At 49.2% G+C, this 57,671-nt stretch carries 59 protein-coding genes and 1 riboswitch (2 of these 60 cut by a window edge); of the genes, 48 read left to right on the top strand and 11 right to left on the bottom strand.

What is annotated here, in order from left to right; translation table 11 throughout:
- The 12 genes from NQ502_RS06710 to NQ502_RS06655 all read left to right on the top strand — a co-directional run.
- Positions 1-1,393, top strand: the 3' portion of a protein-coding gene (locus NQ502_RS06710) for a site-specific DNA-methyltransferase (protein WP_049898534.1). It extends 269 nt beyond the left edge of the window; 1,393 of the gene's 1,662 nt are visible here — the last part of the coding sequence; its start codon lies beyond the left edge, outside the window; its stop codon occupies positions 1,391-1,393.
- Between the two features lie 2 nt (positions 1,394-1,395).
- On the top strand, positions 1,396-3,597 hold the full coding sequence (locus NQ502_RS06705; protein ID WP_207637673.1) for a DEAD/DEAH box helicase: 2,202 nt from the start codon (positions 1,396-1,398) through the stop codon (positions 3,595-3,597).
- A 2-nt stretch (positions 3,598-3,599) separates the two neighbouring features.
- On the top strand, positions 3,600-4,103 hold the full coding sequence (locus NQ502_RS06700; protein ID WP_028530368.1) for a DNA-deoxyinosine glycosylase: 504 nt from the start codon (positions 3,600-3,602) through the stop codon (positions 4,101-4,103).
- A 172-nt stretch (positions 4,104-4,275) separates the two neighbouring features.
- Positions 4,276-4,926, top strand: a complete 651-nt coding sequence (locus NQ502_RS06695; RefSeq protein ID WP_044983703.1) for an anthranilate synthase component II — start codon at positions 4,276-4,278, stop codon at positions 4,924-4,926.
- Positions 4,871-6,247: an aminodeoxychorismate synthase component I gene (pabB, locus tag NQ502_RS06690; RefSeq protein ID WP_028530369.1), complete on the top strand. Its 1,377-nt coding sequence runs from the start codon at positions 4,871-4,873 to the stop codon at positions 6,245-6,247. Before NQ502_RS06695 ends, pabB begins: the two co-directional genes overlap by 56 nt.
- A complete protein-coding gene (locus NQ502_RS06685; protein ID WP_028530370.1) occupies positions 6,219-6,959 on the top strand; it encodes an aminotransferase class IV in 741 nt (246 codons plus the stop codon). Before pabB ends, NQ502_RS06685 begins: the two co-directional genes overlap by 29 nt.
- Positions 6,960-7,032: 73 nt before the next feature.
- Positions 7,033-7,129: riboswitch (THF riboswitch) on the top strand.
- Between the two features lie 135 nt (positions 7,130-7,264).
- Entirely contained in the window at positions 7,265-7,822 is a 558-nt protein-coding gene (gene folE, locus NQ502_RS06680; protein WP_028530371.1) for a GTP cyclohydrolase I FolE, read from the top strand.
- A gap of 19 nt (positions 7,823-7,841) precedes the next feature.
- Positions 7,842-8,318: an HD domain-containing protein gene (locus NQ502_RS06675; RefSeq protein WP_028530372.1), complete on the top strand. Its 477-nt coding sequence runs from the start codon at positions 7,842-7,844 to the stop codon at positions 8,316-8,318.
- Between the two features lie 19 nt (positions 8,319-8,337).
- Positions 8,338-9,144 carry a dihydropteroate synthase gene (gene folP / locus NQ502_RS06670; protein ID WP_028530373.1) on the top strand — a complete coding sequence of 269 codons (807 nt, stop codon included), beginning with the start codon at positions 8,338-8,340 and terminating at the stop codon, positions 9,142-9,144.
- Positions 9,145-9,162: 18 nt separating this feature from the next.
- Positions 9,163-9,981 carry a 2-amino-4-hydroxy-6-hydroxymethyldihydropteridine diphosphokinase gene (gene folK, locus NQ502_RS06665; protein WP_028530374.1) on the top strand — a complete coding sequence of 273 codons (819 nt, stop codon included), beginning with the start codon at positions 9,163-9,165 and terminating at the stop codon, positions 9,979-9,981.
- Between the two features lie 87 nt (positions 9,982-10,068).
- Positions 10,069-11,220, top strand: coding sequence for an exonuclease SbcCD subunit D (locus NQ502_RS06660; protein ID WP_028530375.1), 1,152 nt, complete (start codon positions 10,069-10,071; stop codon positions 11,218-11,220).
- A complete protein-coding gene (locus NQ502_RS06655) occupies positions 11,217-13,694 on the top strand; it encodes an AAA family ATPase (RefSeq protein ID WP_028530376.1) in 2,478 nt (825 codons plus the stop codon). The genes NQ502_RS06660 and NQ502_RS06655 overlap by 4 nt, the downstream gene beginning before the upstream one ends.
- A 25-nt stretch (positions 13,695-13,719) precedes the next feature.
- On the opposite strand, the gene NQ502_RS06650 is transcribed toward NQ502_RS06655, so the two are convergent.
- From NQ502_RS06650 to NQ502_RS06635, 4 genes are all read right to left on the bottom strand, one after another.
- Positions 13,720-14,943, bottom strand: coding sequence for an AraC family transcriptional regulator (locus NQ502_RS06650; RefSeq protein WP_028530377.1), 1,224 nt, complete (start codon positions 14,941-14,943; stop codon positions 13,720-13,722).
- Positions 14,944-15,082: 139 nt separating this feature from the next.
- On the bottom strand, positions 15,083-16,111 hold the full coding sequence (locus tag NQ502_RS06645) for a uroporphyrinogen decarboxylase family protein (protein WP_028530378.1): 1,029 nt from the start codon (positions 16,109-16,111) through the stop codon (positions 15,083-15,085).
- 193 nt (positions 16,112-16,304) lie between these two features.
- A complete protein-coding gene (locus tag NQ502_RS06640; protein WP_028530379.1) occupies positions 16,305-17,063 on the bottom strand; it encodes an N-acetyltransferase in 759 nt (252 codons plus the stop codon).
- Positions 17,064-17,128: 65 nt separating this feature from the next.
- Entirely contained in the window at positions 17,129-18,040 is a 912-nt protein-coding gene (locus tag NQ502_RS06635) for a helix-turn-helix transcriptional regulator (protein WP_028530380.1), read from the bottom strand.
- A gap of 222 nt (positions 18,041-18,262) precedes the next feature.
- On the opposite strand from NQ502_RS06635, the gene NQ502_RS06630 reads away from it, so the two are divergent.
- From NQ502_RS06630 to NQ502_RS06620, 3 genes are read left to right on the top strand one after another with little or no spacing between them, the layout of a single operon-like run.
- Positions 18,263-19,132 (top strand): B12-binding domain-containing radical SAM protein, encoded by an 870-nt coding sequence (locus tag NQ502_RS06630; protein WP_028530381.1) that lies wholly within the window; start codon positions 18,263-18,265, stop codon positions 19,130-19,132.
- Between the two features lie 16 nt (positions 19,133-19,148).
- Complete coding sequence (locus tag NQ502_RS06625; protein ID WP_028530382.1) at positions 19,149-19,586, top strand: GatB/YqeY domain-containing protein; 438 nt, start codon at positions 19,149-19,151, stop codon at positions 19,584-19,586.
- A gap of 60 nt (positions 19,587-19,646) precedes the next feature.
- A complete protein-coding gene (locus tag NQ502_RS06620) occupies positions 19,647-20,423 on the top strand; it encodes a PHP-associated domain-containing protein (protein WP_044983687.1) in 777 nt (258 codons plus the stop codon).
- 392 nt (positions 20,424-20,815) lie between these two features.
- On the opposite strand, the gene ybaK is transcribed toward NQ502_RS06620, so the two are convergent.
- The gene (ybaK, locus tag NQ502_RS06615) at positions 20,816-21,292 is read right to left on the bottom strand and encodes a Cys-tRNA(Pro) deacylase (RefSeq protein WP_028530383.1); all 477 of its coding nucleotides are present in this window, start codon (positions 21,290-21,292) and stop codon (positions 20,816-20,818) included.
- A 223-nt stretch (positions 21,293-21,515) separates the two neighbouring features.
- Between ybaK and NQ502_RS06610 the strand changes: the two genes are divergently transcribed.
- The 12 genes from NQ502_RS06610 (at position 21,516) to NQ502_RS06555 (ending at position 31,828) form a co-directional block, all read left to right on the top strand.
- Positions 21,516-22,025: a prepilin peptidase gene (locus tag NQ502_RS06610; RefSeq protein WP_049898538.1), complete on the top strand. Its 510-nt coding sequence runs from the start codon at positions 21,516-21,518 to the stop codon at positions 22,023-22,025.
- Complete coding sequence (locus tag NQ502_RS06605) at positions 22,022-23,047, top strand: P-loop NTPase family protein (RefSeq protein ID WP_049898540.1); 1,026 nt, start codon at positions 22,022-22,024, stop codon at positions 23,045-23,047. The genes NQ502_RS06610 and NQ502_RS06605 overlap by 4 nt, the downstream gene beginning before the upstream one ends.
- Positions 23,047-24,243, top strand: coding sequence for a CpaF family protein (locus NQ502_RS06600; RefSeq protein ID WP_028530386.1), 1,197 nt, complete (start codon positions 23,047-23,049; stop codon positions 24,241-24,243). Before NQ502_RS06605 ends, NQ502_RS06600 begins: the two co-directional genes overlap by 1 nt.
- Positions 24,227-24,970 carry a type II secretion system F family protein gene (locus tag NQ502_RS06595; protein ID WP_028530387.1) on the top strand — a complete coding sequence of 248 codons (744 nt, stop codon included), beginning with the start codon at positions 24,227-24,229 and terminating at the stop codon, positions 24,968-24,970. The genes NQ502_RS06600 and NQ502_RS06595 overlap by 17 nt, the downstream gene beginning before the upstream one ends.
- A 2-nt stretch (positions 24,971-24,972) precedes the next feature.
- Complete coding sequence (locus NQ502_RS06590; protein ID WP_028530388.1) at positions 24,973-26,349, top strand: type II secretion system F family protein; 1,377 nt, start codon at positions 24,973-24,975, stop codon at positions 26,347-26,349.
- Positions 26,350-26,402: 53 nt separating this feature from the next.
- Complete coding sequence (locus NQ502_RS06585) at positions 26,403-26,573, top strand: Flp1 family type IVb pilin (protein ID WP_028530389.1); 171 nt, start codon at positions 26,403-26,405, stop codon at positions 26,571-26,573.
- Positions 26,574-26,588: 15 nt separating this feature from the next.
- Positions 26,589-28,064 carry a DUF5702 domain-containing protein gene (locus NQ502_RS06580; protein WP_028530390.1) on the top strand — a complete coding sequence of 492 codons (1,476 nt, stop codon included), beginning with the start codon at positions 26,589-26,591 and terminating at the stop codon, positions 28,062-28,064.
- Positions 28,065-28,260: 196 nt separating this feature from the next.
- Positions 28,261-28,971 carry a hypothetical protein gene (locus NQ502_RS06575; protein WP_148511882.1) on the top strand — a complete coding sequence of 237 codons (711 nt, stop codon included), beginning with the start codon at positions 28,261-28,263 and terminating at the stop codon, positions 28,969-28,971.
- A gap of 16 nt (positions 28,972-28,987) precedes the next feature.
- Positions 28,988-29,404: a hypothetical protein gene (locus NQ502_RS06570; protein WP_028530391.1), complete on the top strand. Its 417-nt coding sequence runs from the start codon at positions 28,988-28,990 to the stop codon at positions 29,402-29,404.
- Positions 29,404-29,841 carry a TadE family protein gene (locus tag NQ502_RS06565; protein WP_028530392.1) on the top strand — a complete coding sequence of 146 codons (438 nt, stop codon included), beginning with the start codon at positions 29,404-29,406 and terminating at the stop codon, positions 29,839-29,841. The genes NQ502_RS06570 and NQ502_RS06565 overlap by 1 nt, the downstream gene beginning before the upstream one ends.
- Before the next feature lie 2 nt (positions 29,842-29,843).
- On the top strand, positions 29,844-31,151 hold the full coding sequence (locus NQ502_RS06560; protein WP_028530393.1) for a DUF6382 domain-containing protein: 1,308 nt from the start codon (positions 29,844-29,846) through the stop codon (positions 31,149-31,151).
- A complete protein-coding gene (locus NQ502_RS06555; protein WP_187374510.1) occupies positions 31,148-31,828 on the top strand; it encodes a rhomboid family intramembrane serine protease in 681 nt (226 codons plus the stop codon). Before NQ502_RS06560 ends, NQ502_RS06555 begins: the two co-directional genes overlap by 4 nt.
- Here the strand turns inward: NQ502_RS06555 and NQ502_RS06550 are convergent.
- Entirely contained in the window at positions 31,815-32,552 is a 738-nt protein-coding gene (locus NQ502_RS06550) for a sensor histidine kinase (protein ID WP_049898545.1), read from the bottom strand. The genes NQ502_RS06555 and NQ502_RS06550 overlap by 14 nt on opposite strands.
- A 139-nt stretch (positions 32,553-32,691) precedes the next feature.
- Here NQ502_RS06550 and NQ502_RS06545 point away from each other — a divergent pair, with 139 nt between their 5' ends.
- On the top strand, positions 32,692-33,105 hold the full coding sequence (locus NQ502_RS06545; protein ID WP_028530395.1) for an HIT family protein: 414 nt from the start codon (positions 32,692-32,694) through the stop codon (positions 33,103-33,105).
- Positions 33,106-33,122: 17 nt separating this feature from the next.
- Positions 33,123-33,626: an RNA polymerase sigma factor gene (locus NQ502_RS06540; protein WP_028530396.1), complete on the top strand. Its 504-nt coding sequence runs from the start codon at positions 33,123-33,125 to the stop codon at positions 33,624-33,626.
- Positions 33,627-33,642: 16 nt separating this feature from the next.
- Here the strand turns inward: NQ502_RS06540 and NQ502_RS06535 are convergent, their stop codons facing one another.
- Complete coding sequence (locus tag NQ502_RS06535) at positions 33,643-34,710, bottom strand: undecaprenyldiphospho-muramoylpentapeptide beta-N-acetylglucosaminyltransferase (RefSeq protein ID WP_028530397.1); 1,068 nt, start codon at positions 34,708-34,710, stop codon at positions 33,643-33,645.
- Positions 34,711-34,829: 119 nt separating this feature from the next.
- Between NQ502_RS06535 and NQ502_RS06530 the strand changes: the two genes are divergently transcribed.
- The 3 genes from NQ502_RS06530 (at position 34,830) to NQ502_RS06520 (ending at position 38,204) form a co-directional block, all read left to right on the top strand.
- A complete protein-coding gene (locus NQ502_RS06530) occupies positions 34,830-35,609 on the top strand; it encodes a DUF4367 domain-containing protein (protein ID WP_028530398.1) in 780 nt (259 codons plus the stop codon).
- A 75-nt stretch (positions 35,610-35,684) separates the two neighbouring features.
- Positions 35,685-36,185 carry a DUF6147 family protein gene (locus tag NQ502_RS06525; protein WP_044983688.1) on the top strand — a complete coding sequence of 167 codons (501 nt, stop codon included), beginning with the start codon at positions 35,685-35,687 and terminating at the stop codon, positions 36,183-36,185.
- Positions 36,186-36,605: 420 nt separating this feature from the next.
- Complete coding sequence (locus NQ502_RS06520; protein WP_028530400.1) at positions 36,606-38,204, top strand: MBL fold metallo-hydrolase; 1,599 nt, start codon at positions 36,606-36,608, stop codon at positions 38,202-38,204.
- Between the two features lie 81 nt (positions 38,205-38,285).
- Here NQ502_RS06520 and NQ502_RS06515 read toward each other — a convergent pair whose 3' ends face one another.
- On the bottom strand, positions 38,286-38,522 hold the full coding sequence (locus tag NQ502_RS06515) for a TIGR03905 family TSCPD domain-containing protein (protein ID WP_028530401.1): 237 nt from the start codon (positions 38,520-38,522) through the stop codon (positions 38,286-38,288).
- Between the two features lie 180 nt (positions 38,523-38,702).
- Between NQ502_RS06515 and NQ502_RS06510 the strand changes: the two genes are divergently transcribed.
- The 5 genes from NQ502_RS06510 to NQ502_RS06490 all read left to right on the top strand — a co-directional run bounded on the left by NQ502_RS06510 (position 38,703) and on the right by NQ502_RS06490 (position 43,329).
- Positions 38,703-39,401, top strand: coding sequence for a 5'-methylthioadenosine/adenosylhomocysteine nucleosidase (locus NQ502_RS06510; RefSeq protein ID WP_028530402.1), 699 nt, complete (start codon positions 38,703-38,705; stop codon positions 39,399-39,401).
- A 125-nt stretch (positions 39,402-39,526) separates the two neighbouring features.
- Positions 39,527-40,204, top strand: a complete 678-nt coding sequence (locus tag NQ502_RS06505) for a hypothetical protein (protein WP_049898547.1) — start codon at positions 39,527-39,529, stop codon at positions 40,202-40,204.
- Positions 40,205-40,278: 74 nt separating this feature from the next.
- The gene (locus NQ502_RS06500; protein WP_028530403.1) at positions 40,279-41,628 is read left to right on the top strand and encodes a glucose-6-phosphate isomerase; all 1,350 of its coding nucleotides are present in this window, start codon (positions 40,279-40,281) and stop codon (positions 41,626-41,628) included.
- Between the two features lie 5 nt (positions 41,629-41,633).
- Positions 41,634-42,194, top strand: coding sequence for a nitroreductase family protein (locus tag NQ502_RS06495; RefSeq protein WP_242830315.1), 561 nt, complete (start codon positions 41,634-41,636; stop codon positions 42,192-42,194).
- Positions 42,195-42,543: 349 nt separating this feature from the next.
- Entirely contained in the window at positions 42,544-43,329 is a 786-nt protein-coding gene (locus tag NQ502_RS06490; protein ID WP_028530405.1) for a YARHG domain-containing protein, read from the top strand.
- A gap of 48 nt (positions 43,330-43,377) precedes the next feature.
- Here NQ502_RS06490 and NQ502_RS06485 read toward each other — a convergent pair whose 3' ends face one another.
- Together NQ502_RS06485 and NQ502_RS06480 are read right to left on the bottom strand one after the other, a co-directional pair.
- Positions 43,378-43,641: a hypothetical protein gene (locus NQ502_RS06485; protein ID WP_028530406.1), complete on the bottom strand. Its 264-nt coding sequence runs from the start codon at positions 43,639-43,641 to the stop codon at positions 43,378-43,380.
- 81 nt (positions 43,642-43,722) lie between these two features.
- Complete coding sequence (locus NQ502_RS06480; RefSeq protein ID WP_028530407.1) at positions 43,723-44,229, bottom strand: DUF6512 family protein; 507 nt, start codon at positions 44,227-44,229, stop codon at positions 43,723-43,725.
- 217 nt (positions 44,230-44,446) lie between these two features.
- Here NQ502_RS06480 and NQ502_RS06475 point away from each other — a divergent pair, with 217 nt between their 5' ends.
- The 11 genes from NQ502_RS06475 (at position 44,447) to NQ502_RS06425 (ending at position 57,308) form a co-directional block, all read left to right on the top strand.
- Positions 44,447-45,136: a response regulator transcription factor gene (locus tag NQ502_RS06475; protein ID WP_028530408.1), complete on the top strand. Its 690-nt coding sequence runs from the start codon at positions 44,447-44,449 to the stop codon at positions 45,134-45,136.
- Positions 45,137-45,160: 24 nt separating this feature from the next.
- Complete coding sequence (locus NQ502_RS06470; protein WP_049898550.1) at positions 45,161-47,605, top strand: histidine kinase dimerization/phospho-acceptor domain-containing protein; 2,445 nt, start codon at positions 45,161-45,163, stop codon at positions 47,603-47,605.
- Positions 47,606-47,727: 122 nt separating this feature from the next.
- A complete protein-coding gene (locus NQ502_RS06465; RefSeq protein WP_028530409.1) occupies positions 47,728-50,013 on the top strand; it encodes a hydratase in 2,286 nt (761 codons plus the stop codon).
- Positions 50,014-50,127: 114 nt separating this feature from the next.
- Positions 50,128-52,125, top strand: coding sequence for an HlyD family efflux transporter periplasmic adaptor subunit (locus NQ502_RS06460; protein WP_028530410.1), 1,998 nt, complete (start codon positions 50,128-50,130; stop codon positions 52,123-52,125).
- Between the two features lie 11 nt (positions 52,126-52,136).
- On the top strand, positions 52,137-53,324 hold the full coding sequence (locus tag NQ502_RS06455; protein ID WP_028530411.1) for an ABC transporter permease: 1,188 nt from the start codon (positions 52,137-52,139) through the stop codon (positions 53,322-53,324).
- A 96-nt stretch (positions 53,325-53,420) separates the two neighbouring features.
- Positions 53,421-54,041: a flavodoxin family protein gene (locus NQ502_RS06450; protein WP_028530412.1), complete on the top strand. Its 621-nt coding sequence runs from the start codon at positions 53,421-53,423 to the stop codon at positions 54,039-54,041.
- A gap of 15 nt (positions 54,042-54,056) precedes the next feature.
- The gene (locus NQ502_RS06445; protein WP_028530413.1) at positions 54,057-54,587 is read left to right on the top strand and encodes a hypothetical protein; all 531 of its coding nucleotides are present in this window, start codon (positions 54,057-54,059) and stop codon (positions 54,585-54,587) included.
- A 68-nt stretch (positions 54,588-54,655) separates the two neighbouring features.
- A complete protein-coding gene (locus tag NQ502_RS06440) occupies positions 54,656-55,789 on the top strand; it encodes a GGDEF domain-containing protein (RefSeq protein WP_028530414.1) in 1,134 nt (377 codons plus the stop codon).
- 158 nt (positions 55,790-55,947) lie between these two features.
- Positions 55,948-56,463, top strand: a complete 516-nt coding sequence (locus NQ502_RS06435) for a hypothetical protein (RefSeq protein ID WP_028530415.1) — start codon at positions 55,948-55,950, stop codon at positions 56,461-56,463.
- Between the two features lie 2 nt (positions 56,464-56,465).
- Positions 56,466-56,792, top strand: coding sequence for a hypothetical protein (locus NQ502_RS06430; protein WP_028530416.1), 327 nt, complete (start codon positions 56,466-56,468; stop codon positions 56,790-56,792).
- Positions 56,793-56,798: 6 nt separating this feature from the next.
- Positions 56,799-57,308 carry a hypothetical protein gene (locus NQ502_RS06425; RefSeq protein WP_028530417.1) on the top strand — a complete coding sequence of 170 codons (510 nt, stop codon included), beginning with the start codon at positions 56,799-56,801 and terminating at the stop codon, positions 57,306-57,308.
- A gap of 62 nt (positions 57,309-57,370) precedes the next feature.
- On the opposite strand, the gene NQ502_RS06420 is transcribed toward NQ502_RS06425, so the two are convergent.
- A protein-coding gene (locus NQ502_RS06420; protein WP_044983689.1) for a polysaccharide deacetylase family protein crosses the window boundary here: on the bottom strand, positions 57,371-57,671 show its 3' portion. It continues 467 nt past the right edge of the window; 301 of the gene's 768 nt are visible here — the last part of the coding sequence; its start codon lies beyond the right edge, outside the window — the gene reads right to left on this strand; the stop codon is at positions 57,371-57,373.

Here is a 57,671-nt window from a genome sequence, read left to right as displayed (position 1 = left end):
TCTGATCGAGGGGGATAACCTGGCCGCGCTTACACTTCTGCAGAAAACGCACAGAGAGCAGATCGATCTGTGTATCATCGATCCCCCGTATAACCGGGGAAAAAATGATTTCATTTACGATGATGACTATGTCGATACGAACGATGCGTTCAGGCACAGCAAATGGGCGTCCTTTATGCATTCACGGCTTGTCCTCGCCCGGAAGCTGCTGAAGCCGGAGGGGTATATATTCCTGAATATCGATGAAAATGAACTGACGACGCTGAAGATGCTGTGCGACCAGGTGTTTCAGGAGCAGAACTTCGTGGGTATTTACCTGTGGGAGAAGACCTCCACGCCGCCAGCACTGTCGAAAAAGGTCAGAAAAAAGCTGGAGTATATCCTCTGCTATGCAAAGTCACTGGATTCCCGGCATCAGTTTTCACAGGGAACGATAGACGGCGACGATGCTCCGCTGCTGAATACGGGAAATGTTGTGAGGACACTGACATTTCCAGCGGGGAGCGTACGTTTTAAGATTAAGGATGGTATCTATAAGCCGAAGGCTGGCATGAAGATTCAGCTGGAGCAGCCAGTGGAGGTAAAGGATGGGGTTAACATAACACCGCTTGTCGCTTCGGGAGAGTATAAATGGGTTCAGGAGACTCTGGAGAAGGAGATGCAGGAGGGAACTTATTTTCTGGTTAAGACAGGCAAATTTTCCATCCGGTATCAGCGTACGGGACAGCTGTCCCACAAAACGCCCCAGAATCTGCTGAACGCAAGCCTCGGCGTGGGGACGAATGAAGATGCGCAGAAGGAGCTGAAGGCACTTGCACTGCCGCAGTTCGATTATCCGAAGCCAAGTTCCCTGTACGCTTTTTTGATTGATATGATCAACCGAAACAATGATATCACGGTACTGGATTTTTTTGCAGGATCAGGTACGACGGGACATGCCGTTATGAAAAAGAACAAGGAGGATGGAGGAACCCGCAGGTTCATCCTCTGTACGAACAATCAGGAGAACCTGTGCAGGGATATTACATACGAGCGTTTGAAACGTGCGATGGAACTGGAAGGGTATGAGGAAGGGCTCTCCTATTTTAAAGTTGGGTATCTGTCCACAAAAGGGCGCATGTTCTATGAATATGCCGGGGAGCTGATCCGCTGCCTTCCGGAGCTGATCGCGCTGGAACATGGTGCGTTTGCGGGAGAGACGGAGAATACCTTTCTTGCGGCTACACAGGAGGAAGCCGACGCATTCTTTGCTGCGGAAGAGGATAAGGAGGGCTTCGAACTATACGTCGGGCCGGATGTGCTTCTCACAGGAGAACAGGAATACGAATGCCTGGAGCGCAAAATACAGGTACATGAGGTACCGGACTATTATTATCATGAACTGGAGGGATGAACGTGCAGATCAGACTGGCAAATTTTCAGAGGGAGGCAGTCCGCCGGCTGCTTGATGCCATGGCAGGAGGAACACAGAACATCGTGCTTAAGAGCTGTACGGGGAGCGGAAAGACCATCATTCTGACCCATTTCATGGATGCGTATTGCCGGGAGCACGGAAAGACGGTATTCATCTGGCTGACGCCGGGGAAAGGCAACCTGGAGGAACAGAGTAAGGGAAAGATGGACCGTTATATCCACGGGAGCCATACGAAGCTTCTGTCGGATGTGATGTCAGAAGGGTTTTCGGAGAATGACGCCTGCTTTATCAACTGGGAAAAGCTGACCAAAAAGGATAACAACGCGCTGAAGGAGACTGAGCGCACAAATTTCCTGGAACATATCGCGCATGCACTGGATGAAGGGCTTTCTTTTGTGATTATCGTTGATGAGAGTCATCAGCACGATACCATCAAGGCGGGGGATATCATGGATTTCTTCCGCGCGGGAAAGATCATCCGCTGTTCGGCGACGCCGAAGAAATATAAGAGTGCAGAGCTGATCGAGATACCGGAAGAGGATGTGATCGCTGAGGGACTGATCAAAAAGGTCCTGATCATCAATGAAGACTTTGCCCAGAATATCAGTGTGGAAAGCCAGACAGGTTATCTGCTCGACAAGGCTCTGGAAAAGCAGCGGCAGATCCATGCGGAGTTTCTGCGCAGAGGAAGCGGTATTCATCCGCTGATTATCGTACAGATTCCCAACCGCGCCGATATACTGGAGGACGAGGTGGAGCGGTATTTCGAGGCAAAAGGCCTGACATACGAGAACGGCAGGCTGGCGATCTGGCTGTCGGGCCGCAAACAGAATCTTGATGGAATCGAAGAACCGGATGCGAAACCGGCGGCGGTTATCATCAAGCAGGCAGTGGCTACTGGATGGGACTGCCCGAGGGCGCATATTCTTGTGAAACTCAGGGATAATATGAGCGAGACATTTGAGATTCAGACGATCGGCAGAATCCGCAGGATGCCTGAGGCCAGGCATTATGAGAGTGACTTGCTGGACAGCTGTTACCTGTATACGATGGATGAGAAATTCACAGAAGGCGTCCGTACGCATCTGGGAAAAAATGCGCTGGATGCCATGAAACTCTATGTGAAGCCGCTGAATTATGAATTTGTACTGAAAAGCGAGCAGAAGACTTCGGTGCCCATTACGCGGGACGCTGCACAGGCGCTGCGCGCTGTCAGAGAATGGTTTCAAAAGGAATATGGAACGGATGACGGCATCACTGAGAACAGAACGCGTCTGGAAGCGAACGGATATATCTTCGATTCAAATATCAGAAACTATACGATATCCGGGCGGGTGATCACGCTGGAGGAGGCGATCGACGCACAGCGGGAGGGGATGAACGTCATTACCATTGACGTGCCGCTGGACACCCATAAACACGGACGCGATTACCACCACCATGTGGCGGAGATCGGGAGAAAGGTAGGCCTTTCCTACAGTCAGATGAATACGATCGTTCGCAGGCTGTTCGATGTGAACAGCAGGGATACTCATAAAATCCTGCTGCTTACGACGCGGGAAGTTTACGCCTTTGTGCTGAACAACATTGAACGCCTGAAATATGCCGTCCGCCATGCCATGGCGGAAATCATGCGCCAGCCGATGCTGCAGGCGAACGCCAAAACGATTGTGGATTTTACGATCCCGAAGACATGCATGTTCACGTATGACGGTACGGCGAAAGTCCAGGAGGAGCTGACGAAAAATGTATACAAGGGCTATCTCTCATCGGCGGAGCCCCGGTCTGCGTCTGAAAAAGATTTTGAACTATTCTGTCAGGACTGCAGGACGGTAGACTGGTTTTATAAGAACGGCGACAAGGGTGCGGAATATTTTGCGATCGTCTATGAAGATAATTTTGGAAAGCAGCGTTCGTTTTATCCGGATTATATTGTGAGTGTCCGGGGCGAGCTGTGGATCATTGAGACCAAGGGCGGCTTTGACCGTACCGGAAAGAGCGAAGACATTGACATATTTTCACCCCGCAAATTTGAGGTTCTCAGCAGATATCTCGCCGCTCACGGACTGAAAGGCGGCTTTGTCAGGATGGATAAAAAGAGCCGGAATCTGTGTATCTGCATGGAGCGGTATCAGGATAGTATTGAGAGCGATGACTGGAAGATATTGAAAGAGGTATTTTAACGATGGCAAAATCAGTTCGGGTACAGCATGAATTTGAGCCGGTGTTTGATGAACGGTCCAGAATCCTGATGCTGGGTACGATGCCTTCGCCCAGATCGCGTGAAGTCGGATTCTATTACGGACATCCCAGAAACCGATTCTGGAGAGTGATGGCGGATGTCTGCCGGGCTGTTTTCCCGCAGACGAAGGAGGAGAAGATAGCGTTTGCACTCTCGCACCGTATTGCCGTCTGGGATGTACTGTCAGGCTGTGAGATCTGCGGGGCGGACGACAGCAGCATCAGAAATCCGGTGCCGAATGATATGAGCCTGATCCTGGAACGGGCGGACATTCAGGCTGTATTTGCAACCGGGACGAAGGCGGGAGCGCTTTACAGGAAGTATTGCCAGGAGGAGACCGGGATTCCTGTGACCGTGCTGCCGTCCACAAGCCCGGCAAACTGCCGGACCTCATATGAACAGCTGTACGAAGCGTACCGGGTGATTCTCCCATATCTGGAAACATAAAGTGAGATTTTATATCTGGACGAATCCCGATGCATATGATATGATGCAGAGGAAATCACGAAGGTGTGCCCAAAGCAATTTGGAAGACTGCCGGAAACAGACATGGAACGCATGTCTGTTTCCGGTTTTTTGTTTGTCACATGATAAACTGGTATGGCAGGAGGGAACGAATATGTACGTAATGATTGATAATTATGACTCCTTTGTGTATAACCTGGCGGTATACCTGCGGGAACTGGGCCGGGACGTCATGATCATCAGAAATGACAGGGTAAGTACAGAACTGCTGGAACGTATCTGCGGGGAAGAACGGCTGGAGGGGATCATCATATCGCCGGGGCCGAAAAGCCCCGCGGACTGCGGAGCATCGGGAGAGATCGCGCGCTGCATGGCAGGCAGGGTACCGATTCTGGGAGTATGTCTGGGACATCAGATCATCGGACACGTATTTGGGGCAAGAGTGGAGAAGGGACCCCGTCCGATGCATGGCAAGGTGACAAAAGTTAAGCATAACAGGAGGGGGCTGTTTCGGGAACTTCCATCGGAATATGAGGTGACGCGGTATCATTCGCTGATCGTGTGTGAGGACGGATTCCCGGATTGTCTGGAAGTCGACGCGCGTGCTCTGGACGGAACGATACAGGCGATCAGCCACCGGCAGTTTCCGGTGTACGGAGTGCAGTTCCACCCGGAGGCGGTACTGACGCAGTACGGTCATGAACTGCTGCATAATTTTGTGAAAATCTGTGAGGAATGGTGGGAAGAATATGAAAACACTGGTAAAAGCAATAGAGACTTATGTACCGCTGGCCGTGCTGTTTGACAGCTGCCACGAACAGGGACAGGCCGTCTTCCTGGATTCCTCGCTGCAGAATGATCTTGGGAGGTATTCCATCATCGGGCTGCAGCCGTATCTGACATTCTGTGAAAAAAATAAAGTCTGTTATCGAAATGGCGAGCCGGTAGACGTATCGATGGAAGAGGCGCTGTCGGATTATCTGCGGGAGAACAGGGAGGAACACGATACGGGGCTTCCGCTGGTCTCGGGTGCCATAGGATATCTGACGTATGATTATGGACGGAAATTCGAGGGGATTGAGAGCAGGCATGCGCCCGCCATCGATATGCCGGATGCGTGCTTTACCTTTTACGATGTGCTTTTGATCGAAGACTGCAGGGAAAAACAGCTTTATGTGACTGTCAGAGGAGAACAGTCGGATGCCAGGCAGACCGCTTCTGTGATCGAAGCCTGGGTGAGGCGTGTGAGCCCCGGGGAGAACATACCCCGAAGGAAGGAACATCAGGCAGAATTTACAGCTGATTTTGAAAAGGAAGGGTATAAACGTGCAATTTGTGATATGATAAAGTATATAACTGAGGGTGATATTTATATCGCAAATATGACGCAGCAGCTGTCAGCGAAGAGCAGCAGACATCCGTACGAAACATTTCGTTATCTGCGTGCCCACAACCCGTCTCCCTTCGGCTGTTATCTGAATTACGGGGATTTTCAGATTGTCGGTGCATCTCCCGAGCGGTTTATGCGGATGAGGGACGGATGGATTGAGACACGGCCGATCAAGGGGACTCGCAGGCGGGGCGTGACGCCAGAGGAGGATCAAATGCTTAAGCAGGAGCTTGCTGATTCCGGGAAGGACAGAAGTGAACTTCTGATGATCGTTGACCTGGAGCGCAACGACCTGAATCATGTCTGTGAACCGGGGAGTGTTAAGGTGACTGAACATTTTGCGGTGGAGACATATGCGACAGTCTTTCATCTGGTAACAGAGATTATCGGGAAACTGAGAGAGGGCCTGGATGTGATGGACCTTATTCGGGCTGCATTCCCCGGGGGGTCGATTACCGGCGCGCCGAAAATTCGCGCAATGGAGATCATCGATGAGCTGGAACACAGCAGACGCGGACTCTATACAGGTTCTGTCGGATACCTCTCTTTAAACGGAGACTGTGATATGAATATTGTGATAAGGACAGCCGTCTATCAGGACGGGATCTACCATCTGGGGGTGGGAGGCGGTATTACCTGCGAATCAGAACCTGAATTTGAATATGAAGAGACATTGCAGAAAGCAAAAGCGGTATTGGAGGCTATTTATGATAACGACGGCAGTGACGATGGATGACGGATTTCATTTTGGCATCGGTGTCTTTGAAACGATTGCAGTAGAAAATGGGAAACCCGTCTTCTTAAGAGAGCACTTGAGAAGAATGGAACGAGGTATCCGGGAACTCGGGATTGATAACCCGACATGGAAGGACGAGGTGAATGCCAGGAGCATTTCGAGGTATCTGAAACAGAATCTGATAAAACGGGGAGTCTTGAAGATCAGTGTAACTGAGAAAAATGTAGTATTTGCGTCGCGCGGAAATACTTATCAGGCTGCGGATTACGAGCGCGGATATGCTTTGGAGATCAGTAAGGTGAAGAGAAATGAGTCGTCACCTTTCACTTATGTCAAGTCGCTGAATTATGGAGACAATTACCATGAGAAGCGCAGGGCGCTCCGCGAAGGATACGATGAACCGGTATTTTTGAATATGAAGGGAGAACTGACGGAGGGAGCCACAACCAACATTTTCTTTGTAAAAGGGGGGAGGCTGGTGACTCCGCATGTCTCCTGCGGACTGCTGCAGGGTGTGTTCCGCGATTATCTGATCCGGACATACGATGTTGAGGAGCGTATCATCTATCCGGACGAGGTGCCGGAGTTCGACGAGACTTTTGTTACAAACAGTGTGGTTGGCATTATGCCGGTTGCACGGTTTGGAACAACGGCATTTTCGAGCCGCGTATTTTCAAGAAAATTGCAGGAAAAGTATCGAAATGTAATATAATTTGGAAAATACAGATACTCCTTGCGCTTTTAGATTTATGTGCTATAATTGGGATTAAATGAAAAGGATAATATGCAAAATAGGATTTCATGCGTCAAGTGTTCAGCGGATGGGGAGTTGCCGCCGAAACGAAAAGCTCGTCTTACGATATGAAATCTGCACCCGTTGCAACAATAGAGGATAACATCTCATATTGTGTAGGGATATTTTTAGTCATATGTCTGTCACATTATGGAGATGTTTTTTCACTTTACGGAAAACAGTCTCCAGAACATATGAAAAAGAGCAAAAAGGAGCCTGTTTTTATGATTGATAAAGAAAAGATTGAAGCGGCAGTGAGAATGCTGCTCGAAGGAATCGGTGAGGATGTAGAACGGGAAGGGCTGCTTGAAACACCTTCCAGAATCGCCAGAATGTGCGAAGAAATTTACGGCGGACTGTATGAGAGTGCGGCAGAACATCTGTCGAAGCAGTTTTCCGTGGATAATAATGAGATGGTCATTGAAAAGGATATTACCTTTTACTCCACGTGTGAACATCACCTGCTGCCGTTTTATGGAAAAGCGCACATTGCCTACATTCCAAACGGGAAGGTCGTGGGTCTTAGCAAACTGGCACGGACTGTCGATGTCTACGCAAGAAGACCGCAGATTCAGGAGAAAATGACTTCCCAGGTGGCAGATGCCCTGGAAGAGAGCCTGAATCCCGGGGGAGTGATGGTCATGATCGAGGCAGAGCACACCTGTATGACGATGCGCGGCATCAAAAAGCCGGGCAGCAAGACCGTGACGACTGTGGCAAGAGGTGCTTTCAAGGATGATTTTGAACTGCAGAAGATGTTTATGCAGATGGTAAAAGGTTAAATAAAAGATGGTGGTTGATATGAAACGCGTGAATGAAATCTGGAATCATCCCGTTTATCAGACACATTTAACAAAAGTACTGCGCTGGGAAGAAGAGCGGAAATTCTGCCGTCATACGGTAGAACATTTTTTGGATACGGCAAGGCTTGCTTACATATATTCGCTGGAGGAGGGGCTTTGCATCCCGAAGGATCTCATCTATGCCGCTGCTCTTCTGCATGACATCGGCAGACATCTGCAGTATGAGGAAGGGACTCCGCATGAGAAGGCCAGTGCAGGCATTGCAGCTCAGATTCTGCCGGAGTGCGGATTTACAGAGGCGGAGTGCGAGCGCATTCTGGATGCGGTGTTAAGCCACCGGAGGAGTGCGGGACGGTCCGATTTCGGCAGGATTTTTTACCGGGCTGACAAAATGTCGCGCTGCTGTTTCTCCTGCCCGGTGCAGGAAGAGTGCGACTGGCCGGAAGAAAAGAAAAACCTTCAGATTCAGTATTGACAGGATAAAGGAGCCGGAGATGAAGATTGGAAATCAGGAATTTGACGTAAAGAACAGGACATATATCATGGCGATCTTAAATGTGACGCCGGATTCTTTCTCGGACGGGGGAAAGTGGAATCACATGGATACTGCGCTTGGCCATGTTGAGGAAATGATACGGGACGGAGCTTCCATCATTGACGTCGGAGGAGAATCGACAAGACCGGGATACACCAAAATCTCTGATGAGGAGGAGATCGGACGTGTGGTTCCGGTTATCGAAGCTGTAAAGCAAAGATTTGACATTCCAGTGTCGGTGGATAGCTATAAACCGGGCGTTGCCGAAGCGGCGATCCAGGCGGGAGCGGATCTGATCAATGATATCTGGGGCTTGAAATATGATGAAAAAATGGCAGATGTGATTGCCGGAAATCAGGCGGCGTGCTGCCTGATGCATAATAAGGACGAAGCCGTCTACGAAGATTTTTTCAGGGATATGCTGTCGGAGATGCAGGACAGCGTGGGTATCGCAAAGCGTGCCGGAATTGCGGACGACAGGATCATTCTGGATCCGGGAGTCGGTTTCGGCAAGACGTACGAGATGAATCTGGAGGCGATCAGACGGTTGAAAGAGTTTGCAGAACTCGGTTTTCCGGTGCTTCTCGGCACTTCCAGAAAATCCGTGATTGGACTGACCCTTGACCTTCCGGCGCAGGAGCGTCTGGAGGGCACACTTGCGACGACGGTGCTGGCGGTACAAGCCGGCTGTGCCTTTGTCAGAGTGCACGACGTGAAAGAGAATCACCGGGCGATACGGATGACGGAAGCCATCCTTGGAAGGTAGACAGCATGGGAGGAAACCATGGATAAGATACACATTAATAATTTGGAAATTTTTGCGAAACACGGGGTGTTTCCTGAGGAAAACGTGCTGGGTCAGAAGTTCGTCATCTCAGCAGTTTTATATACCGATACCAGAAAAGCCGGAATGTCGGACCATCTGGAAGATTCGATTAATTACGGGGAGGTCAGCCACTTTATCAAGCAGTTTGTGGAGGGACATACGTTTCAGCTGCTGGAGACTGTGGCGGAACGTCTGGCGTGGGAGATGCTGCTGAACATCAAACATCTGCAGGCGGTACGGCTGGAGATTCAAAAACCGTGGGCGCCTGTGGGACTGCCGCTTGATACGGTATCGGTGGAAATTTTCCGTAAGTGGCACAGTGCCTATCTTGCACTTGGCTCCAACATGGGGGATAAGGAGAAGTATCTTCGTGCAGGGGTAAAGGGACTTCAGAATACAGAAGGGTGTGTTGTCGAGCGGGTCTCAGACTTCATAACGACGGCACCGTACGGCGGGATAGAACAGGATGACTTTTTAAACGGAGCCATGAAGATCCGCACGCTCCTGACGCCGGAGGAACTGCTGAGACGTCTGCATGAGATCGAGCAGGAAGCGGACAGGGAACGCATTGTGCGCTGGGGGCCGAGGACACTTGATCTCGACATTCTGCTGTATGATGATCTGATACTGGATACGGAGGAACTGCATATACCGCATATAGAAATGGATAAGCGCGATTTCGTGCTGAGGCCTCTGTGTCAGATTGCACCGTATGCGTGCCATCCGGTGCGCGGACTTACGGCGGTACAGCTGCTTGATACAATTGAACAGAACTAGAAAGATCATGAAGCTGCTGCAGCTCCCACAGGGACTGCACAGCTTTTTCTTACTGGCTTAAAACGGGAGTAACCGGGAGGAATAGTTATGAGATTTTTTCATTTATCAGACCTGCATATCGGAAAACAGCTGCACCATTACAATCTGCAGGAGGATCAGATACACATTCTGCGCCAGATTGCAGAATATGCGAGGACAGAACGACCGGATGCCGTCGTGATTGCGGGGGATATTTATGACAAGGCGGCTCCCTCCGGGGAGGCGGTGGCCATCTTTGATTCGTTTTTAACGGAACTCTCCAGGATTCGTCCGCAGATTCCCATCCTGATCATCAGCGGAAATCATGATTCACCGAAACGTCTGCAGTTTGCTAGCTCCATTCTTAGGGAGAACCAGATTTATATAGCGGCTGCAGCACCGGCAGCTCCACAGGACAGGCTGACAAAGGTGACGCTGGAAGATGCATACGGGGAAGTCTGTTTCTATCTTTTGCCATTCGTAAAACCGGGGTATGTGCGCAGGGCGCTTGGGGAGGAATCTGCGGACAGTTATGATGCCGTGGTCCGGAAACTGATCGGCAGAGAAAATATAGATTTAGAAAAAAGAAATGTTCTCGTCTCTCATCAGTTTTATACTGCCGGCAGCCATGTTCCCGAACTGAGCGATTCGGAGACCGTTCATGTGGGCGGCATGGATAATGTGGACATCCAGGCGCTTGCGGGTTTTGACTACGCTGCGCTGGGACATATTCACGGGGCACAGAAGGTGAAAGAACCATGGGTCCGTTACTGCGGTACTTTGCTGAAATACTCTGTCAGTGAATGGAAACAGGAAAAGGCGCTGCTTGAAGTGACGCTGAAAGGCAAAGGGGAAGAGCCCGAATTCCGGAAGCTTCCGCTGTCGCCGCTTTACGATGTCACACGCAGGAAGGGCACTCTCGCTGAACTGCTTGAGAAAGAACGGTGTGAGGATTACGTCAGCGTCACGCTGACAGATGAAGGAGAACTGTATCAGCCCCGGGAACTGCTGGAACGCGTATACCCCCGCATTCTGGAAGTGAAAGCAGAAAACAGCAGAACCCGCAGCCTGCTGGAGGAAACGGAGGGGGTAAGTTGGGAACAGGATCCCGGGGCGGCATTTGCAGTATTCTTCAGGCAGATGCAGGGACGTGAGATGACAGAAGAAGAAAAAAGGATCATGAGCAGCATGCTGGATCGGGCAAAGGAGGAGGCAATATGAAACCAGTGAGACTGGTAATGTCAGCGTTCGGGTCTTATGCCGGCGAGACAGTCATAGATTTTACGAAGGTACAGCAGGGGATCTTTCTGGTCACGGGTGATACAGGCGCAGGGAAGACTACGATATTTGATGCCATTGCGTATGCGCTTTATGACCGTACCAGCGGGCAGAAGAGGGACGGCGGGATGATGCGCAGCCAGTATGCCGATCTTTCCGCCCGGACATATGTGGAATTTACGTTCTGTTACCGTGGAGAGGAGTACACCGTCCGCCGGAATCCGGAGTATCTGAGGGAAAAAAAGAGAAGAGATGCAGACGGTAAACGGGGACAGACGACAGAACGGGCGAAAGTTGAACTGATCATGCCCGACGGAAGCGAATATGAGGGAAATAAAACGGCGGTAAACCAGAAAATCGTGGAGATCATAGGACTGGATGTTCAGCAGTTTGCGCAGATGGTCATGATTGCACAGGGGGATTTTCTGCGCCTGCTGCACGCGCAGTCGCAGGAGCGGGGTCTGATTTTCTCCAGGATTTTTGACACCCGCATATACCGGAGGGTGCAGGACGAGCTGAAACAGGAGGCCAGGGAGAGCCAGGAGGCGCTTTTGGAGAACAGAAAGGACATCAGACGGGAGATGGAACACGCGGTATGCCCGCCGGAATTTGCCCGCCGGGAGGAGTGGGAGCGGGAACTAAAGGCAGAGCTGGAGCCGGATTTCAGTCTGATCCTCCCCATGCTCCGGGAGATGACGAACGGTGGAGTCAGGCGGCTGGAACGGTTGTCTGTTCGCATAGAGGAAAACCAGAGGAAATACGGGCAGACTGCCGCTGCACTGGAGGCTGCGCAAGCCGTCAATCAGCTGTTCGAAGGCCTGAAGCAGGCGGAAGACAGAAAACGTGAGCTTTCTGACAGCCAGAGGCCGATGGAGGAGCTGCAGGGAAGGATTGAAGCTGCGAAAAAGGCAGAAAGAGTAGAGTTTTTTGAACAGGAATGCGCACAAAAGGAAACCGTCGTCAGGAGACTGCACGCACAGGCAGCAAAGCTGGAGTCGCGGGCCGCACGTACGAAAAGAGTGGCCGATTGTTACAGTTCAGATCCGGACAATCTGGTCCGGCTTCCGGAGGAGGAAAACGGGAGTGACGCAAAGCGCCTGTGGGAGGCAGCGAGTAAACGGGCGGCAGCTTCCAGCCGCCTGCAGAAAGCCGTACAGGATGCGGAAAACTGCAGGCTGGCGTTTGAAACAATACAGGAAGAGTTTTTGCGGGCACAGGCAGGAATCATGGCACGGAATCTGGAGGAGGGGATGAAGTGCCCGGTGTGCGGTTCCGCGCATCATCCTTTCAAAGCAGAACTGCCGGGGGATGCGCCTGGACAGCAGCAGGCCCAACAGTCTAAAAAGGCGCTCGAAGATGCTGAAAAAAAAGTGCGGCAGCTGGACCAGCAGCTGGAGGAGGCCAGGGCAAATGAGCAGGGAGTATACCAGGAAATACTCCGGGAAATCAGCGGGATGGAAGGTCAGCTAAGACAGCTCTCAGGTATGAAAAGGGATGAGGAACAGCGCTTTCGCAAAGCACAGGAACGGTACCTTCATGCAGTTTCGGAGGCGGGATTTAAAGACGAGACGTCATACAGGGATGCGTTGATCGGGAAGAGTCAGCTGGAGGAGCTGGAAGAGACGCTTGAGAATTACCGGGAATCCGTGATCCGGGCTGATGAGGCGCTGCGCTTTTACCGGGAGCAGACACAGGGAAAGCGGCCGGCAGATGAGACAGCTGTCAGTGAAGCGCTGAAAGAACTGAAAGAAGAAAAGAGGAAGCTGGAAGAGGAAAGCCGGGAATGGTACGGAAGAAATAAGAGAAACGAGGAATCACTGGAGGCTCTGAACCGACTGGCAGAGGAGCGGAGGGCATTGCAGAAACGGTGTGATGTGCTGACGACTCTTTCCAGAACGGCGAATGGAGCGCTGGGGGGCAGCGTGAAACTGGATTTTGAGACATATATTCAGAGACAGTTTTTTGAACAGGTGATTCGGTGTGCGAACCGGAGATTCATACGCATGACGTCCAGTCAGCTGATGCTGCGCTGCAGGGAGTTTCAGAATCTGGGGACAAGGGGACAGGCGGGGCTCGACCTAGACGTCTACAGCCCGGTCACAGACAGCACCAGAGATGTCAAGACGCTCTCGGGAGGGGAATCTTTTCTGGCTGCGCTTTCCATGGCGCTTGGTCTGGCTGATGTGATCTCAGACACTGCCGGGGCCATCCGGATGGATACCATGTTTATCGACGAAGGGTTTGGATCGCTCGATGATGAAGCAAGAGAACAGGCGATTGCCATACTGAACGAACTGGCGGGTGCGGATCGGCTGGTGGGTATTATTTCTCATGTATCTGAGCTGAAGGAGCAGATTGACAGGAAGCTCGTGGTATCACGGACTGCGAAGGGGAGCACGGTGAGATGGGAACTGTGATGAATATGAAAAGAAGCCGTAAGCATCAGCGCTTACGGCTTTCTCTGTATTTTTTTGGCGTCATGCCCACATAGCTTTTAAAGATCTTGGTGAAATAACTCTGGTCCTCGAAACCGCACATGTTTGCGATTTCTACGATAGTAAGTTTTTCATCCGAGAAAAGAAGCTTGCTTTTCTCGATCCTGACTTTATTAATGTAGTTGGTGATAGTCTCGCCGGTTTCTTTCTTGAAGATGCTGCACAGATACGTTTTGCTCAGATACGTCTTTGAGGCTATTTCGTCCAGCGTCAGCTTGTGCTGATAATGTGTCTGGATATACTTGTCCACCTTGTGAATCGTATCTGCATGCTTCAGGCGGTCGTAATCGAAGGTGCTCGAGATAAAGCTGTGCATGATATTTGATACCCAGGCACTTAAGTCTTCGATCGTCTTGAAAGTGTCCACATGCTTCAGCGAATTCTGTGTGATCAGATCGATCTTCTCCATATCAGCGCCTGCATCGACGGCTGTACGGGATATAACGATCATCAGCTCCGTGATTCGCGGCTTGATGGCTTCAAGATTCGAGTTGTTGGAAACATAAATGTATGCCAGTATCTGATTCAGGACATTTTCAGCCTCTTCTTTGTCGCGGTTTCTGATCGCCGAGCGGAGGCGCCGTTCCTGTGCGATCGGGTATGTATAGTAATCGTTTTCAGAGAAACTTTTGATCTTCTCTGCATAGATGTTGTTCAGCAGAGATTCCTGGCTGTAGAAATAACGGCCCGCTCTTCCGTGGGAGATACCGGAGATATAAGAGGTAATGGCTGACATAACCTCAGCGAGACTCTGAATCTGTTCCGGCGGATAGCAGGGCATTTCGGCCACGATCTTGCGGAGATCGGAATTCGGTATTTCAGAGAGGGAGTCATCCATGTTGCCCATACAAAGCGGACCGGCAACGATTCCTCCGGACAGGTTTCCCTTTTCGTCGGAGATAAACGTGGAGACAAGGACGAGTCCGAGATTGCAGAAGTAGATGTACATACCGTCCCAGCGGTAAGCTTCCTGGCAGCCGTGGATAAAAGCGTTAATTCCATAACATTTGGAGCCAAGATGCTTTTCACATGACTTGCACAGGTCGGTGGTAACATCTGTTTCCAGATACAGTGTATTATTTGTACAGTCCACCGGTATACAGTGGATATCAAAAAGTGTTTCAAAATGTCGGCAGTATTTTTGCGCCTGTTTAATTAATATGGAATCCATAGATAGTACTTTCTTTCCCTTTTTGTAAAAATTTTAGTGTATACCATAAAGATATCACAAGAAGTGAAAAAGGGCAAAGACTTTATGAAAATCTTTGCCCTTTTTCTAATGAAGGAATTCCCAAAGGGATAGAAAAAGGCTACATTATGATATCTAAGAGGCGTTGTTTGTAATAGAATGAATCTACCGTTTCAAAAAATGCATCAATATTTTCAAATTCTGTCAGCGGCGGGATATCACAGCCGGATGAGATGACAAAGTTGCGGTACTCTTTACAGTTCTCCAGAAGACGAACCGTTTCAATCCTGACGGACTGAGGGGTGCCGTTTCGAAACTGCTGGGACGGGCTGATGTTTCCCATAGCCACACAGTCCGGGGGCATAAGTTCCATCATCGTTCGCATATCGATCGCATCGCCAAAGTGGAATACACGGCAGCCGGTATCCAGAATCTGATCGATCAGCTGAATCGTGTAATTTCCGCAGTTGTGATAAATAATGATGAATCCCTGTTCCTGTGTCGCCTCCACAATCTCTTTGACATATTCTGTGGAGAACTCCTGGATCAGCTGCGGAGATAACACGCCGGCCAGCGGCTCCGCCATAATGATGCCGTGTGCGCCGACCGCTTTGTAGGCGTTGATGTATTCAATCAGAAAATCAGTTGCTTTTCTTAAAATCTTGTGAACGAGTTCCGGTTCCTCATAGCACTGCAGCATGACTTCATTGACATCCATCAGACGGCCGGCAAGGGAAAACGGTCCGGTGCAGCCTGCAAAAACAGGGCGGTCGGTGATCAGTTTGAGGGCTTTTCTTACGCCTTCAACGTAGATACCGGTGCGGCCTTCGCCGACTTCAGGAACACGGAGGGCGTCTGCCTCTTCTTCAGTCTCCACGATCTTACCGATGATTGTCGGAACTTCGTCGGCAGAGTACACTGTACTGGCGCCGAACGCCTCGGCCTCGACGGAAAGGTCCATGAAACTTGCCACTGCAGGCATCGGATACTTGTCCGCAAGCATTTTCATGCCGAGAGCCTGATAATTACTGTCGGTTACGAGTTCTTTTACTGTCACATACAGCAGCTGTACGGACGGAAAGGACAGAAGCGGAAATGCCTTCTTGTCTTCTTCGTAGATTAATTTGTCCACCCATTTGTACATATTCATATTACTAACCCTCCAAAAGTCATAGTTAAGTTGTATTCTTACTCTTTGTAGAAGAATATAATTATAATATTGCGATTTTGGTAAAATGGATAGTAATATATAATACTTTTTACGATAAAATTCTTTTAATTTTACAAAGTTGGTAAAATCTTTACATGTGTAAAGCTGGAATTCCACACTTTACAGTGAACGCTTACAGGCCATGCTGCTGCAGAAATTTTTCGAATTTTTTTTCACTGAGGATTTCGTTGGTTACAAATTCACCGTTAAAAAAGAAGCTGTAGGTAGTGAAAGGGGTGGGCGCATTCTGTGCCTGCTCTTTGGTCTCAATCTTATGCATACTGAGAGCGTATCCGTGCCGCCCTGCGGCAGACTGGATGAGAGAGGCGTACTTTGCGGTGTGAGGACATTGGCTGGTATAGTAGAGGACCATACCCGGCTCATCGGTTTTCCCGTGTTTTGCGCACTCCCGGAACGCCGGCACGGGTGCACTCTCTGAGAACGGCAGATAGTACAGTACGAAAAAAGGGTCGGCCTCATCCACAGCCCGAAAACCTTTGTACGCCATATAATCCGGGTCTGAGAGAAAACCGCGTTTCTTGTCGGAGGCAATGATGGTTACGCCGGATTTTCCTTTCGTGCGTGCGTCCTGTATGCAGTAATCAAGCAGTTCATTCGAATGGCCGTGACCTTTGTACTGACCGGATACCCAGAAGCAGTTGATGTGCATATAACCGTCGGCGGTGATCGGATACCATGCGTTTTCTGCCGGAATGTATTCGATAAAGACTTTTCCTCTCGTGTTGGAGCGCCGGAAGACAAGCCCTTCTTCAAATCGGTCTTTCATCCAGGCCTTTTTCAGAGCGACGCCGTTTTCTCCTTTTTTGTCGGCGATGCAGCAGCAGATATGTTCCCTGTCAATATTTTCCCTGTCAACAGTAATATATTCCATAGTGGTGGTCTCCTTCTAAATAATTTGTTGTATTCAGTATAGCACTGTTAACCTGACATGCCATGTCAGGTATTATCAGGGTTTGCATATTTCCGCCACATTTCCGCTGCAGTTTCCGCAAGTTTCATCTGTACACGTTTGGGTTCAAGTATATCAACGTGACCGCCAAATGACAGCAGGTAGCCATAGAGCCAGGCATCCTCCGGCATATACTGAGAAACGATCAGGTCCCCGTTATCCTGAATTTCAATATCCTTCATGTCAAACTCATCGAATACCCGGTAGGCTGCCGCGGCTCTGAACCTCAGGCGGATCAGAGGATATGAGGGGGCTTTTTCCAGAGGCTCGGCGTCAGGAGGATGCAGGGATTCATGAAAGTATTCATCCAGCAGCTGAATATGGTCCATACGGTTTATCTTGAAGGTCCGGTAATCATTTTTCAGGAGGCACAGCGCCTGAAGATACCATGCGTTTGCCTTATAGAGGAGTCTCGCCGGCCTGACCTTTCGGTCGGTACCTTGTCCTGCGGAATTAAAGTAGTGGAACGACAGACATTGGCGGTTCAGTATCGCATTCTTTATGAGCGAGAACTTTTTTCGGTCAGATTCGGTACTCCCCCAGCGCGAAAAATCAACCTGAACCCAGTCCCGGGTGTTCTGCTGAAACATGGCGCCAAGTTTGCTGAGAAGACTGCTGATCTCCTGAGATGCTGCGGGCAGACTCTGCAGCGCCATCATGAGCTGCTGCTGTTCCTCGGCGGAAATAAAGGTTTTATCCATGACATAGCCTTCTAAAAGAAAGATTCCGCCGCCTTTTCCCTGCACGGAATAGATGGGGATTCCGGCACTGCTCAACGCATCGATGTCACGGTAAATGGTCCTGACAGACACCTCAAACTGTGCGGCAAGCTCGGCTGCCGTGGTTTTTCCTCTGTCAAGCAGATAATATAAGATTTTAAACAAGCGGCTTTCATGCAAAACAGTCGCCTCCTTTCGTCGCTCCTTATCCAATGGCGTATTATCAGCGTTATGGTTTTAGTATAACGGGAAACGGCAGACCCTGCATTAAAAATGTGTAAAAATTCATCCAGACCTTGCTCACGAAAAAGATTGTGCTATAATAAATGTACGTAACTGTTCGGGACGAAGAGTTCTTTGGAATAGTTATATATATTTAAGAACAGAAAGAGGGATGAAGACTTGAGATACGAAGGAATGGTATACAGACCCCCAAGCGAAGCGAGAAGTCTGATTGTCCAGGTGACCATCGGATGTGCCCATAATGCGTGTACGTTCTGCACCATGTATAAAGATAAAAAATTCAGGATCCGAAAAAAAGAAGAGGTGCTGGAAGACTTTCAGACGGCTTATGACAATTACGGCGACAACATCCGCAGGATATTCCTTGCCGATGGTGATGCACTGATTGTGAAAACGCCCGATCTTCTGGATATCCTGAACTTTATCAAAGAAAAGTTTCCGTCCGCGGAACGTGTGACCTCATACGGAACACCGGGAGATATACTGAGAAAGTCGGAGGATGAACTGAAATCGCTGGCAGAAGCAGGTCTGGGAATGGTTTATATGGGAGCGGAATCAGGCGATGCCGTGACGCTGAAGGATATCAACAAGGGAGTCAGCAGGGAAGAGATCATTGAAGCAGGAAGAAAACTGCGCCGCGCGGGTATACAGTCGTCCATTACGCTGATCTCAGGGCTTGGCGGACGGGCACGCAGGAAAGAACATGCGGTTGAGTCAGCGAAGCTGATCAGCGATATCCGTCCGGATTACGTTGGATTTCTGACCCTGATGCTGGATGAATCGACCGAGATCTACAGGAAGATTGCGGCTGGTGAGATGGAGCTGCTGACACCGGATGAAGTGGTGGAAGAGATGCGGCTGTTTCTGACAAATGTAGATTCTCCGGGAACCGTATTCCGTGCCAATCATGCGTCAAACTATGTTGTACTGAAAGGTAATCTGAATGAGGATATCGAAGGGATGCTCAGAAAACTGGACGAGGTTGAAGAAGCTGGAAAGTATCGGCCGGAACGCGTCCGAAGTCTGTAGTAAGGAGGAGATTAACATGCAGCTGGAACAATTGAGAAAAGATATGGTTACGGCCATGAAGGCCAGGGACAAGGTGCGAAAGGAAGCCATCTCTTCGGTGGTCGCCGCGGTGAAAAAGGCTGCGATCGACGAGGGATGCCGGGAAGATATTTCTGAGGAACTGGTAGACCGTGTAATCTTAAAAGAAATGAAAACAGTGAAGGAGCAGGTGGACACCTGCCCGGATGAACGTGCCGATCTGAAGGCGGAATATCAGGCAAGATATGAGATTATCAGTGAGTATGCACCGAAACTGCTGTCTGCTGAAGAAGTGAAAGCAGTTTTGACAGAAAAATTTGCGGATGTTATTGCAACGAAGAACAAGGGGCAGATCATGAAGGCGGTGATGGCAGAGCTGAAAGGAAAAGCTGACGGTAAGGTGATCAATCAGGTGGTATCCGAACTTTGCGGCTGATACGTATGAAAACCCTTAAACTGTCCATGCTAAGGAAAAGAGAATCGTGGTGAAAATAATATGAAATTTGATATGCACTGTCATACAAAAGAAGGTTCTATGGATGGAAGGGTACCGATGGAAGAGTATATTCTCCGGCTGAAAGAGCTGGGGTATAAGGGAATGCTGGTGACTGACCACAATTCGTATGATGGGTACCGGGAATGGAAAAACAATATTAAGGGCAAGCGGCATAAGGATTTTGTCGTGCTGAAAGGAATCGAATACGACACCATCGATGCGGGGCATATACTGATCATCATGCCGGAGGGTATCAAGATCCGTGTGCTCGAACTTCGCGGACTGCCCGTAAGACTGCTGATCGACGTTGTGCACAAAAACGGCGGTATTCTCGGGCCGGCTCATCCCTGCGGCGAGCGTTATCTGAGTATTCTGAACACGAAAAAGAAGAAAAGCAAGGATGAGATTCTGAGGAAATTTGATTTTATCGAGGCATTTAATGCGTGCGAGACAGAAGAGAGTAATGAGGCGGCACAGAGTCTGGCGACCAGGTATCACAAGCCTGGTTTCGGAGGAAGCGATGCACATCGCTATGACTGTATCGGTACAGCCTTTACGGATTTTCCGAAGGAGGTGCGCCGGGAGTCTGATCTGATACGTTATATTCAGCGGGGCGGTGAAGTGACCTACGGCGGTACGATCTACAGCAAAACCACAAAGGATAAAATCGGAAAATGGAATGCCGTGCTGGTGCAGTCGTTTGGCGTATATAACAAAACGGCGGAAATCTACCGGCGGCACAGAAGAAAAAAAGAACTGAAAAACATACAGGTTTAAAAATAGAAAAATGATATGGAAAAGGAACTATCAGAGATTGACATTTCTGATAGTTCCTTTTAAAATTCGTTGTCCATTGGAGTGTACCTCATTTTAGTTACTTAGATGCTTTTAGGTTCAAGTTACGTTTTTGGTGGTCCGTACCTCTCTTTCATCAGACTTTGGGGTGAATCGTTAAGTTCTCGGTGGTTTATCCTCCTTGTAGTACTTTTTTAATTTTTTATTTCTTTTGATGTTATAATTATATCGAATTAATAAGGAAAAGTCAATACTAAAAATAGAAAAAAATAAAAAAAGTAAATAGTAAACAGATATATAATTTGAAATTATCAAATAATCTGAAAACTAATGAAAGCAAGAAAATTCAATACAATTTGCAGGGTCTCTGAAAATCAGCAGCAGACATCTGCAAATTGCCCGCGCGTAAGCCTGGACAGTTCTGTCGGAGAGAGACGGATACTGCAGCCGATGCGGCCTCCGCTGATATATATGGCATCAAACTGAAGTGCGCTGTCATGGATAAAAGTCGGGAACTGTTTTTTCATTCCGATCGGACTGCATCCTCCGCGGACATAACCAGTCACTGAGTTGATATCCCGGACATGAATCAGTTCGACGGACTTTTCCCCCGCTGTTTTTGCCGCGTTTTTCAGATGAAGTTCCATTGCAATGGGAATAACGAATACATAATACTGCCTGCTCTTTCCCTGCGCTACCAGTGTTTTGAATGACTGTTCGACGGGGGCATTCGTGAGACTGGCCGTGTGGAGGCCGTCTATAAATTCATCACATTCATAATTCAATGCCTCATATGGAATTTTGTTTTTATCCAATATCCGCATGGCGTTCGTCTTGGTTTCCTTAGCCATACAACCACCTCCTGAAAAATATGTTTTATTGTACCGCAACTTTTATAAAACTGCAATGGCTGACATTTTGAATCTTAAAAAAACACTGGACAAACACAGGATTATGTGGTTTAATAATCATACATTCTAAAACACACCGTCAGTTCTGACGGAGAATTCCCTGACATTATAAAAATTAAAAACGGTAACATGATGACTGCCTAACATGTGAGGAGGTGTATGTTTGTCCGCATGTCACATGCTCATCCTTCAGATTTCCTTTCTTTCCATGTGCATGGATATACAGACGGAAAAGATCGCAAACCGCGGGGCCGGTATCTTCTGGTTCGCCGGTTTGGGATATCAGATCTGGCTTCGGAAACTTTCGGGAATCTGGGAGTTTGCGGCTGGAGCAGCAGTTCCGATCATTCTGCTGGCCGGACTGTTTGCACTGCGTATGCTGGGGCCGGGTGATATCAAATTATTCTCTGCACTCGGAGGCGTTATGGGGGTTGCGCCCATTATCCGGTGCATCATCTGTTCATTTTTAATCGGAGCCGTTTTGTCGGCTGCCGTCATCCTCCTTTGCAAAAATGCAGAGGAACGTCTGCGGTATTTCACCGCGTATCTTTCACAATGTTTCAAAGAGAAAACAATTTATCCTTATTACCGAACGGGAAGACGGATAGAGAACATTCATTTCAGCGTGCCGGTGTTTCTGGCGGTTGTCTTATACACGGGAGGGTTTTATTGAGTAACAGAGGCAGGAGCATATTCGCAGTCTGTGACCTGGAAGCTGCGTATGCTTGTAATTTTGTAGAATATATTCAGCACAAGAAAAATATTCCGTTCGAAGTGCGTGCATTCACGGGGACTGCACCGCTTCTGGAGCTGGCTGCGGCCAGGCATATTGATATACTTCTGATTTCGGACAAGGCCATGTGCGAAGCGGTGAAGAGCCTCGACATTGGTCAGATCGTGATCCTGTCAGAGGGAGTCCATGACCCCGCGCTGGACCGGTATCCAAGTGTCTACAAATACCAGTCATCCGATGCGGTGATCCGAGAGGTGATGAACTGCTATGGGGCGCGGGAGACACAGGCGCTCAATATGAGTATGGTGAAACCAAAGACAAGGATTCTGGGAGTGTACTCGCCGGTCGGGCGGACTGCAAAGACTTCTTTTGCGCTGACACTCGGGCAGATTTTATCAAGAACGAATGCGGTACTGTATATTAATCTCGAGGAGTATGCCGGATTTGAAGAGCTTCTGGGATGTGCATATGAGAGCCGACTGGGAGATTTGATCTATTATATCCGGCAGGGAAATGCGGGCATTGCATTAAAGTTAGCAGGAACCGTACAGACGGTCAATCATCTGGATTACCTGCCGCCGGCGCTGTCACCAATGGATATACAGAATGCGACGATCGACGAATGGCTCCGCATGCTGCGGGAGATAGAAGAGAATACGGCTTATGACACCGTGATACTGGATGTCGGCGACGGCGTTAATGAACTGTACACGCTTCTGAACCAATGTGAAACGGTCTACGTACCGGTCAGAAACGACGTAGTGTCTGCCGCGAAACTCCAGCAGTTTGAACAGCTCCTGAAAATGTGGGATTTTACGGGACTGCTGGAGCGGATGCAGAAGGTTCGCCTTCCGTATCACCGTACACTGAAACGGGGAAAAGAATATCTGGATGAACTGGTCTGGAGCGAGCTCGGGGATTATGTAAAGGAGCTGCTGAGGACACAAAAGGAGCGCGGCTGATGAAACATTTTGAGACACTGCACAGAGAGCTGATGGCGCTGCTGGAGACCTCGCCCGAATTGTCGGACGGGCAGATTCTGGAACTGATCGACGGTCTGCTGGTGGACTCAGAGACCGGGCGCTGTCTGTCACTGCGTGAAAAAGATGGACTGCGGGACGAGCTGTTCTGTTCCGTGCGAAGGCTTGATGTTCTGCAGGAACTGATCGACGATCCGCAGGTGACAGAAATCATGGTTAATGGCTGTCACAACATCTTTGTGGAGCGGGACGGACGTATCACCAGATTTGAAAAAAACTTTACCGCACCGGAAAAGCTGGAAGATGTAATACAACAGATTGTGGGGAAATGTAACCGAATTATTAACGAAAGCAGACCGATTGTGGATGCAAGACTTGATAATGGGGCAAGAGTTAATGCGGTTGTGGAACCTGTATCTCTGGACGGGCCTGCGCTTACCATACGGAGGTTTCCGGATGTACCGATTACGATGGAGACACTGATAGCATGGGGAAGCATCACCAGGGAGGCTGCCGGGTTTCTGAGAGATCTGGTAAAAAGCGGGTATTCCATCCTGGTGGGGGGAGGTACCTCGGCGGGCAAAACGACATTTCTGAATGCGCTTTCTAATTATATCCCGGGGGATGAGCGGGTCATAACAATTGAGGACACGGCGGAACTACAGATACAGGGTGTGGAGAATCTGGTTCGGCTGGAAGCGAGAACCGCAAATCTGGAGGGAGGAAAGTCGATTACGATCAGGGACCTGATTCGGACAGCGCTCCGTATGAGACCCGACAGGATCATCGTTGGAGAAGTCCGTTCCGAGGAAGCGATCGACCTGCTGCAGGCATGGAATACGGGTCACGAGGGGAGTATTGGGACTGCGCATGCAAACAGCAGCAGGGATATGGTCAGCAGGCTGGAGACGATGGTACTGATGGGGATGCAGCTCCCTCTGGAGGCGATACGCAGACAGATCGCATCAGGCATCGATGTGATGATACATATCGGGAAAACAAAAAAGAAACAGAGAAAAGTAATGGAAATCTGCGAGGTGACGGGGCTTTGCGGCGGAGAGGTGCAGCTCCGTCCACTGTACCGGTGGGATGATGAGATGCAGCAGCTGGAAGCAAAAGAACGGCTTAAAAACACAGAAAAACTGGAAAGGATGATGCGGTATGAAGCTGGATTATAGAGTTTATCATTTTACGAAACGTGAGGCTGTGAGGTATGCAGGGGAAGCGTCCGCATTGTGTCTGTTGGTAAATCTTCTGTGCTACCGTTCGTGGTGGGCGCTGGCGATGTTTTTCGTTGTGCCGCCGCTCTATTTTCGGCATAAGAAGAAATATCTGATAGAACGGAGAAAGAAGAGGCTGAATTATGCGTTCAAGGATGCGCTGGCGTCACTTTCGGTCGCGTTAAAGGCGGGATATTCCATGGAAAATGCCATTGCAGAGTGTATCCGTGATCTCAGAAATATTTATGAAGAACATGATCCGATCCTGCAGGAATTTCTTTATCTGCAGAGTCAGCTGAGTGTCAGTGTTCCGATTGAGCAGCTGCTGTCTGATTTCGGGAACCGGTGTGATGTGGAGGACATTCGGAACTTTGCTGGTGTTTACGGAATCGCCAAGAGAAGCGGGGGCAACCTGAGCCGGATCCTGCAGGATGCCGCACGGACTCTGAATGACCGGATCGAAGTACAGAAAGAGGTGGAGGCGTGTGTGGCGGCTAAAAAGATGGAACAGACGATCATGAGCGTGGTTCCCTGCGGGATCATTCTATATATGCAGGCGATGTCACCGGGATTTCTGGATGTACTCTATGGAAGCGCGGCCGGCGTCTGCGTCATGACGGCATGTCTCGCGGGATATGCGGCAGCGTTCTGGATGGGAAGAAAAATTGTAAGGATCGAGGTGTAAGGATGCTGGTGTTTTCTGCGATTCTGACGGTGGGATTTATAATGCTGATACTGTGTTCGCTGAGGGTGAAGGTTCCAGAGGAGATAAAAGGTTTCAGAAGGTTGTTTTTACAGTGTGCGGTCTGCATTCAAAAGCGGGTTTCAGATACGGGGCTGTGCCTGAAACCGCAGGTACTGGCAGGGGCGCTGGCAATACTTGCAGCAGGCAGTGTGCTGGCGCTGAGCGTGTCTGTGCTTCAGGAGATCGGAGGACAAACTGCGGTAACTTCGCTGGAACGGGAGGAGGATCATAACAATGTGTACTGGGAGACTTTACAGGTGCAGAGGGAAAACGGGAAGGTCGTCGATATTACCGTTGAGGTTCCGGGACGGCAATATACAAAAGAAGAAACGGAAAAGTGGCTGGACCGCGCCGAAGAAGAACTGGAGCAGATAATACCCGGAGAAAATGAATCGCTGGACAGGGTGGAACGGCCGCTGAATCTCGTAAAGGAGTTTGATGATATCCCGGTGAGTATCAGCTGGGGCAGCAGTGACCCTGCCGTGCTGGACTGGGAAGGGGTGCCTCAGGAGGGGATCCCTGAGGGGGGAACGAAGGTAAAGCTGTATGCCACGCTCACCTGTCAGGAGCAGATCCGGGAATGTGAGAAAACAGTCACTGTATATCCGGAAAGCAAACACGGGGACGCAGCCTGGGAGCAGGAGATTTATAGGACGCTGAAAAGCATGAATGCAGATCCCGGGGACGGACAGTTCTATCTGCCGGAGAAAGTCGGTGGAGAAGCAGTCGTATGGAAAAGGGATACGGCGCGGGCTGGAGGTGTGGTTCTGGTCGTTGCCATGGTTCTGGCAGCTGTCTGGATCATCGGAAGACAGCAGGAAGAAAAACAACAGGAACAGAAGATCAGGGACCAGATGATGACGGATTACCCGGATATATTGAACAAGTTTACACTGCTGCTGAATGCCGGCATGAATACCAGAAAGGCATTTACAAAAGTTGCCCTCGATTACAGAAAGTCGATAAGCAGGCAGGGAGAAAAGTCCCCGAGGAGGGCGGCTTACGAGGCAATCGCGGCCGTCTGCCAGGAGATGGAGCAGGGAGTGCCGGAGGCAGAAGCGTATACACATCTGGGCGTCAGATGTCAGCTGCCGGCATACAGAACATTTGCCGCGCTTCTGGTTCAGAATCTCCGCAGGGGCAGCGGAGAAATTCTGGAGATCATGGAGCGTGAGGCTATGGATGCATTTGAAAACCGGAAACGCAGGGCTAAGGTAATCGGAGAACAGGCGGGAACCAGACTGCTCGTGCCGATGGTGCTGATGCTGGTGATTGTCTTTGTGGTCCTGCTGGTACCCGCGGGTATGAGTTTTCTGTAAACAGGGTATGAAGGACAGGCTGCGAACCGTATGCGGGAAAGGAGGTGAGGCTTATGGGCTGCATGATCCGTGATTTTATGATGGAAGAAGACGCGATTGGTGTCGTAGAAATTATCTTAATTCTCGTCGTTTTGATCGGGCTGGTAATTATCTTTAAAAACCAGCTGGTCAGTCTCGTGAAAAACATTCTTTCAAAAATCACAAGCCAGAGCAACAGTATTTAGGAAGGGAGGCACACCTTGCACGACAAAGGGAGTATAACAGCGTATGTAAGCCTGATAATGGTGCTGATGATTTCTCTGCTTTTGACTGGTCTGTATTCGGTACAATTGGCGGGGGCCAGGGTACAGATGGTCAGCGCAGTGGATCAGGGACTATATTCACTTTTTGCACGCTACGACCGCACGCTGCTGGAGCGGTATCACCTGTTTTATATTGACGGGAGCCGCGGTCAGGGAAACATGCAGATGGGAAATCTGTTTGGGACCATGGAGGAGGACATCGCCCGGATTTTGTTTAACCGTGTGGATGGGAATCATAACGGAAATATTGGAGATTTGGTAATGCAGGGCGGCGGAATCACCGGGTACACACTGGCAACTGACAGCGGCGGGAACAGCGTGAAAGAGCAGGCAGCGGCGTATATGAAAGCATCTCTTGGCACGCAGGGTGTGCGTCTTCTTCTGGAAAAAAGCAACAGAGACAGGGAGACGGCACAAAACATGGAAAGTGCCGGAGAAAGCATCGAGACAGGAGAGTCACTGGAAGCGTACGACCATCTGAAAGAGCAGGCAGGACAGGAACAGGAGTCCGGGGAAGGTGCAGGAAAAGAGATGGTGCCGCCGGAGATACCGGAGGACTTCGTGAATCCCATAGAGACAGTGCGGGAGTTAAAACAACAGGGGATTCTGTCACTGGTACTTCCTGCCGGTAAAGAGCTTTCAGGCAGGACACAGGAATTATCCGCACTGGTCTCAGGGAGAAAACTGGAAACAGGAATGGGAATACAAGGGATTGGGCGGAATGAAGGAGGAGTCACGGAGGAGATTCTGTTTGGGGAGTATATTCTGCAGCACTGTGGCAGCTTCCGCAGCCCGCAGCCCTGTGAGGGGCTTGCCTATCAGGTGGAGTATATCCTGCAGGGAAATCACAGTGACATTGCGAATTTAAAGGGAGTAGTTCACAAACTTCTTCTGATGAGGGAGGCGGCGAATCTGCTGCACCTTTATCAGGACCAGGCCAAACGTGCACAGGCGCAGGCGGCAGCCGGTGTCATCGCATCATTTCTGCTGCTTCCCCAGGCAGTTCCCGTGGTGGAACAGATTTTGCTGGTGTGCTGGGCGTATGCGGAGAGTATTCTGGATGTCAGGGGGCTTCTGGCAGGGGAGAAGGTGCCGGCATTCAAGGACGCATCATCCTGGCAGCTTGCTCTTTCAAACATCCCGCGGCTGTTTGACGGCGCGGATGATCTCAGGAAAAATAATGACAAAGGGATGACCTACAATGATTATCTGAGAATCCTGCTCGGTATCAGAAACAGCAGGCAGAAAACAGAAGGTTGTCTGGATATGATGGAGATGGGAATGAGGGCAGAAGAGGGCAGCCGCAATTTCAGGATGGATTGCTGCCTGTACACTGCAGAAGTACAATTTTCATTTACCGCGGGAAGGGGTAATACGTATGAGGTCATCCGCGGATATGGATATGATATGTAAAAACATAAGGAGGTGTATGGAGATGCTCTGCCGAAGGGTGCAACTGTCAACTTTATCAAAAAAGAAAATAGAAAACTCTCTTCAGGCAAATCATAGCATGTTTCCCCCGGCGCAAAATGATACGCCCTCCGGCAGAGTGTCTCCATGCATCTCCGAAACACAAAGGGGAAGCCTTACTGTAGAGGCCGCGTTCGTAGTGCCGATATTTTTTCTGGCGCTGGTGCTTGTGATCAGCCTGATGGATATGGTGAGGGTACAGACCAGGGTGGCGCTGTCGCTGAACCAGAGCGCAAAAAAACTTGGCATGTACGGCTATGCGGCGGAAAAGGCACTGAGCGAATCACCGGTGGGAAAGCTGGAGGGACCTGTCTGTGCCGCTTACGCAGCGTCACAGCTTCCCGGGGAAGCAAGGACAGAAGTCTCCCTGACAGGTTCATCCTACAGAGATCATATCGTGGAGTTAAGAGCAGCAGGCGTCTACCGTTTTCCAGTCTCATTTTTTGGACTGAGCAGGGTAAAGTTTCAGGCAGCGGCACGGGTTCATGCATGGACCGGATATCGGGCGGAGGAAGATGAGCGTTCAGGTAAAACGGAAGAGATGGTTTATGTTGCAGACCGCAGGACGGTATATCATATATACGGAGACTGTTCACACCTTCAGCTGACGATTTATTGCACGGATACCCGGGGGGTGAGGGACCAGCGCAACGAGAGCGGAAGCAGATATCACGCCTGTCCGCACTGCGCTGAGGATGCGGGGAATACCGTGCTGTACATTACGCCGCAGGGTGACCGCTATCATGCAGACCCTTTATGTTCAGCCTTAAAGAGAACAGGAAGACTTGTGAAGAAATCTGAGGTGGGAGGGCTTTCTGTCTGCAGCCGGTGTGCGGCGCGGGGTACGTGAACAGGAGGTAATAAATATGAATACGTTACAGGGCATGCTGCTCATGTTTTTGGGCATCAATACGATATATGATCTGCGGTTCCGAAAGATATTGCTCTGGTCAGTCGCTGCATTTTCAATCACAGGGGTCTGCGGGGCGTGCCTGCTGGAGCAGAAGGGACTGCTATGGCAGCTTCAGGGTACGATCCCGGGAATACTGCTGCTTCTGATCGGAAAGATGACAGACGGCGGGGTCGGTTACGGTGATGGACTTGTGGTTTGTGTGACAGGCATCTATCTTGGCCTTTGGGTGACCTGTGAAGTTGTTTTAACTGCCCTGTTTCTTTCCGCGCTGTGGGGTATCGTTCAGGTGGTGATACACAGAAAAGGAAAGCATCAGGAGTTTCCGTGGATTCCCTTTTTAATGATCGCATGCGCAGGAAGGATGTTGTAATGGAGGATATGAGAAAACAGATCAATCGGGGAAGTATGACGGTAGAAGCATCATTTATCGTACCGCTTGTCCTGATGGTCATTTTTTTATCGATGCTGCTGGCATTTTGCGTTCATAACCGGGCATGGTATACGGCAGCAGCGGCGGAAACTGTATTGACTGCGGCTTCGGAAGGCGTCAGGAAAGAGAAGAATGCGGAAAGGCTCCTTTCAGAAAAAATGAAAGAGCGGTCACAGAAACAGGGTTTTCCGATTTGGAATCTGTCTGTGGACACATGGGTGCAGAATGATAAGGTCACGGCAGCAGCAGAAGCGGCTTCCGGAAGGACCCTGGGAGGAGGAGGATGGAGGTTTAAAGTTCAGGAGACGGTGCAGATTGTCAGACCTGTGGCCTTTATCCGAAAAATACAGGGGCTCTCCGCGCTGATGGGGGAGTGAGGATGAAGGTTACCTACAAAAGAGATTATCATCACAGTTTTCTGATTCTGACGGAGGATCAGATGCCGGATTGCGAGTCATATCCGGTACGTATGCTGCTGAGCGGTCTGATTCCCGGGATATTGAAGTGCAAAGTCCATCACATTGATAATGAACTTATGTTTTATTATGACATCACATCAAGACAGTCATTAAGTTCCTTATACGAATCAAAAAAATTGAGAAAAAAGGACTTGACGTTAATCATTAATGCCCTGCTGGAAGTAATGGAGGAAATGGAATCCTATCTGATCAGCCCGTCAGGTCTTTTGCTGCTCCCGGATTATGTGTTTATGAATGCTGCGGAGGAAGTGGGATTTTGTTACTGGCCCGGCAGCTTGAACGGGGAAAATGAAAACATGAAGGGGTTTACCGAATACCTGCTCCCTAAGATTGATCACTGTGACCAGGAAGCAGTGGTCCTGGGTTATCAATTCTATAGAAAGGCTCTGGAAGGTCAGATCTGTGCTGAAGATATACGTAAAGAGATGCATCACAGCCACGCGGATATGCAGGAAGAAGAAAGTCAGCACGAATACACACAGACTTCGGCAGCGGATGAAGAGCTGTTGGAACAGGAGCGAATCCAGAGACAAAAGCTGCTGGAAGAGATGACGAAACCGGAGGAGGAGATTCGGGTATCCCGGCGTGTGCAGACGGCAATGAAGGCTGTCGGCGGGGGATTTCTTGTTTTTGTATATATCTATCTGATCAAAAACAGGTATTTTTCCTGGCAGATGGCAGCGATAACAGGAGGGGGATTCGTGATTGCCCTGACGGCGGGGATGATCGCAGATAAACTTCGAAAGAAAAAGGATAAAAGCGAAGGACCCTTCAGTGACGAGCCGGAGAGTTCTTTTCATACAGGGGAACCGGAGCCGGACCATGAGTTCGCCGGGGAAGAACCCAGGGAGCACCTTATCAGTGAAGAGAATCAGACATGTCTGTTATATCCGGAGAAATTACAAGGAGATGCCAGGCTTCTTCCGGAATCGCCGGCTGACGGTCAGGAGATCATACTGGAGGAGGGAATCACGGTTATCGGAAAGTTGGAAGGTGCCGTGGATGCCGTTCTCAATTACCCGGCAGTCAGCCGCCTGCATGCAAAAATTGTCCGCAATGGGAACTGTAAGGTATACGATATGAATTCCAAAAACGGTACATATGTAAACCATGAGGCTGTTGTGGGGGAACAGGGGTGTGAGGTTCAGGACGGAGATCTGATCACCTTTGCAAACCTGACTTACCGCTTGCAGTTTTGGGAAGAATGAACTATAATGATGGACAATATAGAGTAAAGGCGGAGAAAGAATTGTCAGAAGTGCAGTATCAGATGAATGAGGATGCCATCGACCGGATGAGGAAACGGCCGAAAAACTGGGCAAACATAATGATGGCGGCTGCCAATATCCTGGTATTTCTGCTGGTGGAGCTGACCGGGAGCAGTGAAGATACGTCCCACATGATCACATGGGGAGCCGCATACACGCCGCTGATCAGTGACGGACAGTTTTACCGGCTGTTTACCTGCATGTTCCTTCACTTCGGATTTGAGCATTTGTTTAATAATATGCTGCTGCTTATATTCATAGGCGATTACCTGGAGCGCTATGTCGGTAAACTCCGCTACCTGGCGGTTTACCTGATCGGAGGACTCGGCGGCAGCGTCGCCTCGTATATCTTTAACGTGGAAACGGGGCAGGCAGTGGTTTCAGCAGGAGCCTCCGGGGCAGTGTTTGCGGTCATCGGCGGAATGCTGTATATTGTAATACGCAATAAAGGAAGACTGGAAGACATTTCACTGCAGAGGTTGATGCTGATGGTGGCACTGTCCATCTACTTTGGCTTTGCCTCCGGAGGTGTGGACAATGCTGCCCACATCGGAGGTTTGGTGTGCGGAATGATCATATGTATTCTGGTTTATCGAAAGCGTGCTACACATAAGTAATCGGAAGACAAATCGTGAATACGGCTCCGCCTTCTTCGGCTGCAGACGCTTCTATGGTACCGCCGTGGGCTTCAACGATATTTTTGGAGATCGCAAGTCCGAGTCCGGTGCCATTTTTCTTGTGCGTGACGAAGAAATCAAACAGTGAATCTAAAAATTCTTCAGGGATGCCGGGTCCGCTGTCCTGAATTCGTACAGTGACCTGATCCAGGTCGGCAGTCAGATGGATGGTTATCCTGCCGCCAGATTCTCCGATCGCCTCCGAAGAGTTTCGGATGAGGTTCAGGAACACCTGTCTGAGACGATGACGGTCCATGAGAAAGGGCGGGACAGCGCCGTCTTTTTTTAACTGGATGGTAATGTTTTTCTCGGAGAGCGTCGGTTCCGTATCCGCGATCACTGTTTTCAGAATGGAGAGGATGCTGACTTCCTCACGGCTGAGCTTTTGCGCATTGTTGTATGCGGACAGATTTTCCAGCAGTTCCCGCAGAAAACGCATATTTTCCGTAATCTCAGTCCAGTAATGGTAGGAGGTTATTTCCGGATGGGAAGAGCCCAGAAGCTGCAGAAAACTGTTGATCAAAGTGACCGGGTTTCGTATTTCGTGGCTGACCATGGAAAGCTGCAGCTGATTTTGTTTGTTCATGAGACTGCAGACCTCCATGGCCTGGGAGCTTTCCTGGCATAATTGCCCGATTTTTGCTTGTTCTTCTTTAGATAACATGATTTTCACCTCTTTTATGGTAGTTTATCACTAGATTTTTTAAATAGCAAACAATATTATGTTGCAAATTTCCCCAAAATGCGACACAATAGAGAAAAGAACATGTTTCTTTTATTAGAATTTTAGGAGGGTGCTATTGATGGCAGATTGTATTTTTTGTAAAATTGCGAATGGAGATATTCCATCGGCAACGTTGTATGAGGATGACCAGTTCCGGGTAATTCTGGATCTTGGACCAGCCAGCAGAGGACATGCGCTGATACTACCGAAAGAGCATTATGCAAATATTTATGAGATTCCGGAAGAACTGGCTGGCTCAGCAATGGTCCTTGCGAAAAAGATGGCATCAGTTATGACGGACGCCCTCGAGTGCACCGGGTTTAATCTGGTTCAGAACAACGGTCAGGCAGCTGGCCAGACAGTATTTCACTTTCATATACATTTAATCCCGCGTTATGATAATGATGAAGTGAGGCTTGGCTGGAAGATGGGAGAGCTAACAGAGGCGGACAGGGAAGAAATTTTAAGCAAAATAAAAAAAGGGATAAGATGATCTAGAGGGGGATGGCAATGAATTTGTCACGATTCAACGAAATTTATGATCAGTACTATCTCATGGTGATGAAGGTCGCTTATAATGTTCTGCGCGATTATCACTATGCACAGGATATTTGTCAGGAAGTGTTTGTGTTACTGTATCTTAAGCGTGATATACTGGATGAAGAATATATCAAACCGTGGCTGCTGGTTACTGCAAAGAGAAAAGCAATTGATTTGCAGAGGAAGAAGTATTACGGCCGGGAGTTCTGTGAGGACGGCATCACGCTTGAACGGGGCACAGGAGAAAATATTGAAAATGATTATGTAAGGAAAGAATTCCAGAGTTCAATTCTTGAAGCGTTAAAGAAAAGGGACAGGCAGTGGTACGAAATCTTCTTTCGGGTTACCGTTGAAGGTGAAAGCCAGAAATCAGTTGCAGAAGATTTAGGTATCAGCCTGTCCAATCTGAGAATTAAGCTTCACCGCGCTAAAGTTTGGATGCGGGAAACATTTCTGGAAGAGTATAAAAGTTGATATCGCCGTGATCGCCTTATTTGATTCGGCATTCTTCTATCAGCTGCAGGATTTTTTCAATAGAATCCATTTCCTGATTTTTTGACATTGCCTCGATATAGGACTGACGATTATGGTAAAGTTCGGTGATTGCGTTGTAAAGCGTATTATCCGTAATCTGTTCTTCCTCCAGAACCATACTGTAGCCAAGCCGTTCGAAGGAGCGGGCGTTTAAAATCTGGTCTCCGCGGCTGGCTTTGGCAGAGAGAGGAATCAAAAGATTTGGTTTTTTAAGAGAATTAATTTCACAGATTGCATTGGCTCCGGCGCGCGATATCACGATATCTGCAAGAGCGAATAAATCGGCTAATTCTTTTTTAATGTACTCGTATTGTACATAACCTGAGATATTCTGAAGGGACTCATCCAGTTTATCTTTACCGCAGAGGTGAATCACCTGAAAGCTTTCTAAAAGCTGCGGTAAGATCCGGCGGACGGCATCGTTGACAGCTGCTGCTCCGAGACTGCCGCCGATGATCATGACGACCGGCTTGCCCGGTGAGAGTCCCGTAAATTCAAGTGCAGCGATTCGGTTTCCGCTCAGCAGTTCCTGACGAATAGGGGTTCCTGTCAGCACTGCCTTATCTGGCGGGAGCTGAGAGACGGTCTCCGGAAAGTTGCAGCAGACTTTTACTGCTGAAGGAATACACAGCTTATTGGCGAGACCTGGTGTCATATCAGATTCATGTATGATGGCAGGTATTTTTCGATGCTTTGCTGCAATGACAACCGGTACTGTCACGAAACCACCTTTGGAAAACACAATGTCTGGTTTCAGATCTTTTAAAAGCTTTTTGGCTTCGCCGTAGCCTTTGAGTACTTTAAATGGGTCAGAAAAGTTTTTTGGGTCGAAATATCTTCTCAATTTACCGGAAGAAATTCCGTAATACGGAATACCCAGTTCTTCTATTAGTTTTTTCTCGATACCGTCATAAGAGCCGATGTAGGAAATCTGGTAACCACGTTCCTGCAGGCGCGGCAGCATGGCAATATTGGGTGTGACATGGCCGGCTGTGCCGCCGCCGGTGAGTACAATGTGCTTCATGGAATAACCTCCTGATGTTCATTACGGCAAAGTCTACCGCTTTAACCGCTTAATTTATTATTATCCGAAGGGATGGAAAAGTCAAGGAATTCCATAATCGTGAAGGAGTTTAGGGTTTGATGAAGTTAAAAAGACAAAAATCATTAGTTGATGAGATGGAGAGATCGTTTCTGGAGGAAGCGAAACAGATAGAGGATGAGATTGAAGAAGTTCAGCTGGAAGAAGATCCCGTTGATAAAGAGAAACTGCGCACCGCTATTTTGACGGAAGGGATCGAGACTGAGCAGAAAGAGAATCCGAAACCAAAGAAAAAGTCAATGCCGAGAAAAATTGGTCAATTGGCTGCAATGCTGGTTTTATGCATGGTGGGCATCTTTGGGTTTTCTATGACCAGCCAGGGTAACCGAATCTTCCTGGTGAATAAGGTTGAGGAGTTTTTTGGGAAGAAAGTGAGCATTCAATTCAACAATAAAAGCAATGCTGCTTTTAATGAAGACAAAGATTATAGGGTAAAAGAAGACATTGAAAAGGAGCTGGAGATTGATGTTCCGCTGTTCTTTTATATACCGGAAGGCTTCGAGTACCTGAGCCATGAGGTCCATCCGGAGGCGGAGACTGCTACGATCTCTTATCAGTATGGAGAAGATAATATAATCTCACTGCAAATGTTCGGCAACAATGGTGATTTTACGAGGGGAACCAGTATCGACGGCATTTTGAAAAAATCGATCAGACTGGAAAGCGAGGATCTGACAGTGGATTTATGGATGCTTGAAAATGAAATCAACGACGACAAGGCGTACTGTGCGCAGTGGATGTATAAGAATACGCATTATATTCTTCAGGGAATAATAGAGGAGGAGGTGCTGGAAAAATTGTTGGAAAACATGCGCTACTGATGTAATGTTTCAAACTTTCTTACGTATTCTTGCCGTAATGTAAGAGCGCAAATATACAATGAAAGAAGGGACAAGATGAGAAAGCAGAGATGGAAAAAATTTGCAGCCGCCTTACTGAGCTGTATTATGACGGTTTCCTGTCTGATGGTCAATGTATACGCCGATAGCGATCTGGAGGAGATCATAGTACCCAGCTATCATACGACATCGGAGACGGAGACGGAGGTGTCGGCGACCAGCCAGGTGCTGGTGCGCGGAGCACATCTGGCAAGAGGCTCAGTTAGTTTAGGAAATAAAGGCGGCGGTTCCATAAGTATCTATGGAGATGTTAAAGCGTTCCATACATGTGACATGCTGTATTTAGATCTCTACCTGGAAAGGTCGACCAATGGAAGTTCATGGACGAGTTACAAGTCATGGAGCTATACCAAAGAAAACGCTTCTTCGTTCGAAAAATCGTTTACAACGACGGTTCCCACAGGATATTACTACCGCCTGAAAGGTATCCATGCGGCGAAAGAGGGAGGCGTGAAAGAAACTACCTCAACAGTAACTGGCTCAAAGTACATCGGTTAAGCCTGTATTTCGCTGAATCTTAGCAATCCGGCATCCCACCCATCTTCAATATAACTTAAAATCATTCTTACATTACAAAAGATAAAGGGATGGGCGGGGATGCCATGTAACTCGTTAACTTATTATTTTTAGAAACTAAAAAAATAATCGAAACACAGGGTTCCCTGACAGTACTGTTTTTCTGCCATAAAAGACAACTGAATAGAGAATCGGAATCCTGGAGATGCTACCGGTATGGCGCGTTATGTATCGGAGGGATCTCAAAAAAAACATATTTAAATGTAAGGTTCACCCCCTGTACACCGCCCCGTGTGCAGGGGGCTTTTCCGTTTGTGTTTTCACCGCACAGGCGGTATAATGAAAGCATACATTATAATACTGACCGGACTTGAAGAAGGGGTCGGCTAAGGGGGTTTGTCTATGCAAGTTACTTTTTTAGGAGCTACCCATGAGGTTACCGGAAGCTGTACGCTGGTCGAGTCGAACGGACACCGGTTCCTGGTGGACTGCGGGATGCAGCAGGGACCGGATGTTTATGAGAATCAGGAGCTGCCGGTGACGCCTTCGGATATAGAATTTGTTCTATTGACGCATGCGCATATTGACCATTCAGGTAACCTTCCGCTGCTTTACTCAAAGGGGTTCCGAGGCACGATTTATGCCACGAATGCGACGAGGGATTTGTGTGAGATCATGCTGAAGGACAGTGCACACATTCAGATGTTTGAGGCGGAATGGAGAAACAGAAAAGGCCGCAGAAGTGGAAAAGAGGAGTTTGTGCCCGCGTATACATTCGAGGATGCGCTGGGGGCGATAGAATTGATCGCTGGCTGCAACTACCAGGAGATTGTGAACATCACGGATGGTGTTCAGGCACGCTTCGTGGATGCGGGACATCTGCTGGGGTCTTCCAGCATTGAAATCTGGCTGACGGAGGAAGATGAGAAAAGAAAAATTGTCTTCTCAGGGGATATCGGCAACGAAGAACAGCCGATCATTAAAAATCCGCAGTATATCGAGCAGGCAGATTACGTTGTGATCGAATCCACGTACGGAGACCGGGTTCATGAGAAGGTTGAGGATTATACCACAATGCTGGCGGATGTGATACAGCAGACCTTTGATAGAGGCGGCAACGTCGTGATTCCGTCGTTTGCGGTGGGAAGAACCCAGGAGATGCTGTATTTTCTCAGACAGATCAAACAGCAGAAGCTGGTTCAGGGCTATGGAGACTTTAAGGTGTACGTCGACAGTCCGCTTGCCGTGGAGGCGACGAATATTTTCCAGGAGCATCATGAGGAGTGTTATGATGAGATCGCCCGGGCTATCCTGAACGAGGGGGTGAACCCGATCAGCTTTCCGGGGCTCAGGCTGTCTGTCGGTACGAATGAGTCGAGAGCGATCAATGCGGATGAAGACCGAAAAGTCATTATCTCGGCGAGCGGGATGTGCGATGCGGGGCGCATTAAGCATCACCTGAAGCATAATCTCTGGAGGAAAGAGTGCACGATTCTGTTTGTCGGCTATCAGGCGGTTGGAACGCTGGGAAGGATTCTGCTCGAAGGTGTGGATACGGTAAAACTGTTTGGTGAAGAGATCATCGTTCAGGCTGATATCCGCATGCTGCCGGGAATCAGCGGCCATGCCGACGTGAACGGGCTGCTCAGATGGGCAGGGGCATACAAAAAGGTGCCGAAGATGATGTTTGTGAATCACGGTGATGATATAGTATGTGATGTCTTTGCGAAGAGGCTGCATGATGAGCTTGGGATTCCAAGCATGGCGCCGTTCAGCGGGACTGTATACGACTTGAAGACGAACACCTGCGTGCTGGAGACTCAGGGAGTTGAGAAGAAGAAGAGGGTGAAGGCAGTGAAACCTTCGTCCGTATATGAACGGCTTGTGGCTGCCGGTCAGCGGCTGATGACGGTGATTCGCCATAATGAGGGCGGGGCAAATAAAGATCTTGCCAAGTTCACCGGGCAGATTAATTCCCTCTGTGATAAGTGGGACCGGTGACCCCCGTTAAGCGTTAACCTATAGTATAAGAAGAAATACCCACAGCCGCACCGGTGATTGTGCTGCTGTGGGTATCAGATTTTACAGGGTAGCCTTCAGCGCTTTTGCGAGCTGGTCAGGACATGAGGTCTGCTTGAAGCCGCACCGGATGCCTTCCAGCCGGCTGATGACTTCAGATACTTCCATCCCTTCTACCAGAGAAGCGAGTCCCTTTGTGTTCCCGTTGCAGCCGCCCTGAAACTGTACATTGAATACTTTTCCGTTTTCAACCTCGAATTGGATCGATGAAGAACAGACACCTTTTGTTTTATATACCATACTTAATTCCTCCCTTACAGCTTGAAATTATGTTAACTTGAGCTTTTTGATCTGTGCTTATATGGTATTATAGCAAAGAATAAAAAAAGATGCTACAGGAATATTCCATTGGAGGAATGTCTTTGCTATAATGAGGCAGGAAGAACCGGCATCACATATATGAAAGGGAGAGAAACAACAATGAATAAGATAGGCATTATCGGAGCAATGGACGAAGAAATCATAAAATTAAAAGAACTGATGAAGGATGTAACGGTGGCTGTCAAGGCTTCTATGGAGTTTCATGCAGGAACGCTTGAGGGGAAGGACGTCGTTGTCGTGCGTTCCGGTATCGGCAAGGTCAATGCGGCTGTCTGCACACAGATTCTGGCAGATGACTATCATGTAGATGCCGTAGTCAATACGGGGATCGCAGGGTCCCTGAGACAGGAGATCAATATCGGTGATATTGTGATTTCCACCGATACGCTGCAGCATGACGTGGATGCAAGGGCATTTGGATATGCAGTGGGACAGATTCCTAGAATGGAAGTGCTGTCATTTCCGGCGGATGAGAATCTGATCAGACAGGCGGAGGCATCCTGCCGGGAGGTAAACCCGGATCTCGGTGTCTTCAGAGGCAGAGTGGTGAGCGGTGACCAGTTTATCGCGGATGCCGGAGTCAAAGACAGTATCACTACCAATTTCGGCGGGTACTGCACTGAGATGGAAGGAGCCGCGATCGGACAGGCGGCGTATCTGAACCAGGTGCCGTATGTGGTGATTCGTTCGATATCTGACAAGGCGGATAACAGCGCAGTCATGGATTATCCGACTTTTGAAAGACATGCGATTGAAAATGGAGTGCGTCTTGTCGTGCACATGGTGCGAAATCTGTAGAAATCTGACGACTACGATTTTTGCATGAAAAAGTCGAACGATTTTTGTTTCCAAAATCCCCCGGCTGCTATATAATGACGATACCGAAGCAGGAGTTTCGGTCCAAAAAAAGGGGGTAACGAATTATGTTAAATAGTATGATGCAGAATAACACATTGTTTTATGCGATTGCAGCGCTTACGGTCCTGGGGACGGTATGGATGCTGATGGTCAACGCCTTTTTCGGCAGGACGATCCGTGATATGGACAAGATGGAATCGCCGAAAGGCAAGTGGATGAAAGAATTCATAAAGAACTATCAGATACGGGTTATGAAACATCAAAAGATACAGAATGCAGAAGCGTTTATCCGCACACAGCTGAACAGGGGCAAAAGCTTCGGAGTTTTTATTTACCAGCTGAAACGCTGGAGCGGTTACTGCGGCCTCGCATGTATCATACTGATGGGCATTGGGTTATATGGAACGTATATTTATGATTATTCCCAGATGGCACGCTATCAATACCTGCTTGCAGGAGTGCTGTCTTCACTGATACTCCTTCTTCTCCGTCCGTTTCTCTGTTTTGGACAGAAGGAAGATATGCTGCTGGACGGACTGACTGATTATATGGAGAATCAGTCGGAAGTGTCTGAACAGCAGGAAGTAATAACAGCAGCCGTACAGGAGGACAAGGATAGCCTGGCAGCACAGGTTACCGAGGGGATCCGCCAGACGGCAGCCAGTTCCTCCAAGTTTTCACATCTTCTGACACCGGAGGAAGAAAACATTATGCGGGAGGTAATAAAAGAGTATTTGACTTGATTCGAAGGCTTTATTCTGATAAACTGTAAAGTATGAAATACAGGAGAAACTGATAGGAAAAGGGGTACGTGCATATGGGAAAAAAAGTTACAGTTGATTATCGAAAAGCAGTGGATTTTATTGGTGACCATGAGTTACAGTCCATGAAGGGAATCGCCCAGGCTGCGGGAAAAGTGTTGGTTGACAAGTCTGGACAGGGCAATGATTTTCTGGGATGGATTGATTTGCCGGTGGCATATGACAAAGTGGAATTTGCCCGCATCAAAGAATCAGCGGCTAAGATTCAAAGTGACTCTGACGTACTTCTTGTTATCGGAATCGGCGGCTCTTATCTGGGGGCGAGAGCGGCGATTGAATTTTTAAGACATGGTTTCTATAATAACCTGTCAAAAGAAGCCCGCAAAACTCCGGAAATTTATTTTGTAGGTAATAATATCAGCAGCAATTATATCCAGGGCCTGATCGATGTGGTCGGGGATCGGGATTTCTCTATTAATATGATTTCCAAGTCGGGGACGACCACGGAACCGGCGATCGCCTTCCGGGTGTTCAAGGAAATTTTGGAACGTAAGTACGGGAAAGAGGAAGCGGCTAAGAGGATTTACGCGACGACTGACAAAGCCAGAGGGGCCCTTAAGAACCTGGCGACGGAAGAAGGCTATGAGAGCTTTATCGTTCCGGATGACGTCGGCGGAAGATTTTCTGTACTGACAGCGGTAGGCCTGCTGCCGATAGCAGTCAGCGGGGCGGATATCGACCTGTTGATGCAGGGCGCGGCGGACCAGAGAACATTATCACTGGAAGAGCCATTTGAAAATAACGATGCACTGCAATATGCAGCCATCCGCAACATTCTCCTTAGAAAAGGAAAAACGGTGGAGGTACTGGCAAATTATGAGCCGAGCCTGCACTATGTGTCTGAGTGGTGGAAGCAGCTGTATGGTGAGAGCGAAGGGAAAGACCAGAAGGGTATTTTCCCGGCGGCAGTGGATCTGACTACGGACTTACATTCAATGGGGCAGTTTATCCAGGACGGTGCGAGAATCATGTTCGAAACTGTTTTGGATGTGGAAGAATCCCGTTGTGAAATTAAGATGAAGGAAGAACCGGTAGACCTGGACGGCCTGAACTACCTGGCTGGACAGACGGTTGATTTTATAAATAAAAGTGCCATGAACGGTACGATTCTGGCACATACCGACGGCAGTGTACCGAACCTGATGGTGCATATCCCGAAACAGGACGAGTATTATCTCGGACAGCTGTTTTATTTCTTCGAATTCGCCTGCGGCGTGAGCGGATATATCCTGGGTGTCAATCCGTTTAATCAGCCTGGCGTGGAGAGCTACAAGAAGAACATGTTCGCGCTTCTTGGCAAGCCCGGATTCGAAAAAGAAAGGGAGGAACTGCTGAAGCGGTTGTAGAAAATATGGAAGATTATAAGATGGATTTTGAGGCTCTGCAGCTAAAAAGAGAGAGCTGCCGGGTCTACAGCGAGAAACCTGTACCGCGTGATGTGCTGACACATCTGGTGGATGTGGCACGTATGTCACCAAGCGGCTGCAATGCGCAGCCATGGCGTTTTATCATCGTGGACGAACCGGGTCCGCGGGGAAAACTGATCGAGGCCTTTGACGACGACGGCCTTACCGGCTGCCCCTGGGGCGACCGTGTTCCCAGTTTCATTGTTATCTGTGAGGACGAAGCACATCTGATGCCGGGAGTGGGAGAACGCTACGGGTCTCAGCACTTTGCACAGATGGATATCGGCATGGCAGCCATGGGGCTGTGCTATGAAGCGGCGTCGATGGGATTGGGCACGTGTATGATCGGTACGCTGAGTCAGGAAAAGGTGCACCGTGCACTCGGCATTCCAAAGGACAGGGTGGTCCGGCTGATCATTACAGTCGGATATCCGGCGAAAGAGGGAGCGCCGCGCAAAAAAGCACGGAAGCCTCTGGACGAGATCTTAAGCTATAACAAGTGGTAATCAAATTCAGCTGAATACAGGAGAAACGGAGGAAGTCCGGGACTCATAACACAGGCCTTTGGCCGTATCAGAAAAGGGTACGGTCAGGGGCCTTTTCTATTGCGCAGGATTAAAAATGGTAACTGGTTAGGACGGCGCATCTTCTTGACCGGCTTTTCCGGTCAAGAAGCATCGGATGTTCATCCGATGTGGAAATTGGTGCAGAAAGTGACTTACAAGCAAGCTTGACGCAGCTTTCTGCACCAATTTCCGCGCCGTCCTGAACTGTTAAAACAAATTTGCGAAAACGGATGATAAGATAATATTAAGTTAAAGTTAAGCTAAAGCTGAAGTTGAGAAGGAGGATAAGATGATGAAAAAGAAAATGGCAAGAGGGATACTGGCAGTGATGGCAGTTGTGATGATGACACCGGCGGCAGCGTTTGCAGAGTCTGTGTATGTACTGAAGGACAGCGGCGATAAAAAGATTTCCGAACGGGAACTTTCGGGTTTGTCCGCCGAGGAGCTGAGGACTGCAAGAAATGAGATCATGGCAAGACATGGATTTATCTTCGACAGCCCGGATATGAAAGAATATTTTGAACAACAGAGCTGGTATCAGCCTTCGGCTGCGTATGAAGATTCTGCTCTGAGTGAAACCGAGCAGGAGAATATCGAGCTGATCCACCGGAGCGAACTGAAAAAAAGACAGGAGCGTGCCGTTGAAAAATTCGAGGAGAATCAAAGAATCGCGGCGAAAGGCGATGTGCAGCCGATGTCCTCATCATGGGTGTATATGGAAAGCCCCTGTTACTTTGAGGAGCTGAGAGGAAAGTGGGTGGATGACTCAGATCCCACGTACCCGGATATCCTGGAATTCTGGAAGGAGGACGGAATTTACCGCTATCGGTACTACAGTGTCGTGCCGGGCAACGGAAATGGACTGGGAATCGGGGTGACAGAGACGGCATTTGAATACTGCGCCGGGACGTTTTCACTGAACAGCGAGGAGGGTTATATCAACTGCTACGTAGGAAACGGCGATAAGATTTACAAGAGTTTCGTCTATGACGTAATGTCCGATACACTGGTTGAGGCAAGTATGGACAGCAATCGTCCGTCATTTGTCAAAAATAATGATTTTACCTACCGGTAATAAAGACAGTGGAACCGCAGGAATAAACCGGGCGGTTCCACTGTCTTTCTATTCTTCGATGATCTGAATCTCCAGATGATCAAAATCAATACTCTCAATAAAGTTATCCTGATAAAAACGGGTTTTTCCGAGACGCTGAAATTCCTGAATATTGGAATCCAGCCAGATGGGCTTGCCAAGATCCCAGTCATCGCAGGCTTTGACTACACCGTTCAGGATCTTGTGCGTCCTCGTGTCGTCTGAATCGTCTTCAATTACGGTATCCAAAACCATGCGGTTATTCTTCCATTGTTTTACCCACATTCTGAACATACGTGTTACCTCCCTGTGTTTTTGCGCCTATCAGCATCATAGACCAAAGCGGGGAGAAAGGCAACGGGTAAATGCCGGGAATTATACCGGAGATATAAATAATCCGATATCAGGAGGGAAAAACGTAAAGATAAAGAAAGCAAGGGTTAACATTAAGGTAATAATAATCAATACGTTTTGGTATGGTTGAACCCTGCAGCTTTTTGTCAGCCGGTATGCAATCATAAATGCAGCGATGACACTTACAAGAAAGGTCGCGATATCAAGCGCCAGCAGGTTAAAGCCCAGTATCCCCGAATATGTATAGAAGATGACGGGAATCAGAAGGCATCCGATGATCGTTCCGGCCAGCAGACCGGAGAGTACACAAGGGTATGCCTGGCTTTGCCTGTGTGCAATAAACAGAGAGCTTAAAAGCATTGGAAAGAACAATAGCTTCATGTGCTCCCAGGTAGATTCGCTGACCGGTGAGAACAGGCCTGCGATCGGATTGCTGCCGGTCCAGCCGTATACGAAATGCAGCAGGGTTCCGGTTATGGCGACAAATACGGCGCCACAGATAAAAGAGCGGTACAATGATTTGTTCATGATGATCACCTCGTGTTTCAGTATATGCAGGGGCAGAAAAAGTTGTGCATCCTGCAAGCTGTCTGACAGGATGAATAATTAAGGAGTTCTTAAGATTTTTCAAAACGAAAAGTAAAGAAATGACTGTTATAGTATAGAAAAGCGGAAGTGGTTAAGCTATACTGAAGTTCAGAGAGAATTGATACAGCCCTTTGAACGAGGGAGAAGAGGTGAAGTGATGTTAAACGTATTAGTTTGTGATGATGATAAAGAAATAGTAGATGCGATTGAGATCTATCTGTCGCAGGAAGGGTATCGAATCCTCAAGGCATATGACGGAATACAGGCGCTTACTATCATGAAGAAGGAGGAGATACACCTTCTGATTCTGGATATCATGATGCCGAGGATGGATGGGATCCGCGCCACTTTAAAGATCAGGGAGGAGAGCAACATACCGATCATTATGCTGTCCGCGAAGTCGGAGGATACGGATAAGATCCTGGGACTGAACATGGGCGCTGATGATTATGTGACAAAGCCATTCAATCCGCTTGAGCTCGTGGCGAGAGCAAAGTCTCAGCTGCGAAGGTACACTAAACTGGGGAACATACAGGAGACGGATAATGTATACCGTACGGGCGGTCTTGCGATCAATGATGAACGGAAAGAGGTTACGGTGGATGATGAACCTGTAAAACTAACGCCGATCGAATACAATATCCTGCTGCTTCTTATGAAAAATCAGGGAAGAGTATTCTCCATCGAGCAGATCTATGAGAATATCTGGCAGGAAGAGGCAATCGCCGCGGACAATACGGTGGCGGTCCATATCCGCCATATCCGTGAAAAGATAGAGATCAATCCAAAAGAACCACGCTATCTGAAAGTGGTGTGGGGTGTCGGTTACAAAATAGAAAAGCTTTAGGCAATTATGAGAGGAGTGTAAATAATGGAACATGAAACAAAATTCCATTTCTATTCGAAGTTCGCCAAGATGACAACTCTGACGCTGCAGATGCTGTGTGTGGCAGGGTTTGTGATTTCGGTTGTCCTGGCGGGGTATGTGATGAATACGGTCGGCAGCTTTGATGACCTGACGGGACGTTCAAGCTACGAGGAGACTTCAGGATGCGGCATGGACGCGGCGCAGGAACTGCATCAGAATACGCAGCATGTCAAGTATAAGCCCTGGTTTGAGACGGACGGCGAATATAATGAAAATAAGAAAATAGATATCTCAGACCCCGGCAGGACAGACGCCGGGAAAATGGATAAAAACACAACCTATACGGTGGGACAGCTGAGAAATATTCTGAATCAGGTCAACGAAAACAGCATGGGGTTTTCAGATATTTTATCCAACTGGGGATATTACTATGATACGGATTATTACGGTGAAGAGTATTATGATGAAAATGGATACTATATAGGCGATGTGTCGGAAGCCGCATCGGAAGAGGGCACAGCAGAAACCCGGCTGACGGATGAGGAAAATTATATTCTACGGGAAATGTATAATGCGGGAAAGAGAATCGAAGTGGAACTTCCTGCCTCCGGAGTATCCCTTGCGGACCAGGCGCTGAAAGAACAGAGCGTCTTATACCTGATGCAAAAGTACGAGAACATGAGCAAGGTGCTGGATGGACTGGGTATTTATCTCAGCAGCAGGAATATTGACCTGGAAACCAACCTGAAATATTACGTTCGCGATACGGAGACGGGAGCTATCGCCACGAATGTACAGGAGTGGGAAGGGAAAACGACCGGCATGTCAGAAGGCGACTGGGCGCCGCTCATGCATTATACCCGTGACAATGGAAAAGTTGCGTTTAAAACGGGAGAGACACAGGCGCAGAGATACATGAAGAATTTTTTCCGGAATACGCCTGTCGTGGGGGATAATGAAGAAGTGATCGTGGCTCTTGACACATCCTACACCGTATCTGATGATTTTAAAAGTAATGCGGAGTGGTTCGCAGCGTATCAGCCGAAATTTTATTTCCTGGCGGGTTCCGCCATCCTGACCCTGCTGATCGGGATCGCCTGCTTTATCATAGCCACGATCCAGACCGGAAGAAGGGAAAAGGGAGGAGAGATCATACTCAGCAAATTCGACCGCCTTCCGACGGAGATTGCAGTTGCGATCGGATGTGTGTTCGGCGGTCTGCTCATCGGTGTAAGCGTCAGCGCCGGGTGGAGCAACAGCTGGGAGGCTGTGTGGCTTTCCGTGCTGGCAGCAGTGGGCGCGGTGATCTGTGCATCATTCTTCATGGGAGTATATTTAAGTCTGGTGCGCAGGCTCAAATCCAAAACACTCTGGCAGAACAGTCTGACGAGAAGTATCGTGAAAATGAGCAAAAAAGTCTATGATGCCCGCAAGACATCCGGGAAGATCATCATAGCGTTTGCCGGGCTTTTGCTGGCACATGTCATCGTGATCACAGCGTTCATGGGGTTCGGGGTATTTATAGCACTGATCGGAGACGCCCTGGTGCTGCTGTATCTGATCAAGGAAGGCGCAGGAAGGCAGACGATCAAAGAAGGACTTGTCCATATCGCGGAAGGCGACCTGGACTATAAGATTGACGTTACCACACTCCAGGGCGAAAACAAAGAGATGGCGGAACACGTCAACCGTGTGGGAGACGGACTTCAGAATGCGATGGAGAAATCCATGAAAAATGAACGCATGAAGGCGGAACTGATCACGAATGTTTCGCATGACATCAAGACTCCGCTGACCTCCATTATTAATTATGTGGACCTTCTGAAGCGGGAAAATCTCCAGGACAGCAAGGTCAGAGGATACATCGAGGTGCTGGATGCAAAATCACAGCGTCTGAAACAGCTGACAGATGATCTGGTTGAGGCAAGTAAGGTGAGCACGGGGAACGTTGAGCTCCATATGACGAGGATACAGGTACAGCAGCTGCTCCAGCAGGCATATGGGGAGTTTGACGAAAAGCTCTCGGCTAAAGGTCTGCAGACGATTCTGAATCAGGTGGAAGAGCCGATCGTGATCATGGCGGACGGAAGACAACTTTGGAGAATCTTTGAGAACCTGCTGAACAATATTGCAAAATATGCGATGCCGAATACCAGGGTGTACATTGACCTTCAGGAGAAAAACGGCAAGGCGGTGATGACCTTCAAGAATATATCAGAATATCCGCTCAATATCAGTGCGGATGAGCTGACGGAGAGATTCACGCGGGGGGATGAAAGCCGCAGCACCGAGGGGAGCGGGCTTGGGCTGTCCATCGCGAAGAATCTGACAGAACTTCAGCATGGCAAGTTTGACATCTATCTGGACGGCGATCTGTTTAAGGTGACAGTGGCGTTTGACATGACGTTCGCACCGGAACCGGAACAGGTGCAGGAGACAGCAGAATAAGGAAGTTTTCAGATGCCCTTCCGGGGAAGTTTGTCCCGGAAGGGCTTTTCTTTTGAGCAGGTTAATGCTATAATGTTACAAGATTTTTATCATGCGGATATATAGAACAGGAGGATAAATCAATGATTCAATTATATGAAACCGGCGCCTATCTGCTGAACGGAACAGAACTCGTGGCGGATACACCGGATGCACAGGCGGTTTTGCAGAGTAAACTGGGGAGCGCACCTTCAAAAGAGGAAGCCGCAAAGAATACCATTGCCTATGGGATTCTGGCTGATCACAATACATCAGGCAATATGGAAAAGCTTCAGGTAAAGTTTGACAAGCTGACCTCACATGACATCACCTTTGTTGGGATTATTCAGACGGCGAGGGCTTCGGGACTGGAGAAATTTCCGGTACCGTACGTACTGACCAACTGTCATAACTCTCTGTGTGCAGTCGGCGGAACCATCAATGAGGATGACCACATGTTCGGACTGACATGTGCGAAAAAATACGGCGGTGTCTATGTGCCGCCCCATCAGGCAGTCATCCATCAGTTCGCACGCGAGATGCTCGCATGCGGCGGCGGCATGATCCTGGGTTCTGACAGCCATACACGCTACGGAGCACTCGGAACCATGGCGATGGGTGAAGGGGGACCGGAACTTGTAAAGCAGCTGCTGGAGCAGACATATGACATCGATATGCCGGGTGTGATCGGCGTTTACATGACGGGAGCGCCGGTGCCGGGCGTAGGTCCGCAGGACGTTGCGCTTGCGATCATCGGAGCCGTCTTTGCTAACGGTTATGTAAAAAATAAAGTGATGGAATTCGTGGGACCCGGCGTTGCCAACTTGAGTGCGGACTTCAGAATCGGTGTGGATGTCATGACGACAGAGACGACGTGCCTGTCCTCTATCTGGAGAACAGACGATAAGATCAAAGAGTTCTATGAGATTCACGGAAGAGGCGGCGATTACAAAGAGCTGAATCCGGGGGCTGTCACGTATTATGACGGCATCATTCATGTTGAACTGGATAAAGTGAAGCCGATGATCGCTATGCCGTTCCATCCGAGCAATACCTATACAATAGATGAACTGAATGCGAACCTGATGGATATTCTGGATGATGTCGAGAAGAAAGCTCTTGTAAGCCTTGACGGTAAGGTTGACTTCTCCCTGAAGGATAAAGTAAGAGACGGAAAACTCTATGTGGAGCAGGGAATCATCGCAGGCTGTGCCGGCGGCGGATTTGAGAATATCTGTGCCGCGGCCGATATCTTAAGGGGTTCAGGTATCGGTTCGGATGCCTTTACATTAAGCGTATACCCGGCAAGTACACCGATTTATATGGAGATTGCAAAAAACGGCGTTCTGGCAGATCTGATGGCGACAGGTGCAGTTGTGAAGACGGCATTTTGCGGACCGTGCTTCGGTGCCGGGGATACTCCGGCAAATAATGCGCTGAGTATTCGTCATTCTACGAGAAACTTCCCGAACCGCGAAGGCTCTAAGATTCAGAACGGACAGATTTCTTCCGTTGCACTGATGGATGCACGTTCGATTGCGGCAACTGCGGCAAATAAAGGATATCTGACACCGGCGACGGATTTTGCCGGAGAGTACACAAATCCGGTGTATCATTTTGAAAGTTCGATCTACGAGAACCGGGTGTTTGACAGCAAGGGCGTGGCGGATCCTTCTGTTGAGATTCAGTTCGGTCCGAACATCAAGGACTGGCCGGCGATGTCTGCACTGACAGACAACATCGTGCTGAAAGTGGTTTCTGAGATCCATGATCCGGTCACAACCACGGATGAACTGATTCCTTCCGGGGAGACTTCATCCTACCGCTCGAATCCTCTCGGACTCGCGGAGTTTACGCTGTCAAGAAAAGATCCGGCGTACGTGGGACGTGCAAAGGAAGTGCAGGCCGCAGAGAAGGCAAGGACAGACGGTCAGGATCCGTGTACTGCTCTGGCTGAGCTCGCACCGGTCATGGAAACGGTGAAGGATTCCTTTGGCAATGTGTCACCGGATAATACCGGAATCGGAAGTACGATCTTTGCAGTGAAGCCGGGCGACGGATCTGCGCGTGAGCAGGCGGCGTCATGCCAGAAAGTGCTGGGCGGTTGGGCAAATATTGCGAATGAATATGCAACAAAGAGATATCGCTCAAATCTGATCAACTGGGGTATGCTTCCATTTCTGATTCCGGAGGGCGAGCTGCCGTTTGCGAACGGAGACTATCTGTTTGTTCCGGATATCAAGAAGGCAGTGGAAGAAAAGGCCGGGGAGATCAAAGCATATAATGCCAGCGATTCCATGAAAGAATTTACCATGCAACTGGGTGACCTGACCGATGATGAACGTGAGATCATTCTGAAGGGATGCCTGATTAACTATAACAGAAAATAGTATCACTCCTGCGGGATTTTCGCATTTCTTTCACAGCGTGACCACAAAATGAACACAAATCTCAGCTATCCTAAAACAAAATAATGCATATAAATGCAATGCACGGAGGCGGAGATGAAAGGAAGCGGATTAAGAAAAATCTCAAAAAAGAAGATTGGAACGGGCATCATAATAGTGATTGTGCTGGCTGGGGCGGGCATTGGTTTCCTGCTGCTGAGGGGCGGACGTGCTGCGGCGATGCAGCTGACCGTAACTGCACAGGAGACAGCTGCGCGGAAAGGCAGTATTTCCAATACGGTTGTGGGGACGGGAAATCTGGAGGAAGACGCAGGCGACACACAGAAGGTTCCGGCAGGTCTGGAATATGACGAGATCCTGGTGGAGACGGGTGATGAGGTGCAGGCCGGGGACAGCCTCGCAGTCATTAACAGGGCATCACTGCTTAATATGATTGTAGAGACGCAGGAGAAACTGGATTCACTGGGAGATGATATCGAGGATGCGGCGGAGGAAGATTCCGGTTCCTATGAATATAAGGCGCTGGCTGCTGAGAAAGAAGAGGGCGAAGCATTTCTGGAGGAGCTGAAGGCGCTGACAGAAACCTATACGATCACTGCACAGCAGGCAGGTACAGTCCAGTCGGTAAGCTTAACATCCAAAGATGATACAACGTCAAAAAGCAATTCGGACAGCAGTGCCGGAAGCAGTACCGGGAACAGCAGCACCGGAAACAGCGGCGGCGTGACGGGTACGGCGGCAGGCTTTGCGGCAAAGACAGCCGGTGGGTTTCTGTATCTGAACAGTACAGAGAATGTACAGGCGGAGGAAGCGGCGGAATTATCTGAAGGCAGCCTGGATGGCTCAGCCGGGGTGCTGACCCCGGATGCAGATGAAGACAGCGGCAATGACAGCGCACAGGAGGCGGAACTCATCAGTGACTGCCGGGATTTGTCACTGCAGATTCCGCGTACCGGAGATCCCATGGAAAAGTCCATCGATATGACACGGTATGCAGGAACCGTAAACTGGTCAGAAACAGAGGAACATTATACAGCGGACGTGTGCCTTACAGCAAACAACGGATACGCGTTTGCCGCTGACATTCAGCCTGTGATCAATGGCGGCACAGTATCGGAGTGCAGTGTAAGCGGGGAGGGTGAAGGAAATCAGCTGACGTTTAGACTTACGGTAGATAAACAGAGCCATTCAGAGCCCGAGTCAGGACAGAGCAACGGGAACAAAACGGATACCGGAAATGAATCGGAGAGTACCAGCGGTGCGGGGACGGAAGGCAATGCAGGCGGCAACAGCGATACCGGGAGTGCAGGCGGAACCGCAGATGCCAATTTGGACGGAAATATATCAGGTCAGGTGTCCGATTCCGGTTCGGCAGGGAGTGTGACGGCAGGGAGTGTATCAGCGGACAGTGGAGTAACTGGAAGTACAGCGTCAGGGTCCGAATCGGAATCCGGTTCCGGCGCCGGGAGTATTGATGCCAACCACACACAGGCATTTTCCATTGCATCGGGAGATAAGATGCTGCTCTCTGTGAATGTGGATGAACTGGATATTCTGTCTGTTGCGGTCGGACAGGATGCCGAAATCACATTTGACGCACTGGAAGGACAGTCGTATACCGGTAAGATCACCGAAATCTCAGACAGTGCAAGTGTCAGCGGAGGCGTCGCCAGGTATGCAGTGAAGATAGAACTGGCAAAGGATGAGAACATGCGGGCGGGAATGAACGCCTCGGCGACGATCACGATCGAGAGTAAAGAGGATATTATCACGATTCCGCTGAATGCACTGCAGGAACAGGGCGGCAGAACGTTCGTCTATACACAGAAGAATGAAGAGACCGGGCAGCTAAGCGGCGAGACAGAGGTGGAAACCGGATTGTCAGACGGCGAGAATGTTGAGATCACCAGCGGTCTGTCGGAAGGCGATACCGTTTATTATCATAAGACAGGAAGTTCAGAGTCAGAGGACAGTATCATGGTGCCGGATGGCGGCGTGATGATGTTCGAAGGCGGTGCAATGCCGGATGGGGGAGGCGGGAGGCCTTCCGGTGACTCAGGAGGCGGTCCGGGCGGCGGGGCGCCGGGAATGTAGGGGGAAGCGGTATGATATTTCAGTCACTGAAGATGGCGTGGAGTGCCATCACATCGAATAAAATGCGTTCCTTTCTGACGATGCTCGGCATCATCATCGGTGTCATGTCACTGGTCGTGCTGGTGTCTATCGTGAACGGCGCGACTACGTCCGTGACGGATTCCATCTCTGATATGGGGACGAATCTGCTGCGGGTGAGCATCACGGATGACAAGGAAAATCCCCTGCGCCTTTCAGAACTGCAGGATTTTACGGACAATGACGATATTGCGGCGGCGGCTCCGACAGCACAGAGCAGCATGACGGGGAAAAGCGGCTACACGAGTGAGACAACGACTGTATATGGGACAACAGGCGATTATCTGGACATCATGGGACTGAAACTTGGGTACGGACGGTTTCTGAAAAGTCCGGATGTTGACAACCATTCCTATGTGGTGATACTGAGCTATGATGCTGCCATAGAACTCATCGGGCGTGCCGACGCCGTCGGTGAAACGGTAGCGCTTGACGGCCGCAGCTTTGAGGTCGTAGGGGTGCTCGCTGAAGATACATCCGGAATGAACTCGATGAGTTCGTCTTCCCCGGTGCTCGAGGCATACATTCCCTACACGACGCTCACGCGTATGGCGGATAATGTGCTTTACGTCACCAGTTTTTGCGCCTCTGCGGTGAGTGAAGAGACTCTGGATGCTGCCGAAGCAACGCTGACAGAGCTGATGATGAACAGGTTTGGACAGGATGAAGACGCATTTACGATACAAAACCAGTCAACACTGATGGAGACGATGAGCAGCGTCACGGATACCATGTCGATGATGCTTGGAGGAATCGCTGCGATCTCGCTGCTGGTAGGGGGAATCGGAATCATGAACATCATGCTGGTCTCTGTCACGGAGCGCACACGTGAGATCGGCATCAGAAAGGCGATAGGCGCGAGATCGTGGAACATCATGCTTCAGTTTCTGATCGAGGCGCTGGTGGTCAGCCTGATGGGATGTATGATCGGTATCGGGCTGTCCTGGGTGATTCTGAAGATTGCGGGTATGGTCATGGACTCCATGAGCTTTCAGCTGCAGTCCGGCGTGGTCTGGCTTGCGGTAGGATTTTCCGCTGTGATCGGCGTATTGTTTGGAATCTATCCGGCGAAGAAAGCGGCCGGAAAACATCCGATCGAAGCGCTCAGGCACACCGGATGATGCAATATTCCTGTGGATGCATTGCATAAGCTTACCTGATGATGTAAAATGATAGAGACAAAATCAGGTAAACACCAATGCAAAAGGAGGAATATGATGAAAGTAGTTCTCTTGAACGGCAGTCCGCACAAGGACGGATGTACGTATACGGCGCTGTCGGAAGCGGCGCGTGTGCTGGAAGATCAGGGAATTGATACGGAGATTCTTCAGCTGGGGACCAGGCCGGTACGCGGATGCATCGCCTGCGGCGCCTGTTCCAAAACGGGACGCTGTACATTTGACGACGATGTCGCGAATCTCTGGATTGACAAGATCAAAGAGGCCGACGGGCTGATCGCGGGGTCACCGGTATACTATGCCGGACCGAACGGTGCATTCTGCGCAGTTCTTGACCGTATCTTTTATGCTGCCGGCAGTGCGTTCCGGTTTAAACCGGCAGCCGCAGTCCTGAGTGCGAGAAGAGGCGGGGCAAGTGCGTCATTTGACCGGCTCAATAAATATTTTACCATAGCGGAGATGCCGGTTGTGGCATCCCAGTACTGGAATGCCGTGCATGGGAATACACCCCAGGAGGTGAAGCAGGACAGAGAAGGACTGCAGATCATGCGCACGCTGGGAAGAAATATGGCATGGATGCTGAAAGCCGTGGAACAGCAGAGAAACGCTGACGGAGTTCCGGAACGGGAACCGTGGACACCGACTAATTTTATTCGATGAGGGGAGAATACCAGAATGAACTTTTCAAGAGAACAGGCTGCTAAGGGCCTGAAGCTGCTTTTTTGGGCGGCGATCATTGCACTGTTTTCATGGGTGCCGCTGGTTGGCATCGTCGCTGCGGCACTGAACCTGTACGCGCTGTATACACTTTCGACGGCTGCGCCGGGATACAGGACGGCATTCAATATTAATATCATAAGTCTTGTGATAACTGTCGTAAGCATCTTCTTTAAAGAGGGAGTAATAGCGGGTGTCTTGAGTGCGGCGATCAGTGTTTTGAGTTTCCTGTCGGTGTACTACATTTGCAGTACCACAGCCTCAGATTTTTTAAACAGTTTTTACGCCGGACTGGTCAGTCAGGCGAGAGTGATCTGGATACTTTATGCTGTGTGCACCATCGTGATGCTGATCTGTAAGATGTTAATATATATTCCGCTTATCAATATCGGAGCGGCGCTTCTGGCGCTTGTGGTTGCAATTGTTCAGATCGTTGCGGGGATTTTGTATCTTATCTTTTTGTGGAAGAGCCAGAAGGCGTTATCCTGATGACCAGAGGCAGGAAACTGTGGTATCATGAAGTACGAAATTTCAGTGTTGAAGGCGGATGAGAAAATATGCAGAACCGATATATCGTACAGATAAGAGAAGAGTATGCCAAAATTGAAGACCAGTGGCTGGAAATACATAAGAAGATCAATCTGTGTTCGGCAATTGCATCGTTTGGGATTGAACTGGTGATGTTTTTCGTACTTCACGGCATGCATGTGGTTACAGCCACAGTGCCGGTGTATATACTCAAGTACATCGCAGTTCCAACAGCGTTGAATTTTGCTGTTGTCGGAGTTATGTATTTCTTGGTTCACAAATACAGGGAGAACAGAATCCTGAAGCGTTTTGCAGTCTCTATGTGTCTGATTGCCATCTGTTTTATTCTGTTTTCCGCGCACAATATCTTTACGGCTCTGTATATGTTGTTTGGAATTCCGATCATGCTGACGACAGTCTACGGAGATTACCGTCTTACTACGGCGGCGGCAGTGATCAGTATGGCGGCGGAGGTGGCAGGTGAGCTGCTGATCTTCTGGGACCCGGATAAGGTCAGTATCCTGATGGACAGCATGGAGGTGATCAATTTTCTGATCTCTCTGGTCATTCTGGTCGGCGTATACGCGGTTGCACTGGTTATCATCTATTTCGAGAGGCAGAAAAATGAAGCCAGTATCAAAAAGGAGCTGGAACGCTACCGGCTGGAGCTGGAGCTGCTGAAAGATAACCTGACTTCCCTCTACAACAGGGCCGCACTGCAGGAACAGCTGCAGGTTATGGAAAACAGCAGTGAAAGTTTTATCTTCGTGATGATTGACGTGGATGACTTTAAGAAGATCAACGATACGATGGGGCATATGAGCGGTGACAATGTTCTGAAAAAAATGGCTGATATACTGATTCAATACTGTCAGGACAATCCCGCGTTCAGGTTTGGCGGAGATGAATTCTGCATTCTGTTTAAAAATAAGACATCCGGGGAAGTTGCAGAGATATGCAGGGGGATTCAGGCAGAACTGAGAAAAATCTCGGATGTGGAGGGTATCCGGGGAGTGACGGCCAGTTTTGGCATCGCGGTCTATGAGACCGGGCTGCCGGCGGAGTGTCTGGTGGAATATGCAGACCAGGCATTGTATGATGCGAAAAAGAATAAGGGAAGCATCAGCATCTATGAGAAGAGTGCGAATCGAGACAACGGTTGAACCGGGGTCTCTTTTTCTTTGCCCGTTCACTTTATCAAATTCTTAGAATAAGCTTACGAACATTTTACACACCGTTGATAGTGCAAATGGAAGATAAAGGATAGAGTAAACAGTGTCAGACAGAAAATAACAAATCGAACCACAGGGAGGAAAACACCATGAAAAAAAGAATGTTGGCTATCTTAACCGCAGGGGCGGTGTGTATGGCAATGCCTTTGACTGCATTTGCAGAAGAGACGACACAGGAACTGACCGCTACACTTACGGCAGATCCTGCTTACACCGTGACCATCCCGGGTACTGTTTCCATGGGAAATGACGGGGCTGTCGTGGATGTGACGGCAGAAGACGTAGAGAATCTTCCGGAGGGCCAGAAGATATCTGTGACCATCGCAGGAACACAGGCGTACAGAAATCAGATGGTTCTGGAATGCAATGCGGCGGACAGCCCCACGGGCATGAATACATCGATCCGCTATCAGATCATTCCGGAATCCGGAGAAGTGATCGAGACCACAGGCGATAAGGACCAGGCAAATGGAAAAGAAGTAGCGGCATTTACGGGAAGCGAGACCAAACAGTATACGATCATGCCGGTTATCGCCGGGAGATATGAGTACAATGTTGCATACACCGGAAATATTACGTTTGGAATCGGACTGGCAGACCTGTAATCATGAAAGCGGGAAGAAAGAAACTCCTGTTTCTGGTTACGGCTTTGCTGATGGCATCCATTCCGGTGAAGGTGAATGCATCCCGGACCGATCTGTATCTGAAAATAGAGGAACCAAAGGACACACCAACCGATAAAAAACAGTCTTCCTCATCGGTCAGGTCCCCGGGCGGCAGTGTGCGAACGGTATCCGGAAGCGATAAGGTGAAGAATGTCAAAACGGGAGACACATCCGCGGTATTCTTCCTGACGGCGGTGTGCCTGTCAGCCGGAGCCGGTATCTGTATGATGGTGTATCGCAGAATAAACAGATGTGAAAAAGGAAGATGACAGGATATGAAAAACAGAGTAACGGGAAACAAATGGGTTACGGTATCAGTTATGATTCTGGCGGTTCTCGCTGTGATCTGCGGCATCTGGTTTTTCCGGCAATATAAACATACCGGGGACAGCGGCATCGCCGACAGGGGACTGGTGATTGCAGATGATGCGTCTGCCTGGACGCAAAATCTGGAGGACAGGTCCGGGGGAGAGCCGGGAATCAAAATTCCGGGATACAAAGAGCTGACAATATCTGAAAATGCGGAAAACTTTAACATGTCACTGGTAAATCCGGAAGACAATCCCTGCTATTTCAAATATACACTGGAGGTTGCCGGGGCATCCGATATCTTATATGAATCAGATTTGATCAGGCCGGGAACGGCGATCACCGAATTTGCGGTTTCCAACCTGCCGGATGCGGGGGACTATGACCTGTATATTAATATCAGTACGTACTCCATGGATGATTCGATGAGTTCCATGAACGGTGCGCAGGTTAAAACAGTTCTTCATGTTGTATAGGAAATCAGCGCCAAAAGACCGATCTGTAAGAGCTGTGCTCTGCAGAACGGTCTTTTGATATTTCAGTCCGGAATCTGTCTGCAGTCCTGATCCATATGAAAGTTCTCCCGATAAATCAGCCTGGAAACAGGAACAAACTCGAACCCTTTTTCTTTCAGGAGTTTAATGAGCGGATCGAGCGCTTCCGCCGTGTACTTGGCGCCGTTGTGACAGAGGATGATAGATCCGTTCCCCAGGCGCCTGTGATTATAGACGGCATCAATGATGGAATCTGTGCCGTAATCTTTCCAGTCCATGCTGTCGATGTCCCATAGAATCGTGAAGTATCCGTTCTCTCTGGCGGTTTGAATGACCAGATCATTA

The sequence above is a fragment of the Ruminococcus gauvreauii genome, assembly GCF_025151995.1.
Classification (GTDB): domain Bacteria; phylum Bacillota; class Clostridia; order Lachnospirales; family Lachnospiraceae; genus Ruminococcus_G; species Ruminococcus_G gauvreauii.
Note: the sequence above shows the minus strand (reverse complement) of the source record. Positions and strands in the feature narration are given on the sequence as shown.

Excerpts from the sequence above, each read along its gene's own strand:
- NQ502_RS06700 (WP_028530368.1), top strand. The coding sequence starts at position 3,600 with ATGGCAAAATCAGTTCGGGTACAGCATGAATTTGAGCCGGTGTTTGAT.
- NQ502_RS06695 (WP_044983703.1), top strand. The coding sequence starts at position 4,276 with ATGTACGTAATGATTGATAATTATGACTCCTTTGTGTATAACCTGGCG.
- pabB (WP_028530369.1), top strand. The coding sequence starts at position 4,871 with ATGAAAACACTGGTAAAAGCAATAGAGACTTATGTACCGCTGGCCGTG.
- NQ502_RS06685 (WP_028530370.1), top strand. The coding sequence starts at position 6,219 with ATGATAACGACGGCAGTGACGATGGATGACGGATTTCATTTTGGCATC.
- folE (WP_028530371.1), top strand. The coding sequence starts at position 7,265 with ATGATTGATAAAGAAAAGATTGAAGCGGCAGTGAGAATGCTGCTCGAA.
- NQ502_RS06675 (WP_028530372.1), top strand. The coding sequence starts at position 7,842 with ATGAAACGCGTGAATGAAATCTGGAATCATCCCGTTTATCAGACACAT.
- folP (WP_028530373.1), top strand. The coding sequence starts at position 8,338 with ATGAAGATTGGAAATCAGGAATTTGACGTAAAGAACAGGACATATATC.
- folK (WP_028530374.1), top strand. The coding sequence starts at position 9,163 with ATGGATAAGATACACATTAATAATTTGGAAATTTTTGCGAAACACGGG.
- NQ502_RS06660 (WP_028530375.1), top strand. The coding sequence starts at position 10,069 with ATGAGATTTTTTCATTTATCAGACCTGCATATCGGAAAACAGCTGCAC.
- NQ502_RS06655 (WP_028530376.1), top strand. The coding sequence starts at position 11,217 with ATGAAACCAGTGAGACTGGTAATGTCAGCGTTCGGGTCTTATGCCGGC.
- NQ502_RS06650 (WP_028530377.1), bottom strand. The coding sequence starts at position 14,943 with ATGGATTCCATATTAATTAAACAGGCGCAAAAATACTGCCGACATTTT.
- NQ502_RS06645 (WP_028530378.1), bottom strand. The coding sequence starts at position 16,111 with ATGAATATGTACAAATGGGTGGACAAATTAATCTACGAAGAAGACAAG.
- NQ502_RS06640 (WP_028530379.1), bottom strand. The coding sequence starts at position 17,063 with ATGGAATATATTACTGTTGACAGGGAAAATATTGACAGGGAACATATC.
- NQ502_RS06625 (WP_028530382.1), top strand. The coding sequence starts at position 19,149 with ATGCAGCTGGAACAATTGAGAAAAGATATGGTTACGGCCATGAAGGCC.
- NQ502_RS06620 (WP_044983687.1), top strand. The coding sequence starts at position 19,647 with ATGAAATTTGATATGCACTGTCATACAAAAGAAGGTTCTATGGATGGA.
- ybaK (WP_028530383.1), bottom strand. The coding sequence starts at position 21,292 with ATGGCTAAGGAAACCAAGACGAACGCCATGCGGATATTGGATAAAAAC.
- NQ502_RS06600 (WP_028530386.1), top strand. The coding sequence starts at position 23,047 with ATGAAACATTTTGAGACACTGCACAGAGAGCTGATGGCGCTGCTGGAG.
- NQ502_RS06595 (WP_028530387.1), top strand. The coding sequence starts at position 24,227 with ATGAAGCTGGATTATAGAGTTTATCATTTTACGAAACGTGAGGCTGTG.
- NQ502_RS06590 (WP_028530388.1), top strand. The coding sequence starts at position 24,973 with ATGCTGGTGTTTTCTGCGATTCTGACGGTGGGATTTATAATGCTGATA.
- NQ502_RS06585 (WP_028530389.1), top strand. The coding sequence starts at position 26,403 with ATGGGCTGCATGATCCGTGATTTTATGATGGAAGAAGACGCGATTGGT.
- NQ502_RS06570 (WP_028530391.1), top strand. The coding sequence starts at position 28,988 with ATGAATACGTTACAGGGCATGCTGCTCATGTTTTTGGGCATCAATACG.
- NQ502_RS06565 (WP_028530392.1), top strand. The coding sequence starts at position 29,404 with ATGGAGGATATGAGAAAACAGATCAATCGGGGAAGTATGACGGTAGAA.
- NQ502_RS06560 (WP_028530393.1), top strand. The coding sequence starts at position 29,844 with ATGAAGGTTACCTACAAAAGAGATTATCATCACAGTTTTCTGATTCTG.
- NQ502_RS06555 (WP_187374510.1), top strand. The coding sequence starts at position 31,148 with ATGAACTATAATGATGGACAATATAGAGTAAAGGCGGAGAAAGAATTG.
- NQ502_RS06550 (WP_049898545.1), bottom strand. The coding sequence starts at position 32,552 with ATGTTATCTAAAGAAGAACAAGCAAAAATCGGGCAATTATGCCAGGAA.
- NQ502_RS06545 (WP_028530395.1), top strand. The coding sequence starts at position 32,692 with ATGGCAGATTGTATTTTTTGTAAAATTGCGAATGGAGATATTCCATCG.
- NQ502_RS06540 (WP_028530396.1), top strand. The coding sequence starts at position 33,123 with ATGAATTTGTCACGATTCAACGAAATTTATGATCAGTACTATCTCATG.
- NQ502_RS06535 (WP_028530397.1), bottom strand. The coding sequence starts at position 34,710 with ATGAAGCACATTGTACTCACCGGCGGCGGCACAGCCGGCCATGTCACA.
- NQ502_RS06530 (WP_028530398.1), top strand. The coding sequence starts at position 34,830 with ATGAAGTTAAAAAGACAAAAATCATTAGTTGATGAGATGGAGAGATCG.
- NQ502_RS06525 (WP_044983688.1), top strand. The coding sequence starts at position 35,685 with ATGAGAAAGCAGAGATGGAAAAAATTTGCAGCCGCCTTACTGAGCTGT.
- NQ502_RS06520 (WP_028530400.1), top strand. The coding sequence starts at position 36,606 with ATGCAAGTTACTTTTTTAGGAGCTACCCATGAGGTTACCGGAAGCTGT.
- NQ502_RS06515 (WP_028530401.1), bottom strand. The coding sequence starts at position 38,522 with ATGGTATATAAAACAAAAGGTGTCTGTTCTTCATCGATCCAATTCGAG.
- NQ502_RS06510 (WP_028530402.1), top strand. The coding sequence starts at position 38,703 with ATGAATAAGATAGGCATTATCGGAGCAATGGACGAAGAAATCATAAAA.
- NQ502_RS06505 (WP_049898547.1), top strand. The coding sequence starts at position 39,527 with ATGTTAAATAGTATGATGCAGAATAACACATTGTTTTATGCGATTGCA.
- NQ502_RS06500 (WP_028530403.1), top strand. The coding sequence starts at position 40,279 with ATGGGAAAAAAAGTTACAGTTGATTATCGAAAAGCAGTGGATTTTATT.
- NQ502_RS06495 (WP_242830315.1), top strand. The coding sequence starts at position 41,634 with ATGGAAGATTATAAGATGGATTTTGAGGCTCTGCAGCTAAAAAGAGAG.
- NQ502_RS06490 (WP_028530405.1), top strand. The coding sequence starts at position 42,544 with ATGATGAAAAAGAAAATGGCAAGAGGGATACTGGCAGTGATGGCAGTT.
- NQ502_RS06485 (WP_028530406.1), bottom strand. The coding sequence starts at position 43,641 with ATGTTCAGAATGTGGGTAAAACAATGGAAGAATAACCGCATGGTTTTG.
- NQ502_RS06480 (WP_028530407.1), bottom strand. The coding sequence starts at position 44,229 with ATGAACAAATCATTGTACCGCTCTTTTATCTGTGGCGCCGTATTTGTC.
- NQ502_RS06475 (WP_028530408.1), top strand. The coding sequence starts at position 44,447 with ATGTTAAACGTATTAGTTTGTGATGATGATAAAGAAATAGTAGATGCG.
- NQ502_RS06470 (WP_049898550.1), top strand. The coding sequence starts at position 45,161 with ATGGAACATGAAACAAAATTCCATTTCTATTCGAAGTTCGCCAAGATG.
- NQ502_RS06465 (WP_028530409.1), top strand. The coding sequence starts at position 47,728 with ATGATTCAATTATATGAAACCGGCGCCTATCTGCTGAACGGAACAGAA.
- NQ502_RS06460 (WP_028530410.1), top strand. The coding sequence starts at position 50,128 with ATGAAAGGAAGCGGATTAAGAAAAATCTCAAAAAAGAAGATTGGAACG.
- NQ502_RS06455 (WP_028530411.1), top strand. The coding sequence starts at position 52,137 with ATGATATTTCAGTCACTGAAGATGGCGTGGAGTGCCATCACATCGAAT.
- NQ502_RS06450 (WP_028530412.1), top strand. The coding sequence starts at position 53,421 with ATGAAAGTAGTTCTCTTGAACGGCAGTCCGCACAAGGACGGATGTACG.
- NQ502_RS06445 (WP_028530413.1), top strand. The coding sequence starts at position 54,057 with ATGAACTTTTCAAGAGAACAGGCTGCTAAGGGCCTGAAGCTGCTTTTT.
- NQ502_RS06440 (WP_028530414.1), top strand. The coding sequence starts at position 54,656 with ATGCAGAACCGATATATCGTACAGATAAGAGAAGAGTATGCCAAAATT.
- NQ502_RS06435 (WP_028530415.1), top strand. The coding sequence starts at position 55,948 with ATGAAAAAAAGAATGTTGGCTATCTTAACCGCAGGGGCGGTGTGTATG.
- NQ502_RS06430 (WP_028530416.1), top strand. The coding sequence starts at position 56,466 with ATGAAAGCGGGAAGAAAGAAACTCCTGTTTCTGGTTACGGCTTTGCTG.
- NQ502_RS06425 (WP_028530417.1), top strand. The coding sequence starts at position 56,799 with ATGAAAAACAGAGTAACGGGAAACAAATGGGTTACGGTATCAGTTATG.